46 protein-coding genes and 4 pseudogenes are annotated in these 49202 nt (G+C 72.0%); 27 read left to right on the top strand and 23 right to left on the bottom strand.

All coding sequences use genetic code 11. The features are described from left to right. Positions 1–743: L,D-transpeptidase family protein (locus AQJ91_RS19050; protein ID WP_067022755.1), on the bottom strand; the 743-nt coding region annotated here is incomplete at its 3' end. A 195-nt stretch (positions 744–938) separates the two neighbouring features. Here AQJ91_RS19050 and AQJ91_RS19045 point away from each other — a divergent pair. From AQJ91_RS19045 to AQJ91_RS19030, 4 genes are all read left to right on the top strand, one after another. Then, positions 939–2753: an ABC transporter transmembrane domain-containing protein gene (locus tag AQJ91_RS19045; RefSeq protein WP_067022752.1), complete on the top strand. Its 1815-nt coding sequence runs from the start codon at positions 939–941 to the stop codon at positions 2751–2753. Further along, positions 2750–4531, top strand: a complete 1782-nt coding sequence (locus tag AQJ91_RS19040) for an ABC transporter ATP-binding protein (RefSeq protein WP_067022748.1) — start codon at positions 2750–2752, stop codon at positions 4529–4531. The genes AQJ91_RS19045 and AQJ91_RS19040 overlap by 4 nt, the downstream gene beginning before the upstream one ends. 396 nt (positions 4532–4927) lie before the next feature. Continuing rightward, entirely contained in the window at positions 4928–5398 is a 471-nt protein-coding gene (locus AQJ91_RS19035) for a DUF5709 domain-containing protein (protein ID WP_067022745.1), read from the top strand. Positions 5399–5425: 27 nt separating this feature from the next. Continuing rightward, a complete protein-coding gene (locus tag AQJ91_RS19030; protein ID WP_067022742.1) occupies positions 5426–5689 on the top strand; it encodes a type B 50S ribosomal protein L31 in 264 nt (87 codons plus the stop codon). A 32-nt stretch (positions 5690–5721) separates the two neighbouring features. Here AQJ91_RS19030 and AQJ91_RS19025 read toward each other — a convergent pair whose 3' ends face one another. After that, positions 5722–6516, bottom strand: coding sequence for a metal-dependent hydrolase (locus tag AQJ91_RS19025; protein ID WP_067022738.1), 795 nt, complete (start codon positions 6514–6516; stop codon positions 5722–5724). A 145-nt stretch (positions 6517–6661) separates the two neighbouring features. On the opposite strand from AQJ91_RS19025, the gene AQJ91_RS19020 reads away from it, so the two are divergent. Together AQJ91_RS19020 and AQJ91_RS19015 are read left to right on the top strand one after the other, a co-directional pair. Beyond that, a complete protein-coding gene (locus AQJ91_RS19020) occupies positions 6662–9175 on the top strand; it encodes a DEAD/DEAH box helicase (protein ID WP_067022734.1) in 2514 nt (837 codons plus the stop codon). A gap of 19 nt (positions 9176–9194) precedes the next feature. After that, on the top strand, positions 9195–10064 hold the full coding sequence (locus tag AQJ91_RS19015; protein ID WP_067022731.1) for an acyl-CoA thioesterase: 870 nt from the start codon (positions 9195–9197) through the stop codon (positions 10062–10064). Between the two features lies 1 nt (position 10065). On the opposite strand, the gene AQJ91_RS19010 is transcribed toward AQJ91_RS19015, so the two are convergent. Both AQJ91_RS19010 and AQJ91_RS19005 read right to left on the bottom strand, forming a co-directional pair. Further along, complete coding sequence (locus tag AQJ91_RS19010) at positions 10066–10953, bottom strand: DUF6397 family protein (protein WP_067022729.1); 888 nt, start codon at positions 10951–10953, stop codon at positions 10066–10068. Positions 10954–11081: 128 nt separating this feature from the next. Continuing rightward, positions 11082–11495, bottom strand: coding sequence for a roadblock/LC7 domain-containing protein (locus AQJ91_RS19005; protein WP_067022726.1), 414 nt, complete (start codon positions 11493–11495; stop codon positions 11082–11084). A 166-nt stretch (positions 11496–11661) separates the two neighbouring features. Here AQJ91_RS19005 and AQJ91_RS49615 point away from each other — a divergent pair. Beyond that, positions 11662–11775 (top strand): annotated as a pseudogene (locus AQJ91_RS49615) (PPOX class F420-dependent enzyme); the annotation flags it as partial. Between the two features lie 20 nt (positions 11776–11795). On the opposite strand, the gene AQJ91_RS18995 reads toward AQJ91_RS49615, so the two are convergent. From AQJ91_RS18995 to AQJ91_RS18975, 5 genes are all read right to left on the bottom strand, one after another. Continuing rightward, positions 11796–12398, bottom strand: a complete 603-nt coding sequence (locus AQJ91_RS18995; protein WP_067022720.1) for a GTP-binding protein — start codon at positions 12396–12398, stop codon at positions 11796–11798. 139 nt (positions 12399–12537) lie between these two features. Continuing rightward, positions 12538–12951 (bottom strand): DUF742 domain-containing protein, encoded by a 414-nt coding sequence (locus tag AQJ91_RS18990; RefSeq protein WP_067022717.1) that lies wholly within the window; start codon positions 12949–12951, stop codon positions 12538–12540. A gap of 22 nt (positions 12952–12973) precedes the next feature. Further along, positions 12974–13411, bottom strand: coding sequence for a roadblock/LC7 domain-containing protein (locus AQJ91_RS18985; RefSeq protein WP_067022714.1), 438 nt, complete (start codon positions 13409–13411; stop codon positions 12974–12976). Next, entirely contained in the window at positions 13408–15930 is a 2523-nt protein-coding gene (locus AQJ91_RS18980; RefSeq protein WP_067022712.1) for a sensor histidine kinase, read from the bottom strand. The genes AQJ91_RS18985 and AQJ91_RS18980 overlap by 4 nt, the downstream gene beginning before the upstream one ends. A 64-nt stretch (positions 15931–15994) precedes the next feature. Continuing rightward, positions 15995–16768 carry an MHYT domain-containing protein gene (locus tag AQJ91_RS18975; RefSeq protein ID WP_067022709.1) on the bottom strand — a complete coding sequence of 258 codons (774 nt, stop codon included), beginning with the start codon at positions 16766–16768 and terminating at the stop codon, positions 15995–15997. 152 nt (positions 16769–16920) lie between these two features. Between AQJ91_RS18975 and AQJ91_RS18970 the strand changes: the two genes are divergently transcribed. Beyond that, positions 16921–17520, top strand: coding sequence for a class I SAM-dependent methyltransferase (locus AQJ91_RS18970; RefSeq protein ID WP_067023200.1), 600 nt, complete (start codon positions 16921–16923; stop codon positions 17518–17520). A 4-nt stretch (positions 17521–17524) separates the two neighbouring features. On the opposite strand, the gene AQJ91_RS18965 is transcribed toward AQJ91_RS18970, so the two are convergent. Next, positions 17525–18421 (bottom strand): oxygenase MpaB family protein, encoded by an 897-nt coding sequence (locus AQJ91_RS18965; RefSeq protein ID WP_067022707.1) that lies wholly within the window; start codon positions 18419–18421, stop codon positions 17525–17527. 96 nt (positions 18422–18517) lie between these two features. Between AQJ91_RS18965 and AQJ91_RS18960 the strand changes: the two genes are divergently transcribed. Continuing rightward, positions 18518–18814, top strand: coding sequence for a hypothetical protein (locus tag AQJ91_RS18960; protein WP_067022704.1), 297 nt, complete (start codon positions 18518–18520; stop codon positions 18812–18814). A gap of 135 nt (positions 18815–18949) precedes the next feature. Beyond that, positions 18950–19822 (top strand): hypothetical protein, encoded by an 873-nt coding sequence (locus AQJ91_RS18955; RefSeq protein ID WP_067022701.1) that lies wholly within the window; start codon positions 18950–18952, stop codon positions 19820–19822. Between the two features lie 153 nt (positions 19823–19975). Here AQJ91_RS18955 and AQJ91_RS18950 read toward each other — a convergent pair whose 3' ends face one another. Continuing rightward, a complete protein-coding gene (locus AQJ91_RS18950) occupies positions 19976–20158 on the bottom strand; it encodes a hypothetical protein (protein ID WP_067023197.1) in 183 nt (60 codons plus the stop codon). A gap of 277 nt (positions 20159–20435) precedes the next feature. On the opposite strand from AQJ91_RS18950, the gene AQJ91_RS18945 reads away from it, so the two are divergent. Continuing rightward, positions 20436–23288, top strand: a complete 2853-nt coding sequence (locus AQJ91_RS18945; RefSeq protein WP_067022698.1) for a DEAD/DEAH box helicase — start codon at positions 20436–20438, stop codon at positions 23286–23288. Then, on the top strand, positions 23285–24589 hold the full coding sequence (locus AQJ91_RS18940) for an SWIM zinc finger family protein (protein WP_067022696.1): 1305 nt from the start codon (positions 23285–23287) through the stop codon (positions 24587–24589). The genes AQJ91_RS18945 and AQJ91_RS18940 overlap by 4 nt, the downstream gene beginning before the upstream one ends. Positions 24590–24593: 4 nt before the next feature. On the opposite strand, the gene AQJ91_RS18935 is transcribed toward AQJ91_RS18940, so the two are convergent. Continuing rightward, positions 24594–24755 (bottom strand): NUDIX hydrolase, encoded by a 162-nt coding sequence (locus tag AQJ91_RS18935; protein WP_199847965.1) that lies wholly within the window; start codon positions 24753–24755, stop codon positions 24594–24596. Positions 24756–24835: 80 nt separating this feature from the next. Between AQJ91_RS18935 and AQJ91_RS18930 the strand changes: the two are divergent. Next, positions 24836–25304, top strand: a pseudogene (locus AQJ91_RS18930) (esterase-like activity of phytase family protein); the annotation flags it as partial. Between the two features lie 74 nt (positions 25305–25378). Here AQJ91_RS18930 and AQJ91_RS49610 read toward each other — a convergent pair. Together AQJ91_RS49610 and xylA are read right to left on the bottom strand one after the other, a co-directional pair. After that, positions 25379–25633, bottom strand: coding sequence for a hypothetical protein (locus tag AQJ91_RS49610; RefSeq protein ID WP_079085052.1), 255 nt, complete (start codon positions 25631–25633; stop codon positions 25379–25381). A gap of 371 nt (positions 25634–26004) precedes the next feature. Next, positions 26005–27171: a xylose isomerase gene (xylA, locus tag AQJ91_RS18920; RefSeq protein WP_067022689.1), complete on the bottom strand. Its 1167-nt coding sequence runs from the start codon at positions 27169–27171 to the stop codon at positions 26005–26007. A gap of 181 nt (positions 27172–27352) precedes the next feature. Here xylA and xylB point away from each other — a divergent pair, with 181 nt between their 5' ends. The 7 genes from xylB (at position 27353) to AQJ91_RS18885 (ending at position 35220) form a co-directional block, all read left to right on the top strand. After that, a complete protein-coding gene (xylB, locus tag AQJ91_RS18915; RefSeq protein WP_067022686.1) occupies positions 27353–28798 on the top strand; it encodes a xylulokinase in 1446 nt (481 codons plus the stop codon). A 14-nt stretch (positions 28799–28812) separates the two neighbouring features. Next, entirely contained in the window at positions 28813–30024 is a 1212-nt protein-coding gene (locus AQJ91_RS18910) for an ROK family transcriptional regulator (RefSeq protein ID WP_067022683.1), read from the top strand. Between the two features lie 216 nt (positions 30025–30240). After that, positions 30241–30840 (top strand): N-acetylmuramoyl-L-alanine amidase, encoded by a 600-nt coding sequence (locus tag AQJ91_RS18905; protein ID WP_067022680.1) that lies wholly within the window; start codon positions 30241–30243, stop codon positions 30838–30840. A gap of 117 nt (positions 30841–30957) precedes the next feature. Beyond that, on the top strand, positions 30958–32235 hold the full coding sequence (locus AQJ91_RS18900; RefSeq protein WP_067022677.1) for a GAF domain-containing protein: 1278 nt from the start codon (positions 30958–30960) through the stop codon (positions 32233–32235). 95 nt (positions 32236–32330) lie between these two features. Beyond that, positions 32331–33854 (top strand): acetaldehyde dehydrogenase ExaC, encoded by a 1524-nt coding sequence (exaC, locus tag AQJ91_RS18895; protein ID WP_067022674.1) that lies wholly within the window; start codon positions 32331–32333, stop codon positions 33852–33854. 59 nt (positions 33855–33913) lie between these two features. After that, entirely contained in the window at positions 33914–34729 is an 816-nt protein-coding gene (locus AQJ91_RS18890; RefSeq protein WP_079085051.1) for an acyl-CoA dehydrogenase family protein, read from the top strand. Next, positions 34726–35220 (top strand): flavin reductase family protein, encoded by a 495-nt coding sequence (locus tag AQJ91_RS18885; RefSeq protein WP_067022671.1) that lies wholly within the window; start codon positions 34726–34728, stop codon positions 35218–35220. Before AQJ91_RS18890 ends, AQJ91_RS18885 begins: the two co-directional genes overlap by 4 nt. 189 nt (positions 35221–35409) lie before the next feature. Here AQJ91_RS18885 and AQJ91_RS18880 read toward each other — a convergent pair whose 3' ends face one another. The 5 genes from AQJ91_RS18880 to AQJ91_RS18860 all read right to left on the bottom strand — a co-directional run bounded on the left by AQJ91_RS18880 (position 35410) and on the right by AQJ91_RS18860 (position 40241). Then, positions 35410–36375, bottom strand: coding sequence for an electron transfer flavoprotein subunit alpha/FixB family protein (locus tag AQJ91_RS18880; protein ID WP_067022667.1), 966 nt, complete (start codon positions 36373–36375; stop codon positions 35410–35412). 27 nt (positions 36376–36402) lie between these two features. Further along, positions 36403–37185 carry an electron transfer flavoprotein subunit beta/FixA family protein gene (locus tag AQJ91_RS18875; protein WP_067022664.1) on the bottom strand — a complete coding sequence of 261 codons (783 nt, stop codon included), beginning with the start codon at positions 37183–37185 and terminating at the stop codon, positions 36403–36405. A gap of 26 nt (positions 37186–37211) precedes the next feature. Next, complete coding sequence (locus AQJ91_RS18870; RefSeq protein WP_067022661.1) at positions 37212–38390, bottom strand: acyl-CoA dehydrogenase family protein; 1179 nt, start codon at positions 38388–38390, stop codon at positions 37212–37214. Between the two features lie 93 nt (positions 38391–38483). Beyond that, positions 38484–39731 (bottom strand): CaiB/BaiF CoA transferase family protein, encoded by a 1248-nt coding sequence (locus AQJ91_RS18865; RefSeq protein ID WP_067022658.1) that lies wholly within the window; start codon positions 39729–39731, stop codon positions 38484–38486. A gap of 60 nt (positions 39732–39791) precedes the next feature. Beyond that, positions 39792–40241 (bottom strand): zinc ribbon domain-containing protein, encoded by a 450-nt coding sequence (locus AQJ91_RS18860; RefSeq protein WP_079085050.1) that lies wholly within the window; start codon positions 40239–40241, stop codon positions 39792–39794. A 345-nt stretch (positions 40242–40586) separates the two neighbouring features. Here AQJ91_RS18860 and AQJ91_RS49605 point away from each other — a divergent pair. Beyond that, positions 40587–40805: pseudogene (locus AQJ91_RS49605) on the top strand (helix-turn-helix domain-containing protein); the annotation flags it as partial. On the opposite strand, the gene AQJ91_RS18850 reads toward AQJ91_RS49605, so the two are convergent. Beyond that, on the bottom strand, positions 40762–42273 hold the full coding sequence (locus tag AQJ91_RS18850; protein ID WP_067022652.1) for a glycosyltransferase 87 family protein: 1512 nt from the start codon (positions 42271–42273) through the stop codon (positions 40762–40764). The pseudogene AQJ91_RS49605 and the gene AQJ91_RS18850 sit on opposite strands and share 44 nt — an antisense overlap. A gap of 22 nt (positions 42274–42295) precedes the next feature. Beyond that, entirely contained in the window at positions 42296–42940 is a 645-nt protein-coding gene (locus AQJ91_RS18845) for a class I SAM-dependent methyltransferase (RefSeq protein ID WP_067022649.1), read from the bottom strand. Positions 42941–43054: 114 nt separating this feature from the next. Between AQJ91_RS18845 and AQJ91_RS18840 the strand changes: the two genes are divergently transcribed. From AQJ91_RS18840 to AQJ91_RS18820, 5 genes are read left to right on the top strand one after another with little or no spacing between them, the layout of a single operon-like run. Continuing rightward, complete coding sequence (locus AQJ91_RS18840; protein ID WP_159054605.1) at positions 43055–44161, top strand: radical SAM protein; 1107 nt, start codon at positions 43055–43057, stop codon at positions 44159–44161. Next, complete coding sequence (locus AQJ91_RS54465; RefSeq protein ID WP_067022645.1) at positions 44154–45080, top strand: Rv1678 family membrane protein; 927 nt, start codon at positions 44154–44156, stop codon at positions 45078–45080. Before AQJ91_RS18840 ends, AQJ91_RS54465 begins: the two co-directional genes overlap by 8 nt. A gap of 5 nt (positions 45081–45085) precedes the next feature. Continuing rightward, on the top strand, positions 45086–45979 hold the full coding sequence (locus AQJ91_RS18830) for a putative selenate ABC transporter substrate-binding protein (RefSeq protein WP_067023191.1): 894 nt from the start codon (positions 45086–45088) through the stop codon (positions 45977–45979). After that, on the top strand, positions 45976–46722 hold the full coding sequence (locus AQJ91_RS18825; RefSeq protein WP_067022641.1) for a phosphonate ABC transporter ATP-binding protein: 747 nt from the start codon (positions 45976–45978) through the stop codon (positions 46720–46722). The genes AQJ91_RS18830 and AQJ91_RS18825 overlap by 4 nt, the downstream gene beginning before the upstream one ends. After that, positions 46719–48437, top strand: coding sequence for a PhnE/PtxC family ABC transporter permease (locus AQJ91_RS18820; RefSeq protein ID WP_067022638.1), 1719 nt, complete (start codon positions 46719–46721; stop codon positions 48435–48437). Before AQJ91_RS18825 ends, AQJ91_RS18820 begins: the two co-directional genes overlap by 4 nt. Before the next feature lie 14 nt (positions 48438–48451). On the opposite strand, the gene AQJ91_RS55695 is transcribed toward AQJ91_RS18820, so the two are convergent. Next, positions 48452–48628, bottom strand: a complete 177-nt coding sequence (locus AQJ91_RS55695; protein WP_234382590.1) for a hypothetical protein — start codon at positions 48626–48628, stop codon at positions 48452–48454. Here AQJ91_RS55695 and AQJ91_RS18815 point away from each other — a divergent pair. Beyond that, positions 48549–48848: pseudogene (locus AQJ91_RS18815) on the top strand (family 43 glycosylhydrolase); the annotation flags it as partial. The gene AQJ91_RS55695 and the pseudogene AQJ91_RS18815 sit on opposite strands and share 80 nt — an antisense overlap. Here the strand turns inward: AQJ91_RS18815 and AQJ91_RS49595 are convergent. Further along, positions 48766–49202, bottom strand: a 437-nt coding sequence (locus tag AQJ91_RS49595; RefSeq protein WP_159054604.1) for a SpoIIE family protein phosphatase, incomplete at its 5' end; no start/stop codon positions are given. The pseudogene AQJ91_RS18815 and the gene AQJ91_RS49595 sit on opposite strands and share 83 nt — an antisense overlap.

Genomic DNA, 49202 nt, shown 5'->3' with positions numbered 1-49202 from the left:
TAGCGCTTCAGGTCGGCCCTGTCCCCCATGACCACCACAGGATGCCGGTCCGGATCGAGCGTGCGCAGCAGGTACTCCATCGCCGGCTTGGACAGGCTGACGCAGGCCGACGTACCGCTGCCGTGGTCCATGTGCAACCAGATCCCGCCGCCCTTGCGCTGTCCCTCGGGGCGGGTCGGGTCGTTCGGCGGGGTGCCCTTGACCCGGTTGTAGTCGATGGCGATGACGTAGTCGAAGTCGTGCCAGTACGACTTGGCCCACCAGCGCGGGGCCGCGAACGCGGCGGATCGCGTGTACGGCAGCTTGGTGCCGGGGTTCTGCAGTACGCCGCCCGCGTCGGTGAGCGTGAACACGCCGACGGGGCTGCGGTTGTCGCCCTCGTGGTGGTCGGTGGTCCAGCCCTTCTTGCCGTTGTGCGCGGGCCAACTGCGGGCGCGGTCCCAGGTGGAGCCGCGCTTCGTGTACAGCACAACCGTCGAGTCGGCGGAGTCCCTGCCGTCCCCGTAGACGGCCACGACCTGGCGGGAGTCGGCGGGGATGCGGCGCTGCAGACGGTCTCCCACGTCGGGGATGCGCGTCGGGTCGACGGCGGCCTGGCGGGTGCGGGATGCCTTGGCTCCGGTGTCCTGCCGTGCGTCACCGGTGTGCGCAGCGCCCGTGCCGCCGCACGCGGACAGGGTTGCCAGGAGGGAGCCGAGGGCCGCCATCGCGACCGTCGCCCGCCGTGCACCGCCCGTCCGCATCGGTCCATGGTCGCATCACGTTCCGGATGATTCCACCAGAGTCCGGACCATCCACCCCAAGTCGGATGAGAGCCGGTTCTGTTCGCCGGCCCGGAAAACCGTTTGCCTCCGACCACGCTGCGACGCGAACCTTGCACGGTTTGTTGCCGCGCTCGCGCGGATCCCTCCACACCTGACACGAGCCACTGGGACGTCATGCAGATTCAAGACCTTCCGTATCCCGACCCCGGTGTGCCGGATGCGCGCTCGGGTCCCCGATTCCTGCGGTGGCTCTTCCGGAATCAGCTGGACGGCCAGTTCAAGTCGCTGGTCTGGGGACTGCTGCACTTCGGGTCCGTCTCCGCCCTGCCGTTCTGTGTCGGCCTCGCCATCCAGGCCGTCGTCGACCACTCGGGCAGGCAACTCGCCCTCGCGGGCGGACTCATGGCGCTGTGCTCCGTCGGCATCGCCGTCGGCGAGACCTTCCTGCACCGCTCCGCCGTCACCAACTGGATCACCGCCGCCGCCCGCGTCCAGCAGCTCCTGGCCCGCAAGGCCGCGCAGCTGGGCTCGGCGCTGACGCGGCGGGTCGCGGCGGGCGAGGTCGTGGCCGTCTCCACCGGTGACGTCGAGAAGATCGGCTGGTTCGTGGAGGCCATCTCCCGGTTCACCGCGGCCGCGGTCACCGTCGTGCTGGTCTGCGTCGGCCTGGTCGTCTACCAGCCGGCGCTCGGTGTCGTCGTGGCCGTCGGCCTGCCCGTGCTGGCGCTGGCGGTGCTGCCGCTGCTGCCGCCGGCGACCCGGCGCGCCGACTTCCAGCGCGAGAAGGCGGGCCGCGCCACCGAGCTGGCCTCGGACACTGTCGCCGGGCTACGCGTACTGCGCGGCATCGGCGGCGAGGATCTCTTCCTCGACCGCTACCGCCGTGCCTCCCAGGAGGTACGCCACGCCGCCGTGCGCAGCGCCCGCATGTGGGCCCTGATCTCCGCGATCCAGGTGCTGCTGCCGGGACTGCTGCTGATCACAGTCGTCTGGTACGGCGTCCATCTGGCCCGCGAGGGCCGGATCACCGTCGGTGAACTGGTCACCGTCTACAGCTCGATCATGATCCTCACCTATCCGCTCAGGCACTTCGAAGAGATCGCGATGGCGTACTCGTTCTCCCGGCCCTCGGCCCGGCGGGCCTCACGCGTGCTGGCGCTGGAGCGGGCCACCGACACCGGCGGATCCCGCGCGGCCGACGTCCCGGCCGGGGACCTGTACGACCCGGCCAGCGGACTGCTCGCGCCGACCGGCCGGTTCACCGCCGTGGTGTGCGGTGACCCGGACGCGGCGGGCCTGCTGGCCGAACGGCTCGGCGGGCACCCCTCCGAGGAGGGCACGTCGGTACTGCTGGGCGGCGTCCCGCTGGACGAACTGCCGCTCGACTCCGCGCGTACGGCCGTCCTCGTCCAGGACAAGGACCCGGTGCTGCTGTCCGGCACGCTGCGCGAGCTGCTCGACGTGCCCAAGTCGGGCGGCGTCGGCGACGAGGAGGCGTTGGCGGCCGCGCAGTGCGAGGACGTCCTCGCCGCTCTGGTCCAGGGGTCGCTCGACACCGAGGACCCGTTGGACGCCCGCATCACGGAACGCGGCCGGTCCCTGTCGGGCGGCCAGCGGCAGCGGCTCGCGCTCGCCCGGTCGCTGGTCACCGACCCCGAGGTGCTCGTCCTGGACGAGCCGACCTCCGCTGTCGACTCACACACCGAGGCGCGGATCGCGGAGGGTCTGCGGAGCCTGCGGAGCGGGCGCACCACCGTGGTGTTCACCTCGTCGCCGCTGCTCCTGGACCGCGCCGACCGGGTCGTGCTCGTACACGAGGGCGAGGTCGCGGCGGTCGGCGTGCACCGCGAGCTGGTGCACAAGGAGCCGAGGTACCGGGCCGTGGTGACGCGCGAGACCGACGAGGAGACCGCCCGGGCCCAGGCGGGTCGTGAGTCCTCTCTGGCCGACGTACTGGACGAACTGGAAGAGATCGAGGAGACCGCATGATCGGCGTGGCGCCACCGGCGTACGACCCGGCGGCCCCGACGACGGCACACACCCTGCCCGTCGGTGCCCCCGCGACCGTACGCGCCTATGTGGCCGAGCTGTTCCGCCGGCACCGGCGTGCCTTCCTGCTCCTGATCACCGTCAACACGGTGTCCGTGATCGCCTCGATGGCGGGCCCGTACCTGCTGGGCGGCCTGGTGGAACGCGTGTCGAGCGGTGCGCGGGAACTCCATCTGGAGCTCACCGCCACACTGTTCGTCGTCGCACTGCTCGTGCAGGCCGTGTTCGTACGGGAGGTGCGGCTGCGCGGGGCGATGCTGGGCGAGCGGATGCTGGCCGATCTGCGCGAGGACTTCCTCGTACGGTCGGTCGGACTGCCGCCCGGGGTCCTGGAGCGGGCCGGCACGGGTGACCTGCTGTCCCGGATCACGACCGACATCGACCGGCTGGCCAACGCGATGCGCGAGGCCGTGCCCCAGCTGGCGATCGGCGTGGTGTGGGTGGTCCTGCTGCTGGGCGGGCTCATGATCACGGCGCCGCCGCTGGCGGCCGCCGTGCTGCTCGCCCTGCCTCTGCTGGTGGTCGGCTGTCGCTGGTACTTCAAGCGGGCGCCGTCCGCCTACCGCTCGGAGACCGCCGGGTACGCAGCCGTGGCCGCCGCGCTCACCGAGACCGTGGACGCCGGGCGCACCGTCGAGGCGCACCGCCTCGGCGACCGCCGCGTCGAGCTGTCAGAGCGGCGGGTCAAGGAGTGGACGGCCTGGGAGCGCTACACGCTCTGGCTGCGATCGGTGCTGTTCCCGATCGTCAACGTCACCCATGTGATGATCCTCGGCTCGGTCCTGATGGTCGGCGGGGTGTTCGTCCTGCAGGGCTGGATCGGGGTCGGTCAGCTGACCACGGGTGCGCTGATCGCGCAGATGCTCGTCGATCCGGTGGGGCTGATCCTGCGCTGGTACGACGAGCTGCAGGTGGCCCAGGTGTCGCTGGCCCGGCTGGTGGGCGTACGGGACATCGAGCCGGACGCCGGGGACGCCGGGCTGGCTCCCGACGGGCGGGACGTGCACGCCGACCGGGTGCACTTCGGCTACCTCGAGGGCGTGGACGTGCTCCGCAAGGTGTCCCTGGAGGTCGCCCCCGGCACCCGGCTGGCGCTGGTCGGCCCGTCCGGCGCGGGCAAGTCCACGCTGGGCCGGCTGCTCGCCGGTATCTACGCGCCCCGGGACGGCCGGATCACCCTCGGCGGTGCGGAACTGTCCCGGATGACCGCGGAGAAGGTCCGCTCCCATGTGGCCCTGGTCAACCAGGAGCACCACGTCTTCGTCGGCTCCCTGCGCGACAACCTCCTGCTGGCCCGCACGGACGCGGTGGACGCGGAGCTGTGGGCGGCGCTGGGCGCGGTCGACGCGGACGGGTGGGCCCGTGCGCTGGACGAGGGCCTGGACACGGAGGTCGGCTCGGGCGGCTTCTCCCTCACTCCGGCCCAGGCCCAGCAGATCGCCCTGGCCCGCCTGGTCCTCGCCGACCCGCACACGCTGGTCCTGGACGAGGCGACGTCCCTCCTCGACCCGCGCGCCGCCCGCCACCTGGAGCGTTCCCTGGCCCGCGTCCTCGACGGCCGCACCGTCGTCGCCATCGCCCACCGCCTCCACACCGCCCACGACGCCGACGTCATCGCCGTCGTCGAGAACGGCAGAATCAGCGAGCTGGGCAGCCACGACGAGCTGGTCGCGGCGGAGGGGGCTTATGCGGCGCTGTGGCGGTCTTGGCATGGGTGACGGGCGCTCCGTGGGGGGCGTGGTTGATTCGGGGGGGGTGGTCGCTCGGTGAGGGCTGCGGTCGGCTCAGTCCGGCCGTGCTGGTGGCCGGGCGGCCGCAGGAGTCGGCGTCTGTTCGGCCGGACAGGGTGTCCACCATCCTTGAGCGTGGCCGGCCGGGCAGGGCCCACCCCCCACTGCCGTCGTACTCGTCGGGCGTGGCCACGGAGGTGTCTTCCCCGGCCCGGACCTGTGGCGTTGCGCTGGGGCGAAAAGGGGTGGAAGGCTGGATAGCGGCACCGGTTCGGGGACACTCGGGAACCATGCGGTTCGCGTGGGGTGCGGCCTGTGCCCCGCGCACCGGTGGCCCGCCGCCCGCGGTGAGCTCGGGCCCGTCCCCATCACCTGGAGGTACCCGTGAACAGCGCCGACGGATGGGGTGACGACGTCTACCAGCCCGACGAATCCGAGGTAAAGGACGACGCGGGGCTGCTCGACGTAGAGGACACCCTGGAGAACGACGGGGTCGGCGACCCGCTCGACCGGGGCTGGTCCCCTCCGGAGAGGCCATGGGCGGTGGAGCACACCGGCGTGACGGCTGCCGAGCGGCACCAGGGCGAGACGCTGGAGCAGCGGCTCGCCGAGGAGCAGCCGGATCTCGCCGTGCCCGACGGTGACGGCATCGGCGACTGCGAGGGCACCGACGGCGAACTCCTCGACAACGAGGTCGGCGCCGTCCGCTCCGGCCGGCTCGTCGCCCCCGACGAAGGGGCGCACGAGGACGAGGAGAGCGCCCTGATCGCCACGGACGTGGGCATCGACGGGGCGGCGGCTTCCGCCGAGGAGGCCGCGATGCACATCGTCGACGATGACGCCCTCTCCGGCTGACCTCACCGCACAACGAGTGGAGCAGGCATGCAGCAGGACAAGCACCCCGACTACCACCAGGTGGTCTTCCGCGACCGCGCCGCCGGTTACGCCTTCCTGACCCGGTCCACCGCGGCCAGCGACCAGACCATCGAGTGGGACGACGGCGAGACCTACCCGGTCGTGGACGTGGAGATCTCCTCGGAGAGCCACCCGTTCTACACCGGCAAGGCCCGGACAGTGGACTCGGAGGGCCGCGTCGCCCAGTTCGAGCGGCGCTATGCCGGCGGGGCGAGTAGTCAGGGCGGCTGACCGAGCTGACCGGAGACCTGCGGCCGCGCGGCTCAGATGACGTTGAGCGCCGCCGCGCAGCCCACTCCCCCGAGCAGCATGAACACCGGCATCAGCACCTTGAGCTCGACCCAGCTGCCCGCCCGGAACCGCATCGCCTTCGGCGGGCCGATCGGGTACCAGCGCTTGCGGCCCACCGGAATCGGCCACAGGATCGGGCAGCCGGAGACCGTCAGCGCGTCCCCGATGTCGTGCACCAGTGCGCCCAGCACGATCGGCAGCCCCAGCCACAGGTACTCCTGGCCCGGCGCCGTGAACAGCCAGTCCGCGCCGTTGCCCGGCTTGTCCAGCACGCCGGCGATGATCCACGAGCTGGTCGCCGCCAGCAGCCAGACCAGGACGTCGGCGCTGGAACCACGGGTCGCACGCCAGAGCAGGCCCTCGATGGCCAGCACCATGTGCACGAACAGGATCGCCAGCACCGCCCAGCGGCCCCCGGTGATCGCCGTCACCGAGGCGCCCGCACCGATCAGGACGGCCCAGAGCCAGGTGTGCGTGAGGGTGCGGTGACCGCCGGAGCGGCGCGGGTCGCCCTGCTTCTTGGTCGCCTTGTAGACGGCGTACGAGAGCTTGTCGACGATCTCGCACAGCCAGCGCGACACCGGTCCGAAGGACCGCGAGATGGTGGCCGCCTTGTGGTCGAGGTCCGGGGCCAGCGCGGCGCCGGCGCAGATCAGCGCGCCGGCCAGGACGACGGGCCAGGGCATCGGCTGCCCGGCCGCTGCCGCCGCCGCTCCGACGCCGAGCCAGGCGGCGCCGCCCGACAGTGAGTGTGCTGGTCCCATCATGGCCGTTGCCCGCCCCATTCCTCGTGCGCCGCTGTCCAGTTGACCGGGTGCGCTGACGTTCCGTCGGCGACACAGCGTAGCGTCCGCGATCTTCACACCCGCATCCGATTCCCCTGTAGGGGAGGAGGGCAGGCAAGATGGGTGGGTGACCCTCATCGACCAGCTCCCGCCGACCGCCGACCCCGACGCCCTCTACGAAGCCTTCGAGGCGTGGGCCGAGGAGCGTGGTCTCACGCTCTACCCCCACCAGGAGGAGGCGCTGATCGAGGTGGTCTCCGGTGCGAACGTGATCGTGTCGACGCCCACCGGGTCCGGCAAGAGCATGATCGCCGCCGGCGCCCACTTCGCCGCGCTGGCCCGGGACGAGGTCACCTTCTACACCGCTCCGATCAAGGCGCTGGTCTCGGAGAAGTTCTTCGAGCTGTGCAAGATCTTCGGCACCGAGAACGTCGGCATGCTGACCGGCGACGCGTCCGTCAACGCCGACGCCCCGGTGATCTGCTGCACCGCCGAGGTGCTCGCGTCGATCGCGCTGCGCGACGGCAAGGACGCGGACGTCGGCCAGGTCGTCATGGACGAGTTCCACTTCTACGCGGAGGCGGACCGCGGCTGGGCCTGGCAGATCCCGATCCTGGAGCTGCCCGGGGCGCAGTTCATCCTGATGTCGGCGACGCTCGGCGACGTCTCGATGTTCGAGAAGGACCTCACCCGGCGCACCGGCCGGCCGACGGCGGTGGTCCGCTCTGCGATCCGTCCCGTGCCGCTCTCCTACGAGTACAAGCTCACCCCGCTCACCGAGACGCTGACCGAGCTGCTGGACACCAAGCAGGCGCCGGTCTACATCGTGCACTTCACGCAGGCGCAGGCCGTGGAGCGGGCGCAGGCGCTGATGAGCATCAACATGTGCACGCGTGAGGAGAAGGACCAGATCGCCGAGCTGATCGGCAACTTCCGCTTCACCACCAAGTTCGGCCGCAATCTCTCCCGTTACGTGCGGCACGGCATCGGTGTCCATCACGCCGGCATGCTGCCCAAGTACCGGCGCCTGGTGGAGAAGCTCGCGCAGGCCGGCCTGCTGAAGGTCATCTGCGGCACGGACACGCTCGGCGTGGGCGTCAACGTCCCCATCCGCACGGTGCTGTTCACCGCCCTCGCCAAGTACGACGGCAACCGTGTCCGCACGCTGCGCGCCCGTGAGTTCCACCAGATCGCCGGACGCGCGGGGCGGGCGGGGTTCGACACGGCGGGCTTCGTCGTCGCGCAGGCCCCCGAGCACGTCATCGAGAACGAGAAGGCGCTGTCCAAGGCGGGCGACGACCCGAAGAAGCGGCGGAAGGTGGTCCGCAAGAAGGCGCCCGAGGGCTTCGTCGGGTGGACGGACAACACCTTCGAGAAGCTCATCGGCTCCGACCCGGAGCCGCTGACGTCCCGCTTCCGGGTCACGCACACGATGCTGCTGTCGGTGATCGCCCGGCCCGGCAACGCCTTCGAGGCGATGCGGCACCTGCTGGAGGACAACCACGAGCCGCGCAAGCAGCAGTTGCGGCACATCCGGCGCGCGATCGCCATCTACCGCTCGCTGCTGGACGGCGGCATCGTCGAGAAGCTCGACGAGCCGGACTCCGAGGGCCGCATCGTCCGCCTCACCGTCGACCTGCAACAGGACTTCGCGCTCAACCAGCCGCTGTCGACCTTCGCGCTGGCTGCGTTCGAGCTCCTGGACCCCGAGTCGCCGTCCTACGCCCTGGACATGGTGTCCGTCGTCGAGTCCACGCTGGACGACCCGCGGCAGATCCTGGCCGCCCAGCTGAACAAGGCGAAGGGCGAGGCCGTGGCCGCGATGAAGGCGGACGGCGTCGAGTACGAGGAGCGCATGGAGCGCCTCCAGGACATCTCGTACCCGAAGCCCCTGGAGGAGCTGCTCTTCCACGCGTACAACACGTACCGCAAGAGCCACCCCTGGGTCGGTGACCATCCACTGTCGCCGAAGTCGGTCATCCGTGACATGTACGAACGCGCCATGTCCTTCACGGAGTTGGTGTCCCACTACGAGCTGGCCCGCACCGAGGGCATCGTGCTGCGCTACCTCGCCAGCGCCTACAAGGCCCTCGACCACACCGTCCCGGACGACCTCAAGTCCGAGGACCTCCAGGACCTGATCGAGTGGCTCGGCGAGATGGTGCGCCAGGTCGACTCGAGCCTGCTGGACGAGTGGGAGCAGCTCGCCAACCCGGAGGAGATGACCGCCGAGGAGGCCCAGGAGAAGGCCGACGAGGTCAAGCCGGTCACCGCCAACGCGCGCGCCTTCCGCGTCCTGGTCCGCAACGCGATGTTCCGCCGCGTCGAGCTCGCCGCCCTCGACCAGGTGGCGGAGCTGGGCGAGCTGGACGCCGAGTCCGGCTGGGACGCCGATGCCTGGGGCGAGGCGATGGACAAGTACTGGGACGAGTACGACGACCTCGGCACCGGCCCCGACGCCCGTGGGCCCAAGCTGCTGGTGATCGAGGAGGAGCCGGCCAACGGCCTGTGGCGCGTCCGCCAGATCTTCGACGACCCGAACGACGATCACGACTGGGGCATCAGCGCCGAGGTCGACCTCACCGCCTCGGACGCGGAGGGCCGCGCGGTCGTCCGGGTCACCGACGTCGGCCAGCTGTGAGCACAGGAGAATCCCGCCCATGACGACGAACCCGGCCGAGAGGCTCGTCGACCTGCTCGACCTGGAGCAGATCGAGGTCAACATCTTCCGCGGCCGCAGCCCGCAGGAGTCCCTGCAGCGGGTCTTCGGCGGCCAGGTGGCCGGCCAGGCCCTGGTCGCCGCCGCGCGCACCACGGACGGCGACCGTCCGGTGCACTCGCTGCACGCGTACTTCCTGCGCCCGGGCCGGCCGGGCGTGCCGATCGTGTACCAGGTCGAACGAGTGCGGGACGGCAGGTCGTTCACGACCCGCCGGGTCACCGCCGTGCAGCAGGGCCGCACGATCTTCAATCTCACCGCCTCCTTCCACAAGCCTGAGCAGGGGAGCTTCGAGCACCAGCTGCCGCCGGCCCGCAAGGTCCCGGACCCGGAGTCCCTGCCCACGGTCACGCAGGAGATCCGGGAGCATCTGGGCACGCTGCCCGAACAGTTGGAGCGGATGGCGCGCCGTCAGCCCTTCGACATCCGCTATGTGGACCGGCTGCGCTGGAGTGCCGAGGACGTCAAGGGCGGCGAGCCGCGCAGCGCGGTGTGGATGCGCGCGGTCGGACCACTCGGCGACGACCCGGTCGTGCACACCTGCGCGCTGACCTACGCCAGCGACATGACCCTCCTGGATGCCGTCCGCATCCCGGTCGAGCCCCTGTGGGGTCCGCGGAGTTTCGATATCGCGTCGCTGGACCACGCCATGTGGTTCCACCGGCCGTTCCGCGCGGACGAGTGGTTCCTGTACGACCAGGAGTCGCCGATCGCGACGGGCGGCCGGGGTCTGGCCCGGGGGCGGATCTACGACCTGGAGGGACGCCTGCTGGTGTCCGTCGTCCAGGAGGGGCTGTTCCGGGCGCTGTAGGTCAGGTGCCTCTGCGGCGCAGCCAGCCGAGCAGCCCGCGGGCCGACTCCGGCTCCTCGGGCGGAGGCGATGCCTGTCGTACGGCGCTGGGGACGGCGTTCGCCGTGGGGCGCGGCGCGGGCCGCTGCTCGCATGCCTCCCCCAGGGCTTCGCTCAGGTGGGCCCGCAGCAGGGCGATCTCGTCCGGGTCGTCCGCCGTCATGAGGTTCTCGGCGATGTGCGCGGCGGGCGAGCCCGGCGCTCCGTGGGCCGGCGGTCCGGGCCGGAAGCGGTTCAGGTGGGAGCGTTCGTAGGGGTCGGGGACGATCTCCGCGATGTGGACGGGGTCGAGGAAGGCGGCCAGTGCCCCGGCGCGCTCCCAGGGGTCACCGGCCAGCCGTACCAGGAATGTCAGGTGGCGTGCGCGCCAGGTGCGCGGGCGCAGGTCCACGCCCGCGTCCAGCATGCCGCGCAGGCCGTCGGGCATGCGACGGGCGTTCAGCAGCGGCCCGTTCTTCTCGTCGGCCGCGAACTGCCGTAGGTCGTCGGCGAGATACAGCCAGACCACGGCTCGATAGCGGTTGAGGTAGAAACGCACCGGCGTTACCAGGCCCAGGCGTGCGAGCCGGGTGAACCGGCCGGCGGACACGTCCATGAGGGCCGCGCCCTCGGTGGTGCCCACGACCCTCACCCGGCCCCGCAGTGATTCGGGGAAGCCGTCCGCCGCGCGCATCCGGTCGAGTTCGGAGCGGGTGATGCGGCGGCCCCCGCCTCCTTCATCGGGCACCGTCCGGATGTGTCCGAGATGTACGGCGAGCTCGAACTCGCCTCGCTTGAGCCCCAGTTCGCGGGCGGCGCGGCTCGGCGCGCAGGAGAGGCGGTGGGGTGGGGTGATGGTGTCGCCTGACATGGTCGGTCTCCCCCGTGGAGTCGGTGGCTCACGCTGTGTGCACTCGCCGTGACAAAAACGGTAGCCGGTCCGGCGTATCTCGTGGCGAGCCTGTGGATAACTCCATGGGGGAACGAGGAATCAGCAGGTCAGCGGTCTGCCGCAGAAGTCCGCTCGGGTCGCCGGGCGTCCACGCGGAGGTGCTCGCCGACGCGGTTGACGAGCAGGGTCATCTCGTAGGCGATCTGACCGATGTCCGCCTCCGCGCCGCTGAGCACGCACAGGCAGCTGCCGGTGCCCGCCGCGGTGACGAAGAGCACCGCGTCGTCGAACTCGATCATCGTCTGACGTACTCCGCCCGCGCCGAAGTGCCGTCCCGAGCCCTTGGCCAGGCTGTGCAGTCCGGACGAGACGGCGGCGAGATGCTCGGCGTCCTCGCGCCTCAGTCCCGTGCTCGCCCCGGCCACCAGCCCGTCGTTGGACAGGACCAGGGCGTGGCGCACGTGTTCGACGCGCTCCGTCAGGTCGTCCAGCAGCCAGCCAAGTCCCTCGTTCTGCGCCATGATCCGTCTCCCCGTGTAGACGTCTCCCCCGGCCGGAGGATCTCCTTGGTCAGCCTTGCCGACGAACCGGCCCGCGGGCAAGGAGGATTGAGGCATGGCGCAGAAGATGACCGACACGGAATGCCGCGCGTTCGTCTGTGAAGGGGCGCAATCTGACCCGTGCGGGTACATGGGCGAGGAGCGCGCCCAGGAGTTCGGCGCCCGTAACGGCGTCCTGGGCGAACTTCTCGTCCGCGTCACGATCGACAGGATCCTGGCGGACAGAAACGTGGTGGACTGAGACCGCGACAGCCCGTCGGATCAGCCCACCGAGTCCAGCAGCCGGGCCGTGTGCATCCGCCCGGCGTACTCGACGAGCCGGATCAGCACCTCCTTGCCCGAGTCGCGGTCCCGGGCGTCGCAGAGCACCACCGGCGTCCCCTGGTCGAGGTCGAGGGCGCGTGAGACGTCCTGGGCGCCGTACGACCGTGCGCCCGCGAAGCAGTTGACGGCCACCACGAACGGGATGTGCCGGTGCTCGAAATAGTCCACCGCCGGGAAGCAGTCCTCCAGGCGCCGGGTGTCGGCGAGGACCACCGCGCCGAGGGCGCCCTGGGACAGTTCGTCCCACAGGAACCAGAAGCGGTCCTGGCCCGGCGTGCCGAAGAGGTAGAGCGACAGACCGGACCGGATGGTGATACGTCCGAAGTCCATGGCGACGGTCGTGGTGACCTTCTGGTCCACGCCACCGGTGTCGTCCACCAACTGGCCGGCTTCGCTGAGCAGTTCCTCGGTGCGTAGCGGCTTGATCTCGCTGACCGCGCCCACCAGGGTGGTCTTGCCCACGCCGAATCCGCCGGCGACCAGGATCTTCAGCGCCAGGGCGGCCGTCTCGCCCTGGGCGTCGGAGTGCTCGGAGACCATCGATCACTTCTCTCGGGAGTGCCAACAACGGTCGACGTCGGTGCGTGTGTGCGAAGTCAGCATCATGACAACTGCGGCTCCGTTCCGAAGGATTGGACCACTTTTGCCCGTATGGGACCGGGTGGTTCTGAACTTTCATCTACAGCGCCCGCAACCCTTCGATCACCTCGCGCAGAATCCGTTCGTCGGGAAGCTGAGCGGGGGGCACCGGACGACTGACGGTGACGCAGCCGAGTTCCAGGAGGTCGCCGAGGAGCACCCTGACGACGCCCACCGGCAGGTCGGCGCCCGCGGCGAGTTCCGCGACCGACTGGGTCTCGGTGCGGCAGAGTTCGATGAGGGCGCGGTGTTCCGGCCCGAGCGCCGTTTGGTCGTCGACGCCGGGCGCGCCCGCGTCGAGCGTGACGAGGGCGATCAGGTCGAAGCGCACCCCGGTGGGGCCGGGTTTGGTGCGTCCGCCCGTCATGGCGTAAGGGCGGACGAGGGGCCCGGCCTCGTAGTCGTACCACTGGCTGCCCTGCTCGCGCGGGGCGCCCGTCAGGTCCTCGGTCATGTGTGCGGACCGCCCTCCCGCCTCATCCCGCGGCGGGCGGCTGCGCCGCGACGCGCGGCGGCGTGTAGAGGTGTTCGCCGACACGTTTGACCAGCCGTGCCATCTCGTACGCCACCAGGCCGATGTCGGCGGTCACCGCCGTCAGGAGAGCGAGGCAGGAGCCGTCGCCCGCGGCGGCCACGAACAGGAAGGCGTCGTCCATCTCCACCATCGTCTGGCGCACACCGCCGGCGCCGAAGTGCCGGCCCGCCCCCTTGGCCAGGCTGTGGAATCCGGAGGAGACGGCGGCGAGGTGTTCCGCGTCCTCGCGGCTGAGGTCGGTCGACGCCCCCACGGCCAGGCCGTCGTTGGACAGCACCACGGCGTGCCGTACCTCGCTGACGCGCAGTACCAAGTCGTCCAGCAGCCAGTCGAGTTCGCCGGACCGCTGGGCGGCCCTCATGCTCGGATCCTGGATCATGCGGGGTCTCCTTCGCTGCTGTCTCTGCGCGCTGTGGAATCCGGGCCGGCGGGGCGGCCGGGCTGCCTGCCGCCGCCGCGTGCCCAGCCGTCGCGGTACGCCGCCATGCGGTCGCGGACGAGTTCGGGGGTGCGCTGGTCGTCGGCCCGGGGGTCGGGCGGCTGCGCCGGTTCCTCGGGGCGCCCCTCGCGCAGCTGGGGGGCCAGATTCGCCTGCCGTACGCGGCGCGGGAGGTCGTCGGAGGCTTCGGAGTCTTCCGGGGGGCGGTGCAGTCGCAAGGTCGTGACTCCCGGGGGTGGGGTCTCTGGCGCGGCCTCCGCCGACGCCGGTACGGGGGCCACGAGTGCGGGCCGGTCAGCCGCCGCGTGGACGGACTCCTGGTGCCGGTCGGCGGCGGGTACGCGCGCGTACTCGCGCTCCATGGGCCGTTCCGCTTCGGCCGATCTGCTGGGGGAACGTTCCGTCGCGCCGCCGTGCAGCAGGGCGATGGGCAGCAGGACGACGGCGGTGGTACCGCCGTAGGGCGAGGTACGCAGGTGGACCTTGATGCCGTGCCGGGCGGCGAGCCTGCTGACCACGAAGAGGCCGAGCCGGTCGCTGTCGAACAGGTCGAGCGCCTCGGACTGCTCGATGCGCCGGTTGGCCTCGGCGAGGGTTTCCTTGCCCATGCCCAGGCCGCGGTCCTCCACCTCGACGGCGTAGCCGTTGCCGACGGGTTCGCCGGTGATGCGCACGCGTGTGTGGGGCGGCGAGAACTGGGCGGCGTTCTCGACGATCTCGGCCAGCAGGTGGGTGAGGTCGGCGACGGCCGCGCCGATGACAGACGCCTCGGGCAGCTGACGTACCTCCACGCGCGCGTAGTCCTCGACTTCGGAGACGGCCGCGCGGACCACGTTCGTCAGCGAGACCGGCATCCGCCAGGCCCGGCCGGGGGCCGCTCCGGAGAGGATGATCAGACTCTCCGCGTGCCGCCGCATACGGGTGGTGAGGTGGTCGAGCCGGAAGAGGTCGCTGAGTTCGTTCGGGTCGTCGGAACGCCTCTCCATGCTGTCCAGAAGGCTGAGCTGGCGATGGACCAGGACCTGGCTGCGGCGGGCGAGGTTGACGAAGACGCCGGAGATGCCGCTGGCGAGTTCGGCGCGTTCCACGGCGGCGCGCAGGGCGGCGCGGTGCACGGTGCCCAGGGCCTCGGCGACCTGCCCGGTCTCGTCATCGGCGGGCGGTCCCGGAGGGGCCTCGGCCCGGATGTCGATCTCGTCTCCGGCGCGCAGTCTCCGCATGGCTTCGGGGAGTTTGCGCCGGGCGATCTCCAGGGCGCCGTTGCGCAGGCTCACCAGCTCGACGACGAGGCCGCGTCCGATGCGTACGGAGATGACGAGTGAGGCGGCCACGGCGACGAGGCCGAGGAGCACGGCGGCACCGGCCGGGGTGAGCAGACCGCGGGTGAACGGGTCGGCCCGGTCCGCGACTCCGCTTCCCGCGTCCTGCTCGATGGCCCGCATGCCGTCCTGCACGCGTGCGTGTGCCTTGCCCCAGACGGCTTCCGGTGCCGCGCCGATGGCACGGACGCCCGGCGCGGTGGCGAGGACCTCGTCCTCGACGGCACCGACCGTCTCGTAGGCGCTGCCGGCGGTGAGGTGCTGCCAGGCGGCACGGTCGGGGCCGCGCAGGTCGGCCACGGCGGACTCGGTGAGGGCGCGCCGTGTGGCGACGGCGCCGGTGAACAGCCGCAGCCGCTCGCCGTCGAGCCGGCCTGCCGGCCGTGCGCCGGCCAGCACCGCGTCCTCCCGCGCCAACGCCTCGCCCGCGCGGGCGAATTCGAGCAGCACGCGCGCGTCGGAGCCGAGGTCGGCGTCCTGGATGCCGGTGAGCGCGCCGCCCACTCCGAAGGCCGTCGCGATGGTCTTCGTGTACCGCCCGTACGTCTCGTCCCAGCCGACGCGGCGGTCGAGCACCGCCGTCCGCAGGGACTTCAGCTCCTCTGCGCCGGTGACGACCGCCTCAAGACGCCCGGCCACTCCGGCGGGCAGTTCCTCGCTGTCGGCGACGGTGTTGCTGTCGCCGAGGCGCAGTTTCGCCACGACCTCGTCCGTGCGTGCCGAGAGGCTCCTGTAGTCACCGCTCCGTTCGGCGGACGGGCCGGTCGCGTAACTCACCGCAGCCGTGCGCTCGGCCTGGAGGGCGGCGACCGCGTCCCCGACGGGGGCCCGGATCGCGGAGTCGACACGCTGCAGCTGGCGCAGCCTGGCGACGTCCTGTGCGGTGCTGACGGTGGCGTACGCCCACAGGGCCAGCAGCGAGACGACCGGCACCATCAGCAGGCAGACGATCTTGGCTCGGACGGTACGCGGGCGTATGTGCCAGCGCTCAGCGCGCGCGGGTGGGTCGTCCGGCGTCACGCCCGAAGGCTCCTCCCGGCCTTCGTCGGCCGGTGGTCCGGCGTGCGCGCGGCGGCCGCGCACGGGGGGCGGGGGCGGCGTCTCGGCGCCGGATGCGGTGGTCCTACGGGGTGTACGCATGGCCTCCTCGCTCGGATGGGGTTCGGGGGCGTGCCGGCCGGGCCGTCACCGGCAGGGCGCGCCGCTAGCGGGCGGCGCTCTCGACCGGCCGCTGGGCCGAGGCGGATGCCTCGCGCTCCCCCGTCGTCGGCGACAGCGCGACGAAGGCCGAGGTCAGGAACAGATAGGACCCGAGGCCGACGGCGAGGGGGAAGATGAACTGCATCGCCGTGGCCCCGGGCAGGATGCCGCCGGAGGGCGTGACGTCCACGCTGACCGCGAGCATCCCGGTGTAGTGCATGCTGCTCACCGCCGCGCCCATGATCAGGGAGGCGATGGTGACGGCGACGGGTGACTTGATGTTGAGGGCCGCCCACAGGGCCGCCGTCGCCGCGACGACGGCGATCAGGACGGAGAGCCCGACGAGGGCGGGGTCGTAGCCGACGTCGCCGTGCAGCCGAACCGCCGCCATGCCGAGGTAGTGCATGCTCGCGACGCCGAGCCCGGTGGTCAGCCCGCCGAGGAAGAGCGCGCGGGTGCGGTCGCGGCCGTAGCCGACGGCGAAGACGCCGGCGCAGACGACGATCATGGCGACGAGGAGGCTCACAATGGTGAGCGGTACGTCGTAGCGGATGTCGGTGCCGCTGACGCTGAAGCCCAGCATGGCCACGAAGTGCATGGTCCAGATGCCGGTGCCGATGGCCGAGGCCGCGGTGATGAGCCAGTTGCGGCGCGACCGTCCGGTGGCGCCGAGCGCGCGGACGGTGCAGCGCAGCCCCAGCGCGGCGCCTATGCAGGCCATCACGTACGACAGCACGGGTGTCAGCCAGCCGAGGGCGGCGTGGTCCAGGTGTCCCATGGCCCCGGGACGCTAGTCGGGGCACGGGCGCACCAGGGGGGCGCATTTCGAAAGGTGCTGGAATATGACGTGGAAATGCACCGGAACGATCGCGTCACGCTCGAACGTGTGCACAGCGGCGTCATCCCTGACGGTGAGGAATCATGCGGAACATGAGCGACGACCACACACGTGTCCAGGAGTTCTTCACCGCCCGCGCGGCCGACTGGGACAGCCGGTTCCCGGACGACGGCCCCGCCTACGGGGCCGCGGTCGCCGACCTCGGGCTGCGCGAGGGCGACCGCGTGCTCGACGCGGGGTGCGGAACCGGGCGTGCCCTGACGCCGCTGCGCGCCGCCGTGGGGCCCTCGGGAGTGGTCGTGGGGGCCGATCTGACCCTGGCCATGCTGCAGGCCGCCGTACGGGCCGGACGTGACCGTTTCGGGCGGTTGCTGCTCGCCGACGTGGCCGCGCTGCCGCTGCGCTCGGAGTCGCTCGACGCCGTGTTCGGAGCCGGCCTGATCGCCCATCTGCCCCATCCGGGCGAGAATCTGCGGGAGTTGGCGCGCGTGGTGCGCCCCGGCGGCAGGCTGGCGCTGTTCCACCCGATCGGCAGGGCGGCGCTCGCGGCACGCCAGGGCCGTCGCATCACCCCGGAGGACCTGCGTGCGGAGCCCAACCTCCGTCTGTTGCTGACCGGTTCCGGATGGCGCATGACGTCGTACGTCGACGAGGACGACCGGTTCCTGGCGCTGGCCGTACGGGAGAGCTGACGCGTCACTCGGCCGTCGGCGGGTTCACCTGCCGTACGGGGCAGCCCCGTACGCCGGGCACCGGGCGCGTGCCCAGTTCGTCGAGCCGGTAGCCGTCCGGGTAGCCCTTGATCTCCCAGTTCTGGCGCGCGTAGTGGGGCGTGCGCCGCGGCGGCAGCAGACGGACGGCGCGGCCACGCGCGCGTACCATGCGGCGCACGAGCGCGCGGGTGGCGGAGTTCGGAGGCGGGTAGCGGAAGGCGCGCAGAAGGTGTTCGTCGAGCAGGGCGAGCGTCGAGGTGCGCAGGAGGGGCGCGAGCGGGCGCGGGTACCAGGAGGCCATCAGGTCGAGCGTGGCGTCCGAGACGCGCCGGGCGCCCTCGTCCCAGCCGAAGTGGGCCTCCTCGTAGGCGTCGAGGAAGTCCTCGAACTCCTCGTAGGACTCGGGGATGTCCTTGATGCCCATGTGCCGGCCCAGGGTGCGGTAGTGGACGGCGCAGGCGACGGTCTCGTGGCGTGACAGCCTGCGCCAGCCGTAGGCGTCGATCCACCGCTTGGGCATCACGACGAACGTGCACAGCACGTACCGCATGTCGTCGTTCGCGATGTCGTAGCCGCGGTGCATCTGGTTGATGCGGCGGACGGCCGTACGGCCCTCTTCGCTGTCGAAGCCGTGTTCCACGACGGCGTCCAGGAGCAGTGCCGTGTCGTCGTAGCGTTTCTGCGCCCGGTGCGTGAGTTCCGCCGTCTCGGCGAGCAACCGGCCGATGGCGGGCACGGCGTACGTGCGGTAGAGCGCCAGCTCCAGGGCGCGGGCGAAATCCCAGGGAAACTCGTACGCGGCGGTGAGCCGGTAGATCTCCGAAGCGTCCCGGAACGGGTCCATCCGCCGGATCTGTTCGAGCCGTTCGAAACGCTTCACCGTGTTGTCCCTCTTCTGCCGCCGAAGCTCCAACTCTACGTTGAGTAGCAGTAGATGAACGTTCAGCGAGATACACTCAGGGGGAAGGCGGTCAGTATGTGGGGCAGGGTCCGCAGGTCCGGTGCCAGATTTCTCCACGCCATGCGCGCGGAGCCGAACACCAGCCGGGACCGGCGCACACACAATCTCTTCGAGGCCGCCGCCGTGTACGTCTCGGCGTGCGCGGAGGACGACCAGGAGCGGATCGACGAGGCGGCGGGCTGGGTGTCGCCGGAGGCACTGTCGTTCGGGGTGAGCGAGCTGGCGTGCCGGGCCGTCATCGCGCTCGCACGGGAGCGCGACGAGTCGCCCGGGACCGTCGCCCGGGACCTGCTGGGCCTCCCGGCGTCCTGACGCGTCGGGCGCCGAGCGGTCGATTCGCCCCGTCCGGTCGGAAGACTGCAGTTCCGGGTGCGCCTGGGAGTCGTGACAAGCGGCTTCCGGTCGCACTAGGGTGCGCGCCGTGGACGAACCGATGGGGAGGCTGGGATGGCCGGGACGGACGAGGACGCCGTCGCCGCCGAGGACGACGCGCTCTACGTGCTCACGGCGGTGCTGCTGACGCCGGCGAAGTTCCCGAGCGTGCTGGGCGACGACTATCCGGAGGCCTGCGCGGCGCTCGGCCTCGCGCCGCTCTCCGACGGATACGGCCTGGTGATCGGCCAGGACGGCGAGGGCGCCCGGTGGACGGTCGTCATCGACGACGTCTCCCTGGTCGCCGTCGCCATCGCGTCCTGGGACTGCGGCATGGAGTACGACCTGTCACCCGACGAACGTACGGTCGTGGCCGCACTGCCGGGCTGGCCCCTCGCGGTGGCCGTCGCGGCTCCCGGCGTGCCCGCGCCGCACGATCCCGGCCCCGAGGTCGTGGAGGGCCCGCCACTGGCGCCGCCGGACACCACCGTCTGGGGGCCGGCCCAGCGACGCCTGGGCGCGGACGAGATCGCCCTCCAGTGGGCGCTGTGGCGGGACCAGATCGACGACGCGGACTTCGCGACGCCCGGCGGCGCCACCGAGACCTCCGAGGGCACTGATGAGGTCCCCGAGGGCATGGACACGGCCGAGGAGGGCGAGAAGGCTGAGCCCAAGGGTGGCCACAGCGGCATCCGCCGTGTCCTCGCGGAGGCACGCGCGTACGTGGAGACCCCGCCGCCCCTTGGCCGGGTCCGGTCGTCGTTCGCCTCCGGCGACGCGCGTACGCTGCGCGCCGACGGTCCCGGCTGGTCCCTCGTCGCCAGGACCGACGACATCGCGTTCGTCCTGCTCGACGAGGAGCCCGGCGAGGTCCTGCCGGTGGGCCGGGGACCGGAGCTGCCGGGTCTTCTGGAGGCGCTCGACAAGATGGCCGTACGGCCCAGTTGAGCCGTAGGCCGCCGGCGCGTGGTGCTCGCTCCGGCCGCCTGGCAGCACACCGGCGCAGAAGCCCTTGCCGGTGGTGTTCCTCGTGGCGGCCGCAGGACGGACAGGGCACCCCCGGCCAGATGCTCGCGCGGGGATGCGCCTGTCCGGCGGTGCTCAGCGCCCGATTTCCTTGCGCGTCGCGCGGCGCAGCCTGCGCCGCTGTGACGGGTCGAGCGTGAGGTACGCGGCGGCCGGGACTCCCAGGATTATCAGGAGCGCGGCCCACCAGGGCAGCCAGATCAACAGCAGGATCCCGGCCGCCACACCTCCTGCGGCGATCTTCGCGTTCTTCGACATGTGCGTCGCCTCCTTCGCGGCCACTGCCGCTCTCTGTCCTGAAAACGGGCCCGCGCTTCCAGCGGTTCCGGACCCCGACCCTGAGACGACCCTGAGGTGCGACCCCTACTGGCCCCGTGGATCCCGGGGACGTGCCCGTTCTCCACGTAGGGGGCATACCCAGCCCGACTGCGGAGTGACCCAGGTCACGGCTCAGAGATGAGGGGTGGGTCATCGGAGTGCTGTACCCTCGGCGACTCCGAGCAAAGTAGTCAAATTTGAGGAGTGTACCCCGGCTGTGCAGAGGCTTCCCGCGGTAACACCGTCAGAGATCTCCGAACTGGCCCGGTGCAGTGCTGTCTTCGTCCCCGGTGATCCCGCCCGCACGGGCGGCGTCGCCTTCTGGCGGACCGATGGCGGCGCCGTCCCGGTCGTCGCGTCGGGGTCCGTCGAGGAGCTGGCCGTCGTCGTGCCCGGCGTCGACGGGGTCGAGCTGGTGACCGTGCCCGCCGTGGTGCTGCCCGTGCGTGCGGCCCTGGCGGTGCTCACGCGTGTGCGTGCCGCCGCGGAAGGACACCGGGGGTCCGTGTTCTGGGGCGCTGCCGCCGTGCTGGCCCTGCAGCTCCTGGCGCGTGGGCTGCTGCTGCCCGGCCTGTCGCCGGGTGAGCACGATGCCTGGCGTGCCGGTCCGCTGCGCCCGGAGGACGTCGAGCGCATCGGCCGGCTCGCCGCCGCGATGCCGCCCGAGGCTCATGCCGTGCCCCTGGAGGACGCCCGGCCGCCGCGGCTGCCCGACCCCGAGTGGCTGCTGCGCGCCTTCCTGGACGCGGTCGCCGACGCACTGCCCCGCTCCCCCGCGGCCCGGCTTGTGACGGGCGGGCCCGCCTACGCGGCGCAGGAGCCGCAGCATCTGCCCGAGCAGCGCGCGTGGGCCGCCGATGTCGCCGCCGGTCAGGACGCGGGCGTACGGCTCTCGCTGCGGATCGAGGTCCCCGGCCTCGCCGCAGCCACGGGGGACGACACCGCACTGGCGTTCCGGGCGGTGCTCCAGGTCCACAGCGTGAGTGATCCGGCGCTGGTCGCGGACGCCGCCGACGTGTGGGCCGGCTCCGGCGACTTCGGCCCGCGCGCGCGGATGGACGCCCTGCTGGCGCTCCGCCGGGCCGCCCGGGCCTGGACTCCGCTCGCGCCCCTGCTGTCGACAGCCGTTCCCGATGCCGTCGAACTCGCCGACGAGGAGGTCACCGATCTCCTCGGGGAGGGCGCCCGGGTCCTCGCCGGCGTCGGAGTCGATGTGCACTGGCCGAGGGAACTGGCCCGCAAGCTGACGGCCCGCGCGGTGGTCGGCCCGCCGGACGAGGAGTCGGCGCCGGGCAGGCTCGCGTCGGACACGCCGTCGTTCCTGTCGGCCGACGCGCTGCTGGCGTTCAACTGGCGGTTCGCGCTGGGTGACCAGCGGCTCACCCGCGAGGAACTGGACCGGCTCGCCGAGGCCGGCCGACCCGTCGTGCGGCTGCGCGACCAGTGGGTCCTGATCAACCCTCAGGAGGTGCGCCGCGCCCGCGCGCAGCAGGACCGCAAGGTGACACCCATCGACGCGCTCAGCGCCACTCTGACGGGCACCACCGAGATCGACGGCCGCAGGGTCGACGTCCATCCCACGGGGTGGCTGGCGGCGCTGCGGGAGCGGCTCGCGGACCCGGAGGCGCAGGAGCCGGTCGGTCAGCCCGCCGCGCTCGCGGCCACGCTGCGGGACTACCAGCGCCGGGGTCTGAACTGGCTGGCCCGGATGACGTCCCTGGGCCTGGGCTGCTGTCTGGCCGACGACATGGGGCTCGGCAAGACGATCACGCTGATCGCGCTGCATCTGCACCGGCAGTCCGACGCCTCGTCCGCGGGTCCCACCCTTGTGGTGTGTCCGACGTCGCTGATGGGTAACTGGCAGCGCGAGGTCGAGAGGTTCGCGCCCGGCACGCGCGTGCGGCGCTTCCACGGGTCACGGCGGAGTCTGGACGCCGTGGCCGACGGGGAGTTCGTGCTCACCACGTACGGCACGATGCGGCTGGACGCGCGCCGGCTCGCGGAGGTGCCGTGGGGCATGGTCGTGGCGGACGAGGCCCAGCACGTGAAGAACCCGTACTCGGCGACCGCGCGGGAGCTGCGCTCCATCGGGGCACGCGCACGCGTGGCGCTCACCGGCACCCCGGTGGAGAACAACCTGTCGGAGCTGTGGGCGATCCTCGACTGGACGACCCCGGGGTTGCTGGGCCGGCTCGGCACCTTCCGCACGCGCTACGCACAGGCCGTGGAAAACGGCCAGGATCCGGCCGCCGCGGAGCGCCTGGCCCGGCTCGTGCGGCCCTTCCTGCTGCGTCGCCGCAAGTCGGATCCCGGGATCGCACCGGAGCTGCCGCCGAAGACCGAGACCGACCGGGCCGTGTCCCTCACCAAGGAACAGGCGGGCCTGTACGAGGCCGTGGTGCGCGAGACGCTCGCGGAGATCTCCGGCGCCGACAGCATGGCGCGGCGCGGTCTGATCGTGAAGCTGCTGACGGGCCTGAAGCAGATCTGCAACCACCCGGCGCAGTTCCTCAAGGAGGAGCGCCCGAGGATCGACGGGCGCTCCGGGAAGCTGGAGCTCCTGGACGAACTCCTGGACACCATCCTCTCCGAGGGGGCGAGCGTTCTGGTCTTCACGCAGTACGTGCGGATGGCCCGTCTCATCGAGCAGCACCTGGCCGCCCGCGGCGTGCCCAGCCAGTTCCTGCACGGCGGGACACCCGTCGCCGCGCGCGAGACGCTCGTACAGCGCTTCCAGGACGGTGAAGTCCCGGTGTTCCTGCTGTCGTTGAAGGCGGCGGGCACGGGTCTGAACCTCACGCGGGCCGAGCATGTCGTGCACTACGACCGCTGGTGGAACCCCGCCGTCGAGGCGCAGGCCACCGACCGCGCGTACCGCATCGGCCAGATGCGGCCGGTGCAGGTGCACCGGCTGATCGCCGAGGGAACCATCGAGGACCGCATCGCCGACATGCTGAGCCGCAAGCGGGAGCTGGCCGACGCGGTGCTCGGCTCCGGCGAGGCGGCGCTCACGGAGCTGACGGACGGGGAGCTGGCCGATCTGGTGGAACTGCGAGGGGGCGCACGATGAATCAGCGCGGCGGGGACGGCCGGTATGGCCAGTACGACGGCGACACGGAACGCACGTTCGCCGCGCTGCCGCCCGCACGCGGTCGGGGTTTCGCGCGGACGTGGTGGGGCCAGGCGTGGCTGCAGGCACTGGAGGACACCGCGCTGGACTCGGAGCAGCTGAAGACGGGGCGCAGTCTCGCGCGGGCGGGATCGGTCGGCGCGGTGTCGGTGCGCCCGGGGCGTGTCACGGCCGTCGTCCAGGGCCGGGACCGTACGGCGCACCGGGCCGACGTGCTGCTGGAGGAGCTGTCCGGCGAACAGTGGGACCGTTTCCTGGACATGACCGTCCAGCGCGCGGGGCATGTCGCGGCGCTGCTGGACCGCGACATGCCACCGCATCTGGTGGAGGACGCGGCGACCACCGGTATCGATCTGCTGCCGGGCATGGGCGAGCTGGAGCCGGAGTGCGACTGCGACGCCTGGGACCACTGCGCGCACACGGCGGCGCTCTGCTACCAGGTGGCGCGGCTGTTGGACCAGGACCCCTTCGTCCTGCTGCTCCTGCGTGGACGCGGCGAACGCGCCCTGCTGGACGACCTCCAGGCCCGCAGCGCCCCGTCCGTCGACGAGCCGTCCGAACCGTCCGAGCCGGACGGCGTGGATGCCGCGGAGTCCTACGCGGCCGGGGAGATCCTGCCGCCGCTGCCCGGTCTGCCGGAGCTTCCCGACGAGCCGGGTGTGCCGCCGTCCCTGGACACGGAGGCGGCTCCCGCGCCCGGTGTCGACCCGGCCGCCCTGGAGTTCCTGTCCGCCCGGACCGCCGTGGAGGCGCACCGTCTGCTCGCCGAGGCACTGCGGGCGGGGCCGGAACAGCAGGTGTCCGAGGCGGAGTTGACGATTGTGCAGGACGCGGTCCGGCTTGCCGTGGACGCACCCGGGCGGGCTGTCGCGGAGCGCCTCGCCGAGGGTTCGGGGCGCGGCCGGGAAGGGCTGGCCGTGGCCGTGCGGGCCTGGCAGCTCGGAGGGGTCGCCGCACTGTCCGTGCTCGAGGAGGAGTGGACCGTCCGGGGCGAGGCGCTCACACGCGCGCGTGCCGCGCTCGAATCGGCCTGGGAGGAGGACGAGCGGCCGGCACTGCGGGCGAAGGGCAACCGGTGGACGGTCGCCGACGCGCCGCACCAGCTGCGTCGGGGGCGGGACGGCCGCTGGTGGCCGTACCGCAAGGAGCGGGGCCGCTGGGTTCCGGTGGGAGGCGCGGCGCAGGATCCGGCGACGGCTCTGGCCTCGGCGGAGCTCGCGCCCGAGGAGCAGGCATCCTGACGTCCTAAGGCGCGAGGAGGCCGCGCTCCGTCAGGAGCGGCAGGACGTGGTCCCGGACCGCCGGAGCGAACTCGATGTCGCGTTCTTGTCCGGAGATCCAGCGCATGGCGGCCAGTTCGGCGACGGGCCGGGGCACGTGGCTGAGCCGTGCCTCAAAGACCGTCATCCTCATCAGCACCCTCTCGAGCGCCGCCATGGCTTCGACATCAGCCAGGAACCGAGGTGCGAGGGGCCGAACCCCGAGTTCACGCGTACCGCTTCGCCCCGGTGGACGTGGTGGATCCGAGCGAGGGCGACACGTCCGAGCTGAAGATCTCCTCGCTGGTCGCCGTGGGCGGCAACCGGCTGCTGGTCGAGGAGCGCACCGACAAGGCCGCGCGGCTGCAGCTGGTGCGCCTGGGCCCGGACGCGAACATCCTCGGCGGGCCCTGGGACGACGACACGACGTCTCCCGTCGCTGGAGCAGCTCGACGACCCCGCGGGCGCGGGTGTCCCGGTGCTCGCCAAGCAGCTGGTCGTCGATCTGGGCACGGTCGACGGTGTCCCGGGGAAGATCGAGGGCGTCGCGCGCGTGGACCACGACATGCTCGCGCTCATCAATGACAACGACTTCGGGATGACGGACGGCACCGGCGCGTTCGACGCACAGGGCCGGCTGGTCGACAGTGGCATCGAGACGACGGTGACCTACGTGCGGCTGCCGCGCGGGATCTGACGGCCCGGCTACGCGCGCGTGGCCGTCACGGACCGCCACGCGCGTGTGCCGCACGATTCCGGGCGGCACACGGCCTACGGCAGTTCGTCGGCCAGCGACGGAAGCAGCGATTCGAGCTCGCTCGGAAGGCCGCTCGGCAGCTCGCTGGGGAACTGCGACGGCAATGAGGTCGGCAGCTCGGTGGGCAGCTCGGTCGGGATGCTGAAGGACGGTCCGGGCGAGTCGCTCGCGCTCGGGCTGCTCCCGGGCGTCCTGTCGTCCGGCGAGTCGTCGCTGCCCGAGGAACCCATCAGGACGACTGCTGCGACGGCTCCGGCGGCCACGATCACGGCGAGCAGGATGTAGAGCGGATTCCGCCGCCGCCCCGGCCCGCCGTTCCCCGGCGGGGGACCGTATCCTCCTGAGCTCCCCCAGCCCCCTTCAGGGGGCGGTCCGTAGCCGCCTCCAGGAGGCGGCGTGTCACCCGGAGGCCCGGGCGGCTGCGGCGGTACGGGCGGGATGGCCATACCACCAAGCGTCGCGTCGCACCCGTCAGGACGCGACCCCCGTGCGGGAGTTGATACGGACCCATGCCCTGGATCGGATGATTCCGGAACATTCCGCGCGAAGACCGTCCCGGTCGTTCAAGGAGCCCGCACCGTGCAGGACCGCCTTCGTCTCCGGCGGCCGGTCCCGCACAGTGCGGTACGCGCGCGATCGGTCAGCCGCGGGCGCCCAGCAGGTGGTCCATCGCCAGCTGGTCGAGGCGCTCGAAGGCCATGCCGCGCGCGGCGGCCGCCTCCACGTCGAACTCCTCGAAGGCCGCGCGGTCCGCGAGCAGCGACTTCAGGCCGTCGGCCGCCGTCGGCTGGGCCAGTTCGTCCAGCCGCGAGGCACGCAGGGCCTCCTGGACCTCCGGGTCGGCACGGAAGGCGGTCGCGCGCTCCTTCAGCATCAGGTAGTTGCGCATGCAGCCCGCGGCCGACGCCCACACGCCGTCGAGGTCCTCGGTCCGCGGCGGCTTGAAGTCGAAGTGCTTCGGGCCCGCGTAACCGGCGCTCTCCAGGAGGTCGACCAGCCAGAAGGCGGAGCGCAGGTCGCCGGCGCCGAAGCGCAGGTCCTGGTCGTACTTGATGCCGGACTGGCCGTTGAGGTCGATGTGGAAGAGCTTGCCCGCCCACAGGGCCTGCGCGATGCCGTGCGGGAAGTTCAGCCCGGCCATCTGCTCGTGGCCGACCTCGGGGTTGACACCGTAGAGCTCGGGGCGCTCCAGGCGCTCGATGAACGCCAGGGCGTGGCCGACGGTGGGCAGCAGGATGTCGCCGCGCGGCTCGTTCGGCTTGGGCTCGATCGCGAAGCGCAGGTCGTAGCCCTGGGAGGTGACGTACTCGCCGAGGAGGTCGAAGGCCTCCTTCATGCGGTCGAGGGCGACGCGGACATCCTTGGCGGCGCCGGACTCGGCGCCCTCACGGCCGCCCCAGGCGACGTACGTCTCGGCGCCCAGCTCGACCGCCAGGTCGATGTTGCGGATCGTCTTGCGCAGGGCGTAGCGGCGCACGTCGCGGTCGTTGGCGGTGAACGCGCCGTCCTTGAAGACGGGGTGCGTGAAGAGGTTGGTGGTCGCCATCGGCACCTTCATGCCGGTCGCGTCGAGAGCCTCGCGGAAGCGCTTGATGTGCGCCTCACGCTCGGTGTCGGAGGACCCGAAGGGGATCAGGTCGTCGTCGTGGAAGGTGACCCCGTGGGCGCCGAGCTCGGCCAGACGCTGCACCGTCTCGACCGGGTCGAGGGCGCGGCGGGTGGCGTCGCCGAAGGGGTCCCGTCCCTGCCAGCCGACGGTCCACAGGCCGAAGGTGAACCTGTCCTCGGGGGTGGGCTGGTAGCTCATGCCGCGGCTCCTTGCTTGCTTACGACTATTTCGTCATGGCCGTTTACAAATTAGTATGCCAACGCATCCCTGGGAAGGGACAAGATGTCCACCGAAGGGGTGAGGTCCGGGTCGGCGTGGTCCGGGCACCCTCAAAACAGCAGGTCAGATCCCGCTGAGCCGCGAAAAAAGGGAGAGTCTGATGTCAGCAGCCGAGGGGCCGCTCGTCGTCGGCGTGGACACGTCCACCCAGTCCACCAAGGCGCTGGTCGTCGACGCGGCCACCGGCCAGGTCGTCGCGAGCGGCCAGGCACCGCACACCGTCTCCTCCGGGGCAGGCCGCGAGAGCGACCCGCGCCAGTGGTGGGACGCGCTGTGCGAGGCGCTGCGCCAGTGCGGTGACGCGGCGCACGAGGCGGCCGCGGTGTCGATCGGCGGGCAGCAGCACGGCCTGGTCACGCTGGACGCCCAGGGGGAACCGGTCCGTCCGGCCCTGCTGTGGAACGACGTGCGGTCGGCGCCGCAGGCCCGCCGTCTGACCGAGGAGCTGGGCGGCGCGAAGTTCTGGGCGGAGCGCACCGGGAGCGTGCCCGCCCCGTCCTTCACGGTCACGAAGTGGGCATGGCTGGCCGAGAACGAGCCTGAGGCCCTGCGCGCGACGAAGGCGGTACGGCTCCCCCACGACTACCTCACCGAACGCCTCACCGGGCAGGGCACGACCGACCGCGGCGACGCGTCCGGCACCGGCTGGTGGGCGTCCGGAACGGAGGCGTACGACGAGGAGATCCTCGCGCACGTGGGGCTCGACCCGGCGCTGCTGCCGCGCGTGGTCCGGCCCGGCGAGGTGGCGGGCACCGTGCGTGACAGCCATGACCTGCCGTTCTCCAAGGGCACCCTGGTCGCGCCCGGCACCGGCGACAACGCCGCCGCCGCGCTGGGTCTCGGACTGCGCCCGGGTACGCCGGTGCTCAGCCTGGGCACGTCGGGCACGGTGTACGCCGTGTCGAAGCGGCGCCCCACGGACCCGACAGGCACCGTGGCGGGCTTCGCCGACGCGCACGGCGACTGGCTGCCGCTGGCCTGCACCCTGAACTGCACACTGGCCGTCGACCGCGTCGCGGCCCTGCTGGGGCTCGACCGTGAGGCCGTGGAACCGACCACCGCTGTCACCCTGCTGCCCTACCTGGACGGCGAGCGCACTCCGAACCTGCCGAGCGCCTCGGGTCTCCTGCACGGCCTGCGCCACGACACGACCGGCGGCCAGCTCCTCCAGGCCGCCTACGACGGTGCCGTGCACTCGCTGCTCGGCGCGCTCGACCTGGTCCTCGACGAGGACGCGGACCGCTCGGCCCCGCTGCTGCTGATCGGCGGCGGCGCCCGGGGCACGGCCTGGCAGCAGACCGTACGGCGGTTGTCGGGGCGTCCGGTGCAGGTCCCCGAGGCCAAGGAGCTGGTCGCGCTCGGCGCCGCGGCGCAGGCGGCCGGCCTGCTGACCGGCGAGGACCCGGCCGCGGTCGCCCGGCGCTGGAACACCACGCGGGGGCCCGTGCTCGATGCGGTGGAGCGGGACGAGGAGACACTGGCCAGGATCGCCGGGGTACTCTCCGACGCGGCCCCGCTGCTGGAGCGGCGCACGGACACGCACTGAGGACTGACGGAGGCATGACCGCACCGCTGCACGAGGCCCACCCGGCCGGTCCCGGACGTGCGCTGCCCGACACCCAGCAGGGCATGCGCCGCCGCAACCTGGCCCGGGTGATGCACGCCGTCAGCGCACAGGGGCCGCTCTCCCGCGCCGCCGTGGCCTCGCGCATCGGGCTGACCCGGGCCGCGGTCTCGACCCTCGTCGACGAGCTGATCCGCTCGGGGCTGCTGGAGGAGCTGGGCCCCGAGCGGCCCGGCCGCCGGGTGGGCCGCCCCGGGTCGGCGCTCGCCGTCAGCGGGCACGGTCCGGCCGGGATCGGCGCGGAGGTCGGTGTCGACCATCTCGCGGTCTGTGCTGTCGACCTGCGCGGTGAGGTGCGGGCCAGGGCCGTGCGGTACGGCGCCAACCGCGGCCGCCCGCCCGAACCGGTGATCGAGGAACTCGCCGGGCTGGTCCGCCGGGTCGTCGCCGAGGCGGAACGCGCGGGGCTGTGGCCCGCGGGGCTCGCGGTGGCCGTACCGGGCCTGGTGGCGCGCGACGCCCGTACGGTCGTGCGCGCCCCGAACCTCGACTGGCACGACACGGACCTCGGCGCGCTGCTGCCCGTGGAGTATCCGTTGACCGTGGGCAACGAGGCCAACTTCGGTGCGCTCGCCGAACTCTGGCTCGGCGACGGCACGCCGCGTGACTTCCTGCATGTGTCGGCGGAGATCGGCATCGGCGCCGCGGTCGTGGTGGACGGCGCGCTGCTGCGCGGAACGCGCGGTTTCGCGGGCGAGCTGGGGCATGTCCCGGTCCGTCCGGACGGGCCCAAGTGCCCGTGCGGGGGGCGTGGATGTCTGGAGCAGTACGCCGGTGAGGAGGCGGTGCTGCGGGCGGCCGGCCTGGAACCGGGCGAGGACCGCGTCGGGCTGCTCGCCGGGCGCGCCGCCGAGGGGGACGAGGACGTACGGGGTGCCCTGCACGACGCGGGGACGGCGCTCGGCATCGCGCTGACCGGGGCGGTCAATCTGCTGGACCCCGAGAGTGTCGTGCTGGGCGGCGCGCTGGCCGGACTCGCGCCGTGGCTGCTGCCGTCGCTGGAGGCCGAACTGGACCGGCGTACGGCGGGGCCCGCCTGCCCGGTGGCGGTGTCCCGGCTGGGTTCCGAGGGGCCGTTGCTGGGGGCGGCACATTCGGTGGTGCGGGCGGTGCTGGACGACCCGGCCGCGGTGGCCGAACGGGCCTGATCCCAGGCCGACTTCACCCGTCCGGGTGAGCGAGTTGTCCACAATCCCGCCGCTGTCCACGGAATCCCGGCGGGTTCTTCTGCCCAACCCGTCGGCACCGTACCGTGATTCACGCGAGGCGCAGCTGTCGTGGCCGGCGACGGCGGGCGCATCGCGTGCTTGCGGGCCTCGCCCGCTCCACCGAGCACACCCCCCACCGTCGAAAGGCGCTTCCCGATGGAACGGGCAAGACGACCGCCCAGCCGGCGACGGCTCCTGAAAGGCACCGCCCTCGCCGCCGTCCCGTACGCACTGCTCCCCGACCCGCGGGCCGGCGCGCAGGTCCAGGCCCCCGACCACCCGCTCGCCGAATGGCAGCCGGCGAACACCGCCAACCACACCGCCGCCAACCGCCCCGCGGACCATCGCGTCGATCACGTGATCATCCATGTCACGCAGGCGACCTACATGGACACCCTGTCCATCTTCCAGAACCCGCGGAAGAAGGTGTCCGCGCACTACGTCGTCCGGTCGGCCGACGGGCACCTGGCGCAGTGCGTCCGTGAGGCCGATGTCGCCTGGCACGCGGGGAACTGGGACCACAACACGCGCAGCATCGGCATCGAGCACGAGGGCTGGGTGGACCGGCCCGCCTACTTCACCGACGCCCTGTACGAGCAGTCGGCCCGGCTCACCGCGGCGATCTGCACCAGACACGGCATCCCGAAGGACCGCGCGCACATCATCGGCCACCACGAGGTGCCGGGCACGGACCACACCGATCCCGGGCCGTACTGGGACTGGACGCGCTACATGAGGCTGGTCAACTTCGCCTGAGGCTTCGCCCGGCCCGAACGGTGTGCCCGTCGTTCGGGTCACCCGGTCGAAAAGGTTGTCCGCACGCGTACCCGGAGTGACGATGTCCCCAACCGCTTCGCCTTTCGGGAGGACGACTTGACCGATCCGTGGGTGGCCCTGGAGCCGGGGGCCGACCCTGCCGAGCGCGCGCGACTGCTGCGGCGCGCGCATGAGACGTTCACCGAGGTGGGCACCGTGCCGCAGCCGGTGCGTGCCGTGGTGGCCGACTCGTGGCGGCGTTCCGCGCGGGCGGGTGTCGGGCCGGACGGCACGGCGAGTGTGGAGCTCGGGGACGGGGACCTCGGTTCCTACCGTGCGGAGCATCAGCTGGCGCGGGTGATGCCGCTGTTCCGGGAGCTGCTGGGGACGTTCGCGGCCGACGGCGAGCATCTGCTCGCGGTGTGCGACGCGCACGGCAGGCTGCTGTGGGTCGAGGGCCATCCGACGACCCGGCGGCGGGCGGGGCTGATGAACTTCGTGCCGGGCGCGCGATGGGCGGAGACCGCGGTGGGGACGAACGCGCCGGGCACGGCGGTCGCCCTGGACCGACCGGTGCAGGTCTTCGCGGCAGAGCACTTCATCCGGCAGGTGCAGCCGTGGACCTGCGCGGCGGCTCCGGTGCACGATCCGCGCACCGGGCGGGTGCTCGGGGCGGTGGACATCACCGGCGGGGACGGGCTCGCGCATCCGCACAGCCTGGGCTTCGTGCAGGCCGTCGCGCGGGCCGCGGAGTCCCAGCTGGCGCTGCTCGCGCCAGTGCCACCCGCCACGGACACGCCCGAGCTGACGGCGCTGGGCCGCGACGAGGCGCGGCTGACCGCCGACGGCCGCCGGATCCGGCTGAGCCGCAGGCACAGCGAGATCCTCGTCCTGCTGGCCCGCCATCCGGAGGGGCTGGCCGGCGACGAGCTGCTGTGCGCGTTGTACGAGGACGAGTCGGTGCCGCCGGTGACCCTGCGCGCCGAGCTCGCCCGGCTGCGCAGGATTCTCGGTCCCGGGCTGCTGGCCTCCCGGCCGTACCGGCTCACCGTCCCGGTCGAGTCCGACGTCTCCGTCGTCGAACGGCGGCTTGAGACCGGCGCGGTCACGGGAGCGGCGTCCGCCTACGCAGGTCCGCTGCTGCCCGGTTCCCAGGCACCGGCGGTGGTGCGGCTCAGGCGCCGGCTCGCCGACGGCCTCCGTACGGCGCTGATCGCCCGGCGCGACCCCGACCTGCTGGCGGACTGGGCGCATGCCCCGTGGGGCGAGGAGGACCTCGACGTGTGGCGGGCGCTCGCTGCGGTGCGGCCGACACCGGCGGTACGGGCCCGGCTGGCCGCACTGGAGTCCGAACTGACGGCGCCGGCCGCGTGGCAACGCCGACCACCACCCTGACCAGCGGCCGCAACGTACTCGCAACCTCCCCCTCCCTAGCCTCGCGCCGAGAGCTGCCCAACGGCGGGCAGCGCTGCTGAGGGAGGCAGGCCAGCATGACCCGTTACGCGGCGCCCGGTACCGAGGGCGCGATCGTCTCCTACCAGGCGCGCTACGACCATTTCATCGGCGGTGAGTACGTGCCGCCGGTGCGGGGGCAGTACTTCGAGAACCCGTCCCCGGTGAACGGGCAGCCGTTCACGGAGATCGCGCGCGGCACGGCGGAGGACGTGGAGCGGGCGCTCGACGCGGCGCACGCGGCCGCCCCGGCGTGGGGCCGGATGTCGGTGACCGAGCGCTCCGACATCCTGCTGAAGATCGCCGACCGGATGGAGGCGCATCTGGAGCCCCTGGCGGTCGCCGAGAGCTGGGAGAACGGCAAGCCGGTGCGCGAGACGCTGGCGGCCGACATCCCGCTGGCCATCGACCACTTCCGCTACTTCGCGGGCGCGATCCGGGCCCAGGAGGGCTCGCTCGGCGAGGTCGACGACGACACGGTGGCGTACCACTTCCACGAGCCTCTGGGTGTCGTCGCGCAGATCATCCCGTGGAACTTCCCCATCCTGATGGCGACCTGGAAGCTGGCGCCGGCCCTGGCCGGGGGCAACGCGGTCGTCCTCAAGCCGGCCGAGCAGACCCCGGCGTCCATCCACTACTGGCTCAGCCTGGTCGCCGACCTGCTGCCGCCGGGCGTCATCAACATCGTCAACGGCTTCGGGGTGGAGGCGGGCAAGCCGCTGGCGTCCAGCCCGCGGGTGGCGAAGGTGGCGTTCACCGGTGAGACCACGACCGGCCGGCTGATCATGCAGTACGCGTCGGAGAACATCACGCCGGTGACGCTGGAACTCGGCGGCAAGTCCCCGAACATCTTCTTCGAGGACGTCTGGGCGGCGGACGACGTCTTCCGTGACAAGGCGCTCGAAGGGTTCACGATGTTCGCCCTCAACCAGGGCGAGGTGTGCACCTGTCCGTCGCGGGCGCTCGTCCAGCGGGGCCACTACGCCGAGTTCATGGAGGCGGCGGTCGCCCGCACCGAGCTGATCAAGACCGGCCATCCCCTGGACACGGACACGATGATCGGCGCGCAGGCCTCCAACGACCAGTTGGAGAAGATCCTCTCCTATCTGGACATCGGTCGGCAGGAGGGCGCCAAGGTCCTCACGGGTGGTGAACGCATCGAGCACGACGGCGAGTTGAAGGGCGGCTACTACGTCCAGCCGACGATCTTCGAGGGCGACAACCGGATGCGGATCTTCCAGGAGGAGATCTTCGGCCCGGTCGTCTCGGTGACGTCCTTCGACGACTTCGACGACGCCATCAAGATCGCCAACGACACGCTGTACGGCCTCGGCGCCGGCGTGTGGACGCGGGACATCAACACGGCGTACCGCGCGGGCCGCGCGATCCAGGCGGGCCGGGTCTGGACGAACTGCTACCACGCGTATCCAGCGCACGCTGCGTTCGGCGGCTACAAGGGGTCGGGCATCGGGCGGGAGACGCACAAGATGATGCTGGAGCACTACCAGCAGACGAAGAACCTGCTGGTGTCGTATTCGCCGAAGAAGCTGGGTTTCTTCTAGAAGCAAAAACGCCCCTGGAGACGCTGGAGCACGAAGTCTTCGGAAACGGCGCCGACCTGATGCTCCGAGGTGCCATCGCTCCGAAGGGGAAGGCGACGCCGGTGGCGGGCGGCTATCGGATCAGTGGCCGCTGGCCTCTGGCCAGTGGCTCGTTCGACCCGGACTGGATGCTCGCGGGCTTCGTGGTCGAGGGCGCGCCCCCACTGCCGGACGGCCGCCCGGACATGCGCGTCGCGCTGATCCGCCCCGAGCGCGTGACCTTCCTCGACACCTGGGACGCGGTGGGCCTGCGCGCCACGCAGAGCACCGACTTCACGATGGACGACGTCTTCGTGCCCGAGCACTTCACAGGCCCGCTGATGGGCGACAACCACATCCCCGCTCCCTTCTACAACCTGCCCTACACCGCCACCGGCGCCTCGCACGACGCCGTCGTCATCGGATGTCTGGAGGGTGCGCTCGGCGACCTCGCTGAACTGGCCGCCACCAAGCGGCCGGCCTTCAACCCCGCGGTGGTCATCGGTCAGGACCCGGTGTTCCAGGAGAAGTTCGCCGAGCTGCACCTGCGTACAGCGGCGCTCAACGCCCTGCTGGAGCAGACCGGCCGCACGGTGATGGACCGCGCCCTCGCGGGCGACGAGCCCACCCCGACGGAGTGGTTCGGCTACACCGGTGGCCACCAGCACATCCACCACGAGGGCATCCGGATCCTCAACGAGATCATGACGCTTTCGGGCAGCACAGGGCTCTACAGCAGCAACCCGATGCAGCGTCGCTGGCGCGACGTCCGCTGCGTCTCCCAGCACGTGGCGGGCAACAACGGCTCGCTGCGGCGCCTGGGTGCGGTCCTGTCGGGTCAGGAGGACGTCCGATGAGCCCGCTCGTGACGACACCGACGGATCCCGCAGTGCTGCGCCAGGCATTCGGATGCTTCCCGTCCGGAGTGACGGCGCTGTGCGCACTCGACTCCGGTGCCCCGGTGGGCATGGCCGCGAGCACCTTCACCCCCGTCTCCCTCGCGCCTGCTCTGGTTTCGGTCTGCGTCCAGGACACCTCGACGACCTGGCCGAAGCTGCGCAGCCAGGGCCGCCTGGGCCTGAGCGTCCTCGCCGAGGGCCAGGACGCGATCTGCCGCACGCTGGCCGGCAGGGACGGGGACCGGTTCGCGGACGTCGACTGGGAGGCGGGCGACGGCGGCGGCGTCTACGTCCACGGTGCCAGTCTCTGGCTGGACTGCTCGCTCTACGCCGAGTTCCCCGGCGGCGACCACACCATCGTCCTGCTGGAGATCCACGGACTGAAGGCCGAACCCGCCCGGGAGCCACTGGTGTTCCACGGCAGCCGGTTCCGGCGCCTCGCCGCCTGACGAGCCGATGGCCGGCGCGGGAGCTCCCGGTCCCCTCCCTGAAGCCGACGGGGATCGGGGAGCGCCCCGCGTCGGCCGGCCATCCGATGACGGTTCCACCCTGCGACACGCGCCGCGCACGGCGTTCCTCCCTTCCTGGTCCGGACCGAACCGTCCGGACCAGGAAGCCTTCTCGGGCTGCGGGCCGCGTCAGCTGCCGGCGCGGCGGGCGGCCACGTCCTGTGTGAGCCGGGGAGCCACCGCGAACAGGTCGCCCACCACCCCGTAGTCGGCCAGGCCGAAGACGGGCGCCTCCGGGTCCTTGTTGACCGCGACGATCGTCTTGGAGGTCTGCATCCCGGCCAGGTGCTGAATGGCCCCGGAGATGCCCAGGGCGATGTACAGCTGAGGAGAGACGGACTTGCCGGTCTGCCCGACCTGGTACTGGTGCGGGTAGTAGCCGGCATCGACCGCGGCGCGTGAGGCGCCCACCGCACCGCCCAGGGCGTCGGCGAGTTCCTCCACCACGGCGAAGCCGTCCGCTCCTCCGACGCCGCGCCCTCCGGAGACGACGACGGTCGCCTCGGTGAGCGCGGGGCGGTCGCCGGCGAGCGCGGCGTGGCGGGCGGTGATGCGGGCGGATGCCGCGGGATCGATCGGCGGCAGGGCGAGTTCCCGCTCCGCCGTCTGCACGGGATGCTCCTCCGGCTCGAAGGAGCCCGGCCGCAGAGCGATCACCGGTATGCCGTGGGTGACCTGTGAGCGCACCGTGTAGGACCCGCCGAAGACGATCTGGGTGACCGCCCCGGACGAGTCCAGGTCGACCACGTCGATCAGCAGCCCGGCGTCCAGTCGCGCGGCGAGCCGCCCGGCCACCTCCTTGCCGTCCGTCGTCGCGGAGACCAGAACGGCGGCCGGGCCGCTTTCCCGGAGCGCGAGCTGCAGAGCGTCTACGGCCGGAGTGGCCAGGAACTCGCCCGCTTCGGCGGACTCGGCCGCGTAGACAACCGTGGCGCCATGGCGGGCGAGGGGCTCCCCCAGGCGTGCCGCGGTGCCGGGGGTTCCCACGACGACGGCGGCCGGGTCGCCCAACCGCCGTGCGGCGGCGAGGAGTTCGTAGGTGGACTTGTGGACACGTTCCCCGTCGTGGTCGACAAGGACGAGGACATCGGGCATGGGTGCCTGCTTCTGGGTCGGGGCTGTTCAGACGAGCTTCTGGGCGATCAGGTATTCGACGAGCCGCCGGCCGGCCGAGCCGTCGTCCGTGATACGGATTCCGGCGGCCCGCGCCGGACGTGGGACGGCCTCCACCACACGGGTGCGGGTCACGAGGAACCCGGCGTCGTCCGCTGCGGGGAACAGGTCGCCGAGGTCGACCGTCGCCACCGGCTTCTTCTTGGCGGCCATGATCCCCTTGAAGGAGGGGTAGCGCGGTTCGTTGATCTTCTCCGTGACGCTGACCAGCGCGGGAAGCGGCGCGTCCAGCGTCGCCTCGCCGTTCTCGGCCTCGCGCTCCGCGCGCACCCGGCCCGCGTCCACGGTCAGCTTCCGCGCATGCGTCACCTGCGGCAGGCCGAGCAGGTCCGCGACGATCGCGGGGACCGCGCTCGCCTGTCCGTCTGTCGTCGCGTTGCCGGCCAGGACCAGGTCCACGTCCCCCACTGTCCGCACGGCGGCTGCCAGCACTTTCGCGGTGGTCACCACGTCGGCTCCGTGGAGTCTGTCGTCGCAGATGTGGATGCCGCGGTCGGCGCCCATCGCCAGGACCTTACGGATGGCGTCGAGCGCGGAGTCGGGTCCCATGGACACGACGGTGACCTCGGCGTCGGCCGTCTCCTTCAGCGTCAGGGCCTCTTCCGCCGCGCGCTCGTTGATCTCGTCCAGGACGAGATCGGCGTCAGCGCGGTCGAGTGTGTGGTCGGCCTCGGACAGGGTGCGTTCCGCAGCGGTGTCCGGGACCTGCTTGACGAGTACGACGATGTTCACGGTCGTCTTCCTTCAGCCTTCGGTGCTCAGCGGAACGCCGGGTAGCCGGTGATCGCCTGGCCGACGACGAGCGTGTGCATCTCGTTGGTGCCCTCGTACGTGAGGACGGACTCGAGGTTGTTGGCATGGCGCAGCGGCGAGTACTCCAGGGAGATGCCGTTGGCGCCGAGGACGGAGCGGCACTCGCGGGCGATGGCGATCGCCTCGCGGACGTTGTTCAGCTTGCCGACGCTGATCTGCTCGGGTCGGATGCGGCCCTGGTCCTTCAGACGGCCCAGGTGCAGAGCGAGTAGTGCGGCACTGCCCAAGGACACGGTCATGTCGGCGAGCTTCTTCTGGGTGAGCTGGAAGGCGCTGATCGGCTTGTCGAACTGCACGCGGGAGTCGGCGTATTCGATGGCCGCCTGCAGCGAGTCGCGGGCCGCGCCGACCGCGCCGAACAGGATGCCGAAGCGGGCCTCGTTCAGGCAGGACAGCGGTCCGCGCAGGCCCTCGGCGAGCGGCAGCCGGGCCGAGTCGGGCAGCCGTACGCTGTCGAAGTACAGCTCCGAGGTGATGGACGCGCGCAGCGACATCTTCTGCTTGATGTCCTGCGTGGTGAAGCCGGGCGTGCCACGCGGCACGAGGAAGCCGCGGACGCCGTCCTCGGTCTGCGCCCACACGGTGGCCACGTCGGCGATGCCGCCGTTGGTGATCCACATCTTGGAGCCGTTGAGGATCCAGTCGCCGCCGTCACGGACGGCGCGGGTGCGCATGCCGGAGGGGTTGCTGCCGAAGTCGGGCTCGGTCAGGTCGAAGCAGCCGATCGCCTCACCGGCGGCGAGCCGGGGCAGCCACTCCCGCTTCTGCTCCTCCGAGCCCCACTTCCAGATCGAGTACATCGACAGCGAGCCCTGCACGGAGACGAAGCTGCGGAAGCCGGAGTCCGCCGCCTCCAGTTCCAGACAGGCCAGGCCATAGCTGACGGCGTTGGTGCCGGCACAGCCGTAGCCTTCGAGGTGCATGCCGAGCACGCCCAACTTGCCGAGTTCCGGGGCGAGTTCGCGGGCGAAGTGAGCATTCTCGAACCACTCGCCGATGTGCGGGCGGACCCGGTCGGCGAGGAACTTGGCGACGGTGGCCTGGATCTCGCGTTCCTCGTCCGTGAGGACGGAGGCGAGGTCGAGCAGGTCGAGGGGGTCCTTCATCGGCTTGGCGCCGCTCATGTCGGTCTCCTTGTGGTCGGGGTGGGAAATCGGGTGGTGGGTTCGGTCGTGGTGGGGACGCTGCGGACGGTCAGGCGACCGCTCCGTTCGACATCACGCGGAGGCGTTGTCGGACGGATCGTGCAGGAGGTCGGACGGGCCGTGCAGGATCTGCGCGGTGTGCTGGCCCAGTCGGGGCGGGGGCATGCGGTACCGGGCGGGTGTCCTGCTGAGCGCGATGGGGTGCGCGACCTGGCGGGAGGGTCTGCCTCTTTCTCCGTCCGCGGGTGCGGCAGGGATGTCGACGATGCCGGGCAGGCCGAGCTTGTGGGCGAAGGCGAAGGCGTTGTCGAGGGTGTTGACCGGTCCGGCGGGCACGCCGGCGGCCAGCAGGACGGTCGAGCAGTGGTCGGCTCCCGCGGCGCTGAGCGGCTCGGTCAGGATGTCCCGCAGTTCGGCGCGGTGCGCGACCCGGTCGGAGTTGGTGCGGAAGCGGTCGTCGCGGGCGAGGCCGGGATCTCCGACGGCCTCGGCGAGTGCGGCGAACTGCCGGTCGTTGCCCACCGCGAGGGCGAGCGGACGGTCGGCGGTCGGCAGGGTCTCGTACGGGGCGATGCTGGGGTGCGCGTTGCCCATGCGGCCCGGGACGACACCGGCGACGGCGTATGCCGACGCCTGGTTGACCATGGCCGACAGCAGCGAGCCGAGCAGGTTGGTCTCCACGAGCTGCCCCTCACCTGTGGCGTCCCGGTGCCGCAGGGCCGCGAGGATGCCGAGCGAGGCGTGCAGTCCGGTGATCACATCGACCAGGGCCACGCCAGCCTTCACCGGCTCGCCGGCCGCGTCCCCGGTCACGCTCATCAGACCGCCGACGGCCTGCACGAGCAGGTCGTATCCGGGGATCGCCGCTCCCGCGCCGCTGCCGAATCCGCTGATCGAGCAGTAGATCAGCTTCGGGTGCCGGGCACGGAGCTCCCGATGACCGAGCCCCAGCCGCTCCATCGTGCCGGGGCGGAAGTTCTCCACCAGTACGTCGGACTCGGCGATCAGGGCCCGGGCCTGTTCGATGCCCTCCTCGGTCGTCAGATCCAGCACGACGGACCTCTTGTTCCGGTTGACGCTCAGGAAGTACGTCGATGTGCCGTCGTGGTCCGCCGGCGGGTGCCAGGCCCGGGTGTCGTCCCCGGTGCCCGGCCGTTCCACCTTCACCACGTCGGCGCCGAGGTCGGCGAGGAGCATCGTGGCATAGGGCCCCGCGAGAACCCGGGAGAAGTCGGCGATCCGCAGACCCTCTAGCGCGCCCCGTCCCGCCCCGTCGACTGCGCCGGCCCATTCGTCCGACGCGTGGTACTGGGTGCCCACGCACCCTCCTCTCTGCTCGTGCCGCCTACGCGAACGTGCCGTGGCCGGAACCGTTTCCCGTCACCACCAACGCTCCAACGACGTTGCCCGGTAGGTGAGTTCGACATGTGGAAGCCCCTGATCGAGCGGGCCCACGGCCCGTACGACACGCACCCTCGCCCCGACCGCGACCACGACCGGCTCCGCCCTGGTGACCTGGCAGACCAGCGTGAATCCCTCGTCCATCGCGACGAACCAGGTGTTGAGCGGGGTCTGACCGATACGGCGAACGAGGGCGCCGGCACCGGTGCCGCGCTCCCGTTTGAAGGCGGTGGACCCGCAAGCCCGGCAGAACGAACGGCGGTAGGCCGGAGTGCCGCACCAGAGGCAGCGCTGGAAGAGCAGTTCGCCGCAGACCGCCGGTGCCGGAGTGGCGGGCGCGGTCGGGGTGGCGGGCGCGGTCCTGGCCGCGGGAGCCGCGTCATGGTCCATCCGGAACTCGGTGTGTTCACGGCTGTCTGTCTGGAGCATCACAGCCTCCTGCGCTCACTTGGGTGACCGGAAACGGGTGATCGGAATCCGATATGGCTCCCTCACCCTGGCCCTGCCGAGGAACGCCGGTCAACGACGAGTTGACGCATCTTTGTGCGCGGAACGCGTTTCATTCACCGAGGTCAGAAGCGGTTTCTCGGCGCTACCCTGACGACGCGGACCGGCGGCCATGCGTGACGGGTCAGTGACCTGGCGTGCCGGTGACGCCGCCGACCCGAGTAGACGTCTCGGGACCCGTCGGATCTGCTGTCAGGCCAAGATCCGGGCCGCTCCCGGGCCCTCAGTCCCCTGCGGACGGGCGTTCCCGCACGGATCCTCCAGACCGACCCGCGGCTGCGCACCCTGAGCGACCGCGAGCACGAAGTCCTGCCGGCCATCGCCCAGGGCTGGACGAACGCCGAGATCGCCGAACGCCTGGTCCTGACCGAGTCCACCCTGAAGAAACACGTCGGCCGCGTCCTCGCCAAGCTCGGCGCCCGCGACCGCATCCAGGCCGTGATCACGGCGTGCGACGTGGGGCCGGTCCGGCCTCGCTCCGACTGAACCCGGGCGCCTGACCAGTCACGTCCTCCGACGCCTGTTGGGCCTGGCCAGGGAAGATGCCCGTCAGGCGCCCTTCCCGGCGCGCTCCGAAGCAGCAAGTCCGGAAGGCACTGTCGGCACGCCAGGCCGTGCGGACTGCCGCGCCGGTGAGCACGGCCAGTGCCGCGGTCCCGTACGACAGTGACTGCAGGGAGACGTGCCCGCCCCACGGCTCGCCGCCGATGTAGAGGACGGCTCCCGCGGCGGGGACGGCGAGCCACTCCCAGCGGCCGTCCAGCGCGACGAGGGCAACGACGAGGAGGGCGTACCAGGAGTACGCGGGCGAGGTGAGCAGCAGGGCGGTGCCGGTGACGAGTAGGGCGCCGCTCCAGGGGCGGGCCGGGTCGCCGCGGCGGAGCACGTGCAGGGCGGTGAGCAGGAGCAGGGCAGCGGCGGCCGGGCCCGCTGCCGGGGCCGGCAGGACGAGGCGCAGCAGGGCGAACCGGCGGACGGTGTCGGAGTCGTAGCCCTCCTCGTGGAGGTAGCCGGGCAGGTAGCCCAGGACGCCGGCGCCGGAGGCGAGGACGTATGGAAGGTAGGCGAGCGCGATGACGGCGACGGCGGGCAGCAGCACGCGCGTCGCCTGGCGGGGGCGGAGTCCGGACAGGGCGCCCGGCAGGGCGAGGACCGGGTACAGCTTGACGGCGATGGCCGCGCCGAGCAGCGCCCCGCGGCGAGTGCCGGCGGTCGTGCCGAAGGCCAGCACGGTCAGCAGTACGCCGAGGGCGTCGACATGGGCGTTGTTGACGGCCTCGACGGGGACGGCCGGGCACCAGGCCCACAGCGCGGCCACGTGCGGGGCGCGGCCTCGTCGGCGCAGCACAGCGATGAGGGCGACCGTGGTGCCCATGGCCAGGGCGGCGCCGCCGGTCTGCAGGGCCTTGTGCCGGCTGCCGTCCGGGGACAGTTCGTGCACGGCGGCGAACCAGCCCTCGGCGACCGGCGGGTAGATGGTGTGGGCGGTGGGGCGGTTGATCCGGGTGCACACGCCGTCCGCCGTGTTCAGTTCCAGGTTCCGTACCAGGGCCGGGTCCTGGCAGGCCGTCTGCGGCGGGAAGAGCCAGCCCTCGCGGAGCCGCGCCAGTTCCGGTGTCACGGGCGGATGGTCGTAGGGGGAGATCCCGGCTGCCTGCACCTTGCCGTCCCAGGCGTAGCGGTACATGTCGCTGCTGGTGCCGGGCGGTGCGGTCAGGCCCGCGACCGCGACGGCCGCGCCCCCCGCGAGCACCAGCGCGGTCGCCGCGCGGACCGGCACCCTGCGCACGCTCCACGCGGCGGCCGCGAACAGCGCCCAGGCGATGCCGTTCCAGAGCAGGGTGCGGCCGCGGTCCTCGAGCATGCCGTCGACGCGGACGGCGGCGACGACGGATGCGGTGAGCCCGGCGAGCAGGGCGGCGGTGACGGCGGTTCGGATGCGGATCGCCCCCACCGGCGTATTTCCCACCACCAGCTCAGAGGCGTCGCATCAGTACCGCGGTGAACTGCTGGGAGGTGCCCCACGGAGTGAGGTGTTCCTCACCGGCGGTGTCGACGAGTTCGTAGCCGGGGAACTGGGCGGCGAGTTCGGCATGGGTGTAGCGGACGATCGGGAGGCCGCTGCATGTGGTCGGGCCGTCCGGGCCGAACGTCGCCACGACGAGCCATCCACCCGGTCGCAGTGAGCGGTCCAGCGAGGCGAGGTAGTCGGCGCGTTCGTCGGGCTCGGTGAGGAAGTGGTAAACGGCCCGGTCGTGCCACAGCGCGTACTGGCGTCCCATGCGCAGGTCGAGGACGTCGGCCACGGTGAGGACGACGTCCGCGCCCGCCGGACCCAGCCGGTCGCGGACGGTCTGCAGGGCGGTGACCGACAGGTCGACCGCCGACAGGTCGCGGTAGCCGCGTTCGACGAGGTGGTCCACGAGCGTCGACCAGCCGGCACCCACATCGATGACGGGCTCGTCGAGGCCGAGCCCGGCCTTGTCGACCAGGCCGAGGGAGAGTCCCGGGACCGACTGCCACCAGGAGACTCCGTCGACGTCCTTGCTGTGGTGGACGCCCTCCCAGAACTCCGTCCGGGTCGCTGCGTCGTCGGGGCGCGGGATGCCGTGGTCCGTCATGGTGGTGACGGTAGCGCCGGTGGGGCCGGCTCGGCCCTGCTGGGAGGTGCCGTCATGGTTCCGTAAGGAGCCGTACCCTCCTTGCCGTGCCTGGTCGTGGCTACGGTGACGGCCATGGTCAAACGGACAATTCCCGATCCGGCGCCGACTCCGCTCGGCGAGGTCCAGGCGCTGGTCGACGGCGGCGACATGGACTGCGGCAGCGGTCTCCTGCTGCTGATCACGCGGGCGATGAGGCGGCTGGAACCCGGGCAGCTGCTCGGTGTGCGCAGCGCGGAGGCGAGCGTCGTCACCGATCTGCCGGCGTGGGCCGACCTGGTCGGGCACGACGTCGTCGGCGAGGTCGCCGAGTCTGCCGGGGGCCCCTGGTGGTTCGCCGTGAGCAAAAGCGAGAGCAAGAGCAAGGGGGACAAGGCGGGCACGGTCTTCACCCGGGGTGAGCGGACGCCGGTGGGCCGTCGGCTGTGGCTCTACACCAACTTCGACTGCAACCTCGCCTGCGGATACTGCTGCGCCGAGTCCTCACCGAAGGCCGCGGCCCGGCGGTTCGACCCGGCCGTGGCCGCCGCGGTGTTCGAGGAGTTCGCGGCCCAGGGCGGTCGGGAGGTGTTCTTCACCGGCGGCGAGCCGTTCATGCATCCGCAGCTCGGTGCCCTGATCGCGGCGGCGGCCGGTCTGGAGCGCACCGTGCTGACCAACGCAATGATCTTCGCGAGGGGTACGCGCCGGGCGACCCTGGAGAGCCTCGACCGGGGCGTGGTGCTCCAGATCAGCCTCGACTCGGCCACGCCCGAACTGCACGACCGGCAACGAGGCTCGGGGTCGTGGTCGCGGGCGCTCGACGGGATCACGCTGGCCCGTTCGCTCGGGTTCCGGGTGCGGGTGGCCGCCACGCTGTACGACGAGGACCCGAAGGGCGTGGACGCGCTGCACCGGCGCCTCGACGACGCCGGGATCGCCGTACCGGACCGGGTCATCCGGCCGGTGGCCCATGAGGGCTTCGCCGACCAGGGAGTGCACGTCTCCCTCGACACCCTGGAGCCGGAGCCGACGCTCACCGCGGACGGCGCCTGGTGGCACCCGGTGGCCGTCACCGACCCGCACCTGCGGATCGCCGACGCCCCGCTGCCGCTGGCCGAGGTCTTCGGCGTCGTACGGGACACACTCGCCGTGCAGGACGCGGCAGCGCGGTCGGGACGGGAGGTGTTCCGCTGTGCGTGAGCGAACCATCTCCGGGAAACGACGGGCAGGTTGGCTCTTCGCCCCCGCCACCGACCCCGTCCCGCGCGGACAGGCGGGCGGCGCGGCCTTCCTCCGGGTGCTGCTCGGCCTGATGTGGCTGCACAACGTGTCGTGGAAGGTGCCCCCGGACTTCGGGGACGCCGACGGCGGGCTCTACAAGTGGACGGCCTTCGCCGTGAGCCACCCGGTGTTCCCGCCGTACAGCTGGGTCGTGGAGAAGGCCGTCCTGCCCAACATCGAGGTCTTCGGCTGGGGAGTGCTGATCGCCGAGAGCGCCCTGGCGGTGCTGCTGCTGACCGGTGCCTGGGTGCGGGTGGCGGCGGCTCTCGGGGTGGGCATGTCGCTGTCCATCGGGCTCTCGGTCGCCGAGGCCCCGCACGAGTGGCCGTGGGCCTACTGGCTGATGATCGGCGCCCATGTGGCGATCCTGTTCTCCTCGGCCGGGCGGGCGTTCGCCGTCGACGCGCTACGGGCGGGCGTCGGCTCCGCCCGCCGGCTCGGCCTGCTCTGGGGCGTGATCGCGGTGGTCCTCGGCGGCCTCGGCGCGCTGGGCTCGGCGGGGGACGATCCCCTCGCCGCCAAGGGCCACTACCTGCGGGCCTGGGACCTGATGATCAGCGTCGGCCGGTACAACCTCGCCGGCAGCCTGGTGCTGGTGCTGGCCGGTGTCCTGCTGCTGGTCGCCGCCCGCGGCGGGAGCGCCGTCCTCGGCCGGGCGGCGGCGGCCGTCGCTGCCGGGGCCGCGCTGACCCTGCACGCCCAGACCGGCTTCAGCGACCCGCTGTTGGGCGGTACGGCGACCTCGGCGGCCTTCCTGCTGTCCGTCGCGCTGGTCGCCGCGGCCGTCGCCTCGCACAGCAACGTCGACCACAAGAAGAAGGAGGTGTCGGACCGGTGAAACCGATGACCCGACGTACGCTGCTCCTCGGCACCGGAGCGACGCTCCTGCTCAGCGCCTGCGGGACCGGGGCCGCGTCCGAGACGCGGCAGCTCGGGATCTCCGCCATTCCGGACCAGGACCCGGAGTTGCTGAACCGGCTCTACCCCGCCGTGGCCGAGCGGTTCGCCGACGCGACCGGGCTGAAGGTGGCCTACCGACCCGTCACCGACTACACCGCCGTGGTGCGGGCGTTCGAGATCGGCGACATCCACCTGGCCTGGATGGGCGGGCTGACCGGCGTCCAGGCACGTGCACGCGTACCCGGCGCCACGGCCGTCGCGCAGCGGGACATCGACGCCGACTTCCACAGCCTCTTCATTGCCCACACCGGCTCGGGCCTGAAGCCGTTCGAGAAGGTGGACGGGTTGCGTGGCCTCGCCGGGCACACCTTCACCTACGGCAGCGAGACGTCCACCTCCGGCCGGCTGATGCCGCAGTACTTCATGCGGCAAGCCGGGCTTGAGCAGGGTGAGTTGCGGGGGAAGCCCGGCTTCTCCGGCTCCCATGACGCCACCATCGAGCTCGTCGCGGGCGGCAGCTTCGAGGCCGGGGCCGTCAACAAGCAGGTCTGGGACGCCACCGTCGAGGCGGGCGAGGTCGACCTGAGCAAGGTGGCCGTGCTGTGGCGCACTCCCGGCTACGCCGACTATCACTGGCTGGCCCGCCCGGATCTCGACAAGACCTTCGGTGACGGCACCCAGGAGAACGTGCTGGACCTGCTCCTCGGCCTCGACGACCAGAACGCCGAGGACGCGAAGCTGCTGAAGCTCTTCGGCGCCAAGTCCTTCGTACGCACGAAGAACTCCGCCTACGACCGGATCGAGGACGTGGCCCGCGACCTGGGGCTGCTGAAGTGAGCGACTCTCCACCGGTGATCCGGCTGTGCGGAGCGGGGCGCCGGTTCGGCACGCACGAGGCCCTGAGCGAGCTGGACCTCACCGTCCACGCCGGGGAAAAGGTGGCGGTGCTCGGCACCAGCGGCGCCGGCAAGAGCACGCTCCTGGCTCTGCTCAACGGGTCGTTGGAGCCGACCACGGGCAGCCTGGAGGTCTTCGGTGCGAACCCCGCACGCCTGACGGCCGGGCAACGGCGGCTGCTGCAGCGGCGCATCGGCTCGGTGAGCCAGGACCTCGCCCTGATCGAGCAGGTCCGGGTGGTGCACAACGTCAACGCGGGCCGGCTCGGCCGGTGGGGCACCACCCGCGCGCTGGCCTCGCTGGTCTGGCCGCACTCGCTCGACGTGGTCCGCGACGCGCTCGAACAGGTCGACCTGGGCTGGGCGCTGTACGAACGCACCGAGCGTCTGTCCGGCGGCGAGCGGCAGCGGGTGGCGATCGCCCGACTCCTGGTGCAGGAGCCGGAGTTGGTGGTGGCCGACGAGCCCGTGTCCAGCCTCGACCCGGTGCGTGCCGCGCGGGTTCTCGGCCTGCTCGGCGCCTCACCGACCGTGCGCACGCTCATCGTCAGCCTGCATCAGCCGGCCCTCGCCCGCGCGCACTGCACCCGCGTGGTGGGCCTGCGCGAGGGCCGGATCGTCCTCGACGTCCCGGCCGCCGAGGCGACCGACGAGGCCCTGCGCGACCTCTATGAGCTCGTATGACGCTCCAACTCGACGCCCCGCCCACCCCGCCGACCGTATCCGCGCCGGGGCGAAAGCCCGTGAGCGGGCGGCGGATTCTGCTCCGCAGGCTCACCGCGCTGCTGGCGGTGGCCGGGCTGCTGGCCTGGGCCGTTGACCGTGCCGTCCCGTCGGGCGGTGAGCTGGTCAACCGGGGCGGTCTGGCCCTGCTCGACGACCTCGCGGCGACCGTGCTGCGCCCCTCCCTGGACCCGGGCTTCCTCGGCGTGGTCCTGGAGGCGACGGCGACGACTCTGGCCCTGGCGCTGCTCGGGACGGCGGGGGCGCTGGTGATCGGCCTGGTCGGCGGGCTGGTCCTCAGTGACGTGGCGTGGAGCGGTGCGCTGCCGTGGCCCGTACGGGTGGGGCGGCTTGTGCTGCGCGGCGCGCTGGTGGCCGTGCGGTCGGTGCACGAGTTGGTGTGGGCGCTGTTCCTCGTCAGCGTGCTCGGCCTCGACCCGCTCGTCGCCGTGCTGGCCCTCGCGCTGCCCTTCGGCGCGCAGAGCGCCCAGGTCTTCGGGGAGACCTTCGACGCCGTACCCGATGGGCCGCTGCGTTCGCTCCGGGCCGCCGGTGCCAAGCGTGGCTCCGCGCTGGCGTACGCCCTGCTGCCCGGCACAGCACCGCTGCTGCTGTCGTACTCCTTCTACCGGTTCGAGTGCGCCCTGCGGTCCGCCGTCGTGCTCGGGGTGGCCGGTGTCGGTGGTCTGGGGTTCGAACTGACGGTGAGTCTGCAGTCGCGGAACTGGGGTGAGGTCTGGACGCTGGTCGCGGCGCTGCTGGCCCTCGCGGGGCTGGTCGAGCTGTGGAGCAGCCGTGTCCGCTCCGACGTCGCGGTGGTGACGTGTGCCGACTGGTCGGTCGGGCGTGATCGGTCCGGGGGCGGGGGCCGGTCGCCGCGTGGGCTGTCCCGCTCGACCCGCTGGTCCCTGGCCCTGGTGGTGCCGGCGATCGTGGCCGCCTGGTGGTGGGTCGGCCTCTCACCGGCCGGCCTGGTCTCGGCCCGCACGCAGGAGCGCGCCGGTCGGCTGCTCGGCGACCTGTGGCCTCCCGCGCTCCCGGAGGGCGGTCTGCGGGCGCTGACCGGCGCCGTCCTCGACACCGTGACCATGGCCGTCCTCGCCATGGTGGTAGCGGTCCTGATCACCCTGGTCGTGGGCCCCTGGGCGGGTCGGCCACGCGCCGGGCGGCGCGGCCCGGCGGACTGGGGTCGACGGGCCGGGTGGGGGATCGCCCGGCTGCTGCTCCTGGTGCTGCGGTCGATCCCCCCGACGGTGTGGGCCGTCGTCGCCCTCCTGGGCCTTTTCCCTGGTGTCCTGCCCGGGGCTCTGGCCCTGGGGCTCTACACCGGCGGCATCCTCGGCCGGCTGGTCGCCGAAGCGTGGGAGACGATGGACCTCACGCCCCGGGAGTCCCTGCGCAACGCCGGTGTGCCCCGAGTGGTCTCGGCCGTCGTGTCCGTGGGACCGCCGTCCGCGAACCACCTGGTCACGTACACGCTCTACCGGTTCGAGATCTGCGTACGCGACACCGCCATCGTGGGCGTCGTCGGCGCGGCGGGGCTGGGCCGGCTGCTCAGCGAGCGTCTCGCGGCCTTCGACTTCCCCGTGGTCACCGGCGTCCTGCTGGCGTCCTTGCTGGTCAGCCTCGCCGTCGAGGTACTGGGACGCCGACTGCGACGCGCGCTGCGGGCCTGAGCGGCGGCCTTCGCTCAGCTCGCTGGTGAGCGCCGCCCCAGGTCAGCGCCGACCAGGAGGACCCGGCGCAGTGCCCCTGCCGCGCCGCCGACCGTCTCCCAGCTGTAAGTCATGCTCACCTGCAACGGCGGCGACCCGCTCAGCTCCTCGTCCTGGGTCAAGTCCCCGAACCCGGTCTTCCAGCGGTCCAACGCCAACGGCGTGTACGGACCCGGTCACAACGGCTTCTTCAAGTCGCCGGACGGGACCGAGGACTGGATGGTCTACCACGCCAACAGTTCCGCGAGCGGTGGCTGTGACATGAACCGCAGCACCAGGGCACAGAAGTTCAAGCGGAACGCCGACGGCACACCGAACTTCGGGACTCCCGTGGCCCTGGGCGTCCCACTGACCGCGTGGTCCGGGGAATAGCCGGACCACCGTCGGCGGGGCATCGGTGCGATGCCCCGCCGACGCCGGATGCCGGGCCGGGCAGCACCGGTTTGCGGAGCAGGAGCAGTGCCGCGTCGTCGTGCAGCCGGCCGCCCACATGGGCCAGCAGTTCGTCATGGAGGGCGGTGAGGGTGCGGGCCGGCTCGTCGGACACATGGCGGGCCAGCCCTTCGGCGAGCGGGTAGAACTCCCGGCCGTGGTCGCGGGCCTCGGTGACCCCTTCGGTGTAGAGCAGCAGTTGGTCCCCGTCGGTGAAGGGCAGCACCTGAAGACCGGGGGTCTGGCCGGTGAGGGCGCGCAGCCCGAGGGGCGGGGCCGGATGGGTGGGCTCGA

The sequence above is a fragment of the Streptomyces dysideae genome (assembly GCF_001514305.1).
Lineage (GTDB): Bacteria > Actinomycetota > Actinomycetes > Streptomycetales > Streptomycetaceae > Streptomyces > Streptomyces dysideae.
The sequence above is the reverse complement of the archived record's forward strand: the minus strand, read 5'-3'. Positions and strand labels throughout refer to the sequence as shown.

Excerpts from the sequence above, each read along its gene's own strand:
- AQJ91_RS19045 (WP_067022752.1), top strand. The coding sequence starts at position 939 with ATGCAGATTCAAGACCTTCCGTATCCCGACCCCGGTGTGCCGGATGCG.
- AQJ91_RS19025 (WP_067022738.1), bottom strand. The coding sequence starts at position 6,516 with ATGATGGGACCAGCACACTCACTGTCGGGCGGCGCCGCCTGGCTCGGC.
- AQJ91_RS18970 (WP_067023200.1), top strand. The coding sequence starts at position 16,921 with ATGAGCGACGACCACACACGTGTCCAGGAGTTCTTCACCGCCCGCGCG.
- AQJ91_RS18995 (WP_067022720.1), bottom strand. The coding sequence starts at position 12,398 with ATGGTCTCCGAGCACTCCGACGCCCAGGGCGAGACGGCCGCCCTGGCG.
- AQJ91_RS18845 (WP_067022649.1), bottom strand. The coding sequence starts at position 42,940 with ATGACGGACCACGGCATCCCGCGCCCCGACGACGCAGCGACCCGGACG.
- AQJ91_RS18985 (WP_067022714.1), bottom strand. The coding sequence starts at position 13,411 with ATGATCCAGGATCCGAGCATGAGGGCCGCCCAGCGGTCCGGCGAACTC.
- AQJ91_RS18910 (WP_067022683.1), top strand. The coding sequence starts at position 28,813 with ATGACCGCACCGCTGCACGAGGCCCACCCGGCCGGTCCCGGACGTGCG.
- AQJ91_RS18885 (WP_067022671.1), top strand. The coding sequence starts at position 34,726 with ATGAGCCCGCTCGTGACGACACCGACGGATCCCGCAGTGCTGCGCCAG.
- AQJ91_RS18980 (WP_067022712.1), bottom strand. The coding sequence starts at position 15,930 with ATGCGTACACCCCGTAGGACCACCGCATCCGGCGCCGAGACGCCGCCC.
- AQJ91_RS19040 (WP_067022748.1), top strand. The coding sequence starts at position 2,750 with ATGATCGGCGTGGCGCCACCGGCGTACGACCCGGCGGCCCCGACGACG.
- AQJ91_RS18880 (WP_067022667.1), bottom strand. The coding sequence starts at position 36,375 with ATGCCCGATGTCCTCGTCCTTGTCGACCACGACGGGGAACGTGTCCAC.
- AQJ91_RS19010 (WP_067022729.1), bottom strand. The coding sequence starts at position 10,953 with ATGTCAGGCGACACCATCACCCCACCCCACCGCCTCTCCTGCGCGCCG.
- AQJ91_RS19015 (WP_067022731.1), top strand. The coding sequence starts at position 9,195 with ATGACGACGAACCCGGCCGAGAGGCTCGTCGACCTGCTCGACCTGGAG.
- AQJ91_RS18890 (WP_079085051.1), top strand. The coding sequence starts at position 33,914 with ATGCTCCGAGGTGCCATCGCTCCGAAGGGGAAGGCGACGCCGGTGGCG.
- AQJ91_RS18975 (WP_067022709.1), bottom strand. The coding sequence starts at position 16,768 with ATGGGACACCTGGACCACGCCGCCCTCGGCTGGCTGACACCCGTGCTG.
- AQJ91_RS18840 (WP_159054605.1), top strand. The coding sequence starts at position 43,055 with ATGGTCAAACGGACAATTCCCGATCCGGCGCCGACTCCGCTCGGCGAG.
- AQJ91_RS18905 (WP_067022680.1), top strand. The coding sequence starts at position 30,241 with ATGGAACGGGCAAGACGACCGCCCAGCCGGCGACGGCTCCTGAAAGGC.
- AQJ91_RS18990 (WP_067022717.1), bottom strand. The coding sequence starts at position 12,951 with ATGACCGAGGACCTGACGGGCGCCCCGCGCGAGCAGGGCAGCCAGTGG.
- exaC (WP_067022674.1), top strand. The coding sequence starts at position 32,331 with ATGACCCGTTACGCGGCGCCCGGTACCGAGGGCGCGATCGTCTCCTAC.
- xylA (WP_067022689.1), bottom strand. The coding sequence starts at position 27,171 with ATGAGCTACCAGCCCACCCCCGAGGACAGGTTCACCTTCGGCCTGTGG.
- AQJ91_RS19005 (WP_067022726.1), bottom strand. The coding sequence starts at position 11,495 with ATGGCGCAGAACGAGGGACTTGGCTGGCTGCTGGACGACCTGACGGAG.
- AQJ91_RS18960 (WP_067022704.1), top strand. The coding sequence starts at position 18,518 with ATGTGGGGCAGGGTCCGCAGGTCCGGTGCCAGATTTCTCCACGCCATG.
- AQJ91_RS18940 (WP_067022696.1), top strand. The coding sequence starts at position 23,285 with ATGAATCAGCGCGGCGGGGACGGCCGGTATGGCCAGTACGACGGCGAC.
- AQJ91_RS18820 (WP_067022638.1), top strand. The coding sequence starts at position 46,719 with ATGACGCTCCAACTCGACGCCCCGCCCACCCCGCCGACCGTATCCGCG.
- AQJ91_RS18870 (WP_067022661.1), bottom strand. The coding sequence starts at position 38,390 with ATGAGCGGCGCCAAGCCGATGAAGGACCCCCTCGACCTGCTCGACCTC.
- xylB (WP_067022686.1), top strand. The coding sequence starts at position 27,353 with ATGTCAGCAGCCGAGGGGCCGCTCGTCGTCGGCGTGGACACGTCCACC.
- AQJ91_RS18955 (WP_067022701.1), top strand. The coding sequence starts at position 18,950 with ATGGCCGGGACGGACGAGGACGCCGTCGCCGCCGAGGACGACGCGCTC.
- AQJ91_RS18950 (WP_067023197.1), bottom strand. The coding sequence starts at position 20,158 with ATGTCGAAGAACGCGAAGATCGCCGCAGGAGGTGTGGCGGCCGGGATC.
- AQJ91_RS18935 (WP_199847965.1), bottom strand. The coding sequence starts at position 24,755 with ATGACGGTCTTTGAGGCACGGCTCAGCCACGTGCCCCGGCCCGTCGCC.
- AQJ91_RS18860 (WP_079085050.1), bottom strand. The coding sequence starts at position 40,241 with ATGCTCCAGACAGACAGCCGTGAACACACCGAGTTCCGGATGGACCAT.
- AQJ91_RS19030 (WP_067022742.1), top strand. The coding sequence starts at position 5,426 with ATGCAGCAGGACAAGCACCCCGACTACCACCAGGTGGTCTTCCGCGAC.
- AQJ91_RS18830 (WP_067023191.1), top strand. The coding sequence starts at position 45,086 with ATGACCCGACGTACGCTGCTCCTCGGCACCGGAGCGACGCTCCTGCTC.